Source organism: Lacibacter luteus (genome assembly GCF_004118265.1).
Lineage (GTDB): Bacteria > Bacteroidota > Bacteroidia > Chitinophagales > Chitinophagaceae > Lacibacter > Lacibacter luteus.
Genome location: NZ_SDHW01000007.1, coordinates 230,686 through 278,295 on the forward strand (window position 1 = coordinate 230,686; position 47,610 = coordinate 278,295).

General features: G+C 40.7%; 43 protein-coding genes (1 of these 43 only partly in view). 14 read left to right on the top strand and 29 right to left on the bottom strand.

The genetic code is table 11. The annotated features are described in order from the left end of the window. The 4 genes from ESA94_RS19175 to ESA94_RS19190 all read left to right on the top strand — a co-directional run. Window positions 1–2,005: the 3' portion of a tetratricopeptide repeat protein gene (locus ESA94_RS19175; protein ID WP_129132563.1), read on the top strand. 1,055 nt of this gene lie to the left of the window's left edge; 2,005 of the gene's 3,060 nt are visible here — the last part of the coding sequence; its start codon lies off the left edge, out of view; it ends in the stop codon at window positions 2,003–2,005. Between the two features lie 100 nt (window positions 2,006–2,105). After that, entirely contained in the window at window positions 2,106–3,734 is a 1,629-nt protein-coding gene (locus tag ESA94_RS19180; protein ID WP_129132564.1) for a hypothetical protein, read from the top strand. 4 nt (window positions 3,735–3,738) lie between these two features. Continuing rightward, window positions 3,739–4,374, top strand: a complete 636-nt coding sequence (locus tag ESA94_RS19185; protein WP_129132565.1) for a hypothetical protein — start codon at window positions 3,739–3,741, stop codon at window positions 4,372–4,374. Window positions 4,375–4,405: 31 nt separating this feature from the next. After that, window positions 4,406–5,299, top strand: a complete 894-nt coding sequence (locus ESA94_RS19190; protein ID WP_129132612.1) for a class I SAM-dependent methyltransferase — start codon at window positions 4,406–4,408, stop codon at window positions 5,297–5,299. 16 nt (window positions 5,300–5,315) lie between these two features. Here ESA94_RS19190 and ESA94_RS19195 read toward each other — a convergent pair whose 3' ends face one another. Together ESA94_RS19195 and ESA94_RS19200 are read right to left on the bottom strand one after the other, a co-directional pair. Further along, window positions 5,316–6,611, bottom strand: a complete 1,296-nt coding sequence (locus tag ESA94_RS19195) for a hemolysin family protein (protein WP_129132566.1) — start codon at window positions 6,609–6,611, stop codon at window positions 5,316–5,318. 66 nt (window positions 6,612–6,677) lie between these two features. After that, window positions 6,678–7,250, bottom strand: a complete 573-nt coding sequence (locus ESA94_RS19200) for a phosphatase PAP2 family protein (protein ID WP_164972800.1) — start codon at window positions 7,248–7,250, stop codon at window positions 6,678–6,680. An 87-nt stretch (window positions 7,251–7,337) separates the two neighbouring features. Between ESA94_RS19200 and ESA94_RS19205 the strand changes: the two genes are divergently transcribed. Further along, the gene (locus ESA94_RS19205; protein WP_129132568.1) at window positions 7,338–9,302 is read left to right on the top strand and encodes an LTA synthase family protein; all 1,965 of its coding nucleotides are present in this window, start codon (window positions 7,338–7,340) and stop codon (window positions 9,300–9,302) included. 73 nt (window positions 9,303–9,375) lie between these two features. Here the strand turns inward: ESA94_RS19205 and ESA94_RS19210 are convergent, their stop codons facing one another. After that, window positions 9,376–10,137, bottom strand: a complete 762-nt coding sequence (locus tag ESA94_RS19210; RefSeq protein ID WP_129132569.1) for a class I SAM-dependent methyltransferase — start codon at window positions 10,135–10,137, stop codon at window positions 9,376–9,378. A gap of 55 nt (window positions 10,138–10,192) precedes the next feature. Beyond that, window positions 10,193–10,900 (bottom strand): rhodanese-like domain-containing protein, encoded by a 708-nt coding sequence (locus tag ESA94_RS19215; protein ID WP_129132570.1) that lies wholly within the window; start codon window positions 10,898–10,900, stop codon window positions 10,193–10,195. A gap of 114 nt (window positions 10,901–11,014) precedes the next feature. On the opposite strand from ESA94_RS19215, the gene ESA94_RS19220 reads away from it, so the two are divergent. Both ESA94_RS19220 and ESA94_RS19225 read left to right on the top strand, forming a co-directional pair. Continuing rightward, the gene (locus tag ESA94_RS19220) at window positions 11,015–13,546 is read left to right on the top strand and encodes a M14 family metallopeptidase (RefSeq protein WP_129132571.1); all 2,532 of its coding nucleotides are present in this window, start codon (window positions 11,015–11,017) and stop codon (window positions 13,544–13,546) included. A 71-nt stretch (window positions 13,547–13,617) separates the two neighbouring features. Then, window positions 13,618–14,100 carry a GtrA family protein gene (locus ESA94_RS19225; RefSeq protein ID WP_129132572.1) on the top strand — a complete coding sequence of 161 codons (483 nt, stop codon included), beginning with the start codon at window positions 13,618–13,620 and terminating at the stop codon, window positions 14,098–14,100. A gap of 2 nt (window positions 14,101–14,102) precedes the next feature. On the opposite strand, the gene ESA94_RS19230 is transcribed toward ESA94_RS19225, so the two are convergent. Then, window positions 14,103–14,573, bottom strand: coding sequence for a DUF456 domain-containing protein (locus ESA94_RS19230; protein WP_129132573.1), 471 nt, complete (start codon window positions 14,571–14,573; stop codon window positions 14,103–14,105). A gap of 132 nt (window positions 14,574–14,705) precedes the next feature. Here ESA94_RS19230 and fbp point away from each other — a divergent pair, with 132 nt between their 5' ends. The 5 genes from fbp (at window position 14,706) to ESA94_RS19255 (ending at window position 18,531) form a co-directional block, all read left to right on the top strand. After that, window positions 14,706–15,725, top strand: a complete 1,020-nt coding sequence (gene fbp, locus ESA94_RS19235; protein WP_129132574.1) for a class 1 fructose-bisphosphatase — start codon at window positions 14,706–14,708, stop codon at window positions 15,723–15,725. 32 nt (window positions 15,726–15,757) lie between these two features. Then, window positions 15,758–16,516 carry an ABC transporter ATP-binding protein gene (locus ESA94_RS19240; protein WP_129132575.1) on the top strand — a complete coding sequence of 253 codons (759 nt, stop codon included), beginning with the start codon at window positions 15,758–15,760 and terminating at the stop codon, window positions 16,514–16,516. A gap of 19 nt (window positions 16,517–16,535) precedes the next feature. Continuing rightward, window positions 16,536–17,291, top strand: coding sequence for an FKBP-type peptidyl-prolyl cis-trans isomerase (locus ESA94_RS19245; protein WP_129132576.1), 756 nt, complete (start codon window positions 16,536–16,538; stop codon window positions 17,289–17,291). Between the two features lie 84 nt (window positions 17,292–17,375). Next, a complete protein-coding gene (locus ESA94_RS19250) occupies window positions 17,376–17,897 on the top strand; it encodes a YfiT family bacillithiol transferase (RefSeq protein WP_129132577.1) in 522 nt (173 codons plus the stop codon). Window positions 17,898–17,982: 85 nt separating this feature from the next. Next, complete coding sequence (locus tag ESA94_RS19255) at window positions 17,983–18,531, top strand: NUDIX hydrolase (protein WP_129132578.1); 549 nt, start codon at window positions 17,983–17,985, stop codon at window positions 18,529–18,531. Window positions 18,532–18,570: 39 nt separating this feature from the next. On the opposite strand, the gene ESA94_RS19260 is transcribed toward ESA94_RS19255, so the two are convergent. From ESA94_RS19260 to ESA94_RS19360, 21 genes are all read right to left on the bottom strand, one after another. Beyond that, entirely contained in the window at window positions 18,571–19,878 is a 1,308-nt protein-coding gene (locus tag ESA94_RS19260) for a bifunctional folylpolyglutamate synthase/dihydrofolate synthase (protein ID WP_129132579.1), read from the bottom strand. Between the two features lie 37 nt (window positions 19,879–19,915). Next, on the bottom strand, window positions 19,916–21,268 hold the full coding sequence (locus tag ESA94_RS19265; RefSeq protein ID WP_129132580.1) for a sensor histidine kinase: 1,353 nt from the start codon (window positions 21,266–21,268) through the stop codon (window positions 19,916–19,918). 172 nt (window positions 21,269–21,440) lie between these two features. Continuing rightward, the gene (locus ESA94_RS19270; RefSeq protein ID WP_129132581.1) at window positions 21,441–21,620 is read right to left on the bottom strand and encodes a GldL-related protein; all 180 of its coding nucleotides are present in this window, start codon (window positions 21,618–21,620) and stop codon (window positions 21,441–21,443) included. 5 nt (window positions 21,621–21,625) lie between these two features. Then, the gene (locus ESA94_RS19275; RefSeq protein WP_129132582.1) at window positions 21,626–22,510 is read right to left on the bottom strand and encodes an energy transducer TonB; all 885 of its coding nucleotides are present in this window, start codon (window positions 22,508–22,510) and stop codon (window positions 21,626–21,628) included. An 88-nt stretch (window positions 22,511–22,598) separates the two neighbouring features. Continuing rightward, a complete protein-coding gene (locus tag ESA94_RS19280) occupies window positions 22,599–23,315 on the bottom strand; it encodes an SDR family NAD(P)-dependent oxidoreductase (RefSeq protein WP_129132583.1) in 717 nt (238 codons plus the stop codon). Window positions 23,316–23,318: 3 nt separating this feature from the next. Continuing rightward, a complete protein-coding gene (locus ESA94_RS19285) occupies window positions 23,319–24,233 on the bottom strand; it encodes a DMT family transporter (protein ID WP_129132584.1) in 915 nt (304 codons plus the stop codon). Between the two features lie 175 nt (window positions 24,234–24,408). After that, window positions 24,409–25,590, bottom strand: coding sequence for an MFS transporter (locus tag ESA94_RS19290; RefSeq protein WP_129132585.1), 1,182 nt, complete (start codon window positions 25,588–25,590; stop codon window positions 24,409–24,411). Window positions 25,591–25,707: 117 nt separating this feature from the next. Continuing rightward, complete coding sequence (locus tag ESA94_RS19295; RefSeq protein WP_129132586.1) at window positions 25,708–26,220, bottom strand: YcxB family protein; 513 nt, start codon at window positions 26,218–26,220, stop codon at window positions 25,708–25,710. A 60-nt stretch (window positions 26,221–26,280) separates the two neighbouring features. After that, on the bottom strand, window positions 26,281–27,582 hold the full coding sequence (locus ESA94_RS19300) for a radical SAM protein (RefSeq protein WP_129132587.1): 1,302 nt from the start codon (window positions 27,580–27,582) through the stop codon (window positions 26,281–26,283). 61 nt (window positions 27,583–27,643) lie between these two features. Continuing rightward, window positions 27,644–28,240, bottom strand: a complete 597-nt coding sequence (locus tag ESA94_RS19305; protein ID WP_129132588.1) for a hypothetical protein — start codon at window positions 28,238–28,240, stop codon at window positions 27,644–27,646. A gap of 199 nt (window positions 28,241–28,439) precedes the next feature. Continuing rightward, entirely contained in the window at window positions 28,440–29,330 is an 891-nt protein-coding gene (locus ESA94_RS19310; RefSeq protein WP_240671107.1) for a DUF5777 family beta-barrel protein, read from the bottom strand. 18 nt (window positions 29,331–29,348) lie between these two features. Then, window positions 29,349–29,909, bottom strand: coding sequence for a YceI family protein (locus ESA94_RS19315; RefSeq protein ID WP_129132589.1), 561 nt, complete (start codon window positions 29,907–29,909; stop codon window positions 29,349–29,351). Window positions 29,910–29,937: 28 nt separating this feature from the next. Continuing rightward, a complete protein-coding gene (locus ESA94_RS19320; RefSeq protein WP_129132590.1) occupies window positions 29,938–30,393 on the bottom strand; it encodes an OB-fold protein in 456 nt (151 codons plus the stop codon). A 159-nt stretch (window positions 30,394–30,552) separates the two neighbouring features. Further along, complete coding sequence (locus ESA94_RS19325) at window positions 30,553–31,683, bottom strand: efflux RND transporter periplasmic adaptor subunit (protein ID WP_129132591.1); 1,131 nt, start codon at window positions 31,681–31,683, stop codon at window positions 30,553–30,555. A gap of 10 nt (window positions 31,684–31,693) precedes the next feature. Continuing rightward, the gene (locus ESA94_RS19330) at window positions 31,694–36,037 is read right to left on the bottom strand and encodes a CusA/CzcA family heavy metal efflux RND transporter (protein ID WP_129132592.1); all 4,344 of its coding nucleotides are present in this window, start codon (window positions 36,035–36,037) and stop codon (window positions 31,694–31,696) included. A gap of 89 nt (window positions 36,038–36,126) precedes the next feature. Continuing rightward, window positions 36,127–36,513, bottom strand: a complete 387-nt coding sequence (locus ESA94_RS19335; RefSeq protein WP_129132593.1) for a hypothetical protein — start codon at window positions 36,511–36,513, stop codon at window positions 36,127–36,129. 20 nt (window positions 36,514–36,533) lie between these two features. Next, entirely contained in the window at window positions 36,534–37,139 is a 606-nt protein-coding gene (locus ESA94_RS19340) for a hypothetical protein (RefSeq protein ID WP_129132594.1), read from the bottom strand. 66 nt (window positions 37,140–37,205) lie between these two features. Beyond that, window positions 37,206–39,359: a PAS domain S-box protein gene (locus ESA94_RS19345; RefSeq protein WP_129132595.1), complete on the bottom strand. Its 2,154-nt coding sequence runs from the start codon at window positions 39,357–39,359 to the stop codon at window positions 37,206–37,208. Between the two features lie 14 nt (window positions 39,360–39,373). Next, window positions 39,374–39,817, bottom strand: coding sequence for a response regulator (locus ESA94_RS19350; RefSeq protein WP_129132596.1), 444 nt, complete (start codon window positions 39,815–39,817; stop codon window positions 39,374–39,376). Between the two features lie 8 nt (window positions 39,818–39,825). Continuing rightward, window positions 39,826–41,661 carry an ATP-binding protein gene (locus ESA94_RS19355; protein ID WP_129132597.1) on the bottom strand — a complete coding sequence of 612 codons (1,836 nt, stop codon included), beginning with the start codon at window positions 41,659–41,661 and terminating at the stop codon, window positions 39,826–39,828. A gap of 489 nt (window positions 41,662–42,150) precedes the next feature. Further along, on the bottom strand, window positions 42,151–43,197 hold the full coding sequence (locus tag ESA94_RS19360; RefSeq protein ID WP_129132598.1) for an agmatinase family protein: 1,047 nt from the start codon (window positions 43,195–43,197) through the stop codon (window positions 42,151–42,153). 272 nt (window positions 43,198–43,469) lie between these two features. On the opposite strand from ESA94_RS19360, the gene ESA94_RS19365 reads away from it, so the two are divergent. After that, window positions 43,470–43,877, top strand: a complete 408-nt coding sequence (locus ESA94_RS19365; RefSeq protein WP_129132599.1) for a cytochrome c maturation protein CcmE domain-containing protein — start codon at window positions 43,470–43,472, stop codon at window positions 43,875–43,877. A gap of 47 nt (window positions 43,878–43,924) precedes the next feature. Continuing rightward, window positions 43,925–46,393 (top strand): cytochrome c biogenesis protein CcsA, encoded by a 2,469-nt coding sequence (gene ccsA, locus ESA94_RS19370; RefSeq protein WP_129132600.1) that lies wholly within the window; start codon window positions 43,925–43,927, stop codon window positions 46,391–46,393. Between the two features lie 200 nt (window positions 46,394–46,593). On the opposite strand, the gene ESA94_RS19375 is transcribed toward ccsA, so the two are convergent. Genes ESA94_RS19375 through ESA94_RS19385 form a run of 3 tightly spaced genes read right to left on the bottom strand, consistent with a single transcriptional unit; the run spans window position 46,594 to window position 47,480 of the window. Then, window positions 46,594–46,908, bottom strand: a complete 315-nt coding sequence (locus ESA94_RS19375) for a hypothetical protein (RefSeq protein ID WP_129132601.1) — start codon at window positions 46,906–46,908, stop codon at window positions 46,594–46,596. A gap of 45 nt (window positions 46,909–46,953) precedes the next feature. Next, window positions 46,954–47,163, bottom strand: a complete 210-nt coding sequence (locus ESA94_RS19380) for a helix-turn-helix domain-containing protein (RefSeq protein ID WP_129132602.1) — start codon at window positions 47,161–47,163, stop codon at window positions 46,954–46,956. Beyond that, the gene (locus ESA94_RS19385; RefSeq protein WP_164972801.1) at window positions 47,163–47,480 is read right to left on the bottom strand and encodes a transposase; all 318 of its coding nucleotides are present in this window, start codon (window positions 47,478–47,480) and stop codon (window positions 47,163–47,165) included. Before ESA94_RS19385 ends, ESA94_RS19380 begins: the two co-directional genes overlap by 1 nt. Window positions 47,481–47,610 lie beyond the last annotated feature (130 nt).

The following is a 47,610-nucleotide window of genomic DNA, read 5'->3' on the forward strand; positions in this document are numbered from 1 at the left end:
TGCTTTTTGTGCAGCTAACAGCAGCAATCAGCAACAACGTGAAGTATCGCTGTTTAATTACGCCAAGCTTTCGTACGAGTTAGGTTACCAGGGGGTGGCCATCAGTGAGTTTAAACGTTTCCTCAACGAATATCCCAGAAGTACTTACACCAACGAGGCTAAAGAATTGTTGGTAGGATTGCTAACGGGCACCAGTAACTACAAAGATGCCATTACATTAATGGAATCGCTTACAGATCCTTCGGATGCAGCCAAGCGTTTATATCCACGTATGTTGTATGGCCGTGCAGCAGAATTAATTAATGATGGACAGCTGAACCAAGCTGAACAGTTGCTCGATAAAATTCTGAAAGATCCTTACAATGCACCGGTGTTACCGTTAACGAATTTCTGGAAAGGAGAGATTGCTTATAAAAACGACCGGCTCGATGATGCCATTCGTTTCTACGATAAATTTTTGCAAAGCGGTAATGCAGGTATGGGCGAATCAACTACAAAAGAAGCCAATTATAACATGGGCTATTGTTACCTGCGTAAAGAAAACTTTATTGTAGCGCAGGGCTTTTTTCAGAAAGCAGTTGGCCGTATTGCATTAAACTCTGCACCAATTGACCAGGATGCGTATATACGTTTGGCCGATTGTTATTTTATGCAGAAGAATTACAAGCAGGCGTTGAGTATGTATCAGCAGGCGCTGGATTATTCCTGGCCCAATGCAGATTATGCATTGTATCAAAAAGCAATGCTGTCGGGTGTAAACAACAGTCGATCAAAAATCGATCAGTTGTCTACTCTTCAACGTTTGTACCCCAGGAGTAACTTAATTCCCGATGCCAATATGGAAATTGCGAAGACCTATATGGCAGATGAAAAATTCCAGGCTGCTATTCCGTTTCTCAACAATGTAATCAGTGCTCCGCAAAATACAGGCTTCAAACAAAGTGCGCTGTTACAGCTTGGTGTATGTTATTTCAATTTAAATAAACGCCAGGAAGCGCTTGATCAATACAAAAAATTACTGCAACAGTATCCAAATAGTGAAGAAGCTGCTTTTGCGTTGGAGAACATCCGTGATATTTATGTAGAGATGGGTAAGCCGCAGGAGTACGAAGCATTTATCCGTTCAACCGGCAAAAATATTTCTGCAAGTGAAGCCGATTCATTAGCCTATGCAGCTGTTGAAGTAAAGATCAACAACAACGATTGTACGGGTGCAATTGAACAGATCACCAATTATCTTAACCGTTTCCCCAACGGAGCACATGCCATTGATGCACATTACAACCGCAGCGAATGTTACACAGCACGTAAAGATTGGAAGAGTGCATTGCCCGGTTATGAATATGTAGCCAACCAGGGCAGCAGTCAATATGCAGAAAAAAGTGCGTTGATTGCTGCACGTTCTTATTATTTCGAGCTGAAAGATTATGCAAAAGCACAACCGTATTACGATATACTCCGCAATGTTGCTACAACAGACGACAGCAGGCTGGAAGCATTGCGAGGATCGTTGCGCTGCCATTATCAATTAAAAGAATACAAACAGGCAGCGGATGTTGCAAAAGAGCTGTTGGTTGCAAAGGGAGCAGGTAACGATGATAAAGCATTGTCGAACCTGGTAACAGGCCGTAATCATCAATTGAATAATGCATTCGACCTTGCCATACAATCGTACCGTGCAGTTGTAACTGTTAATAAAGGTGAGTGGGCTGCAGAAGCACGCTATGAAATTGCAAAATGCTACTTCGATCTCAACAGCTTGACCAATGCGGAGAAAGCAGCGTTTGAAGTAATTAATAAAAGCGGATCGTACGATTATTGGGTTACCAAATCGTACATTATGTTAGGCGATATTTATTTTAAACAGAAAGATTACTTCAATGCCAAAGCAACCTTCAAGAGTATTGTGGAAAATGCAACCAACCCGCAGTTGAAACAGGAAGCTGAAACCAAGTTGCAACAGGTAACAGAAGAAGAGAAAAAGAATTCGAAGGTGGATGGGTAATAATGTATGAAGTTAGAAGTACGAAGTTCGAACGCACCGACTGACGGATACAACAGGAAGCAACGCATTAACAGCAGATCAGTATAAAGCAACAACAAACATGTACAAATACAATATATTTCTTTTTGTTTTCGGTTTACTTACAGTATCGGCCATTGCGCAGGATACCAGTAAGAAAAATTCGGTTGAAATTATTTCAGCATTCAAACCTGTATTAAAAAATGCAGTGAAGCTGAATTTTAACGCAACACCGCCGGCTCCCGATACAAAAGCACCCGCATTAACCTACCAGATACCGGTACAGAATTTATTCTTTAACCTGCAGCCTGTTGGCCTAAAACCAATGAATCTGCAAATTGATTCTGCCGGACAGGCACACAACAGTAATTATATTAAAGCCGGTTATGGCAACTACAATACACCGTTGATCGATGCAGGTTTTTCAATCGGCGATGGTAAGAAAACCAACTTCACCATTTTTGCCAATCATCTTTCACAAAAAGGAAAATTGCGGGTACAACGTTTCAGCAATACAGCATTCTCAGCCAATCTCAACACGCTTGTAAATAAAGTGGAAGTGTATGGTAAAGCCGGTTATCAAAATCAAACATCTTTTCTGTACGGACCTGATGCTTCGTTTATAAACAGTAAAGACGATTCGTTGAAGAAGCCTTATCAAACCATCAATATCCGTGCAGGCGTGCGCAATGCATTTGTAAACAGGTTTGGCATCAGCTATAATCCCGATCTTAATATCAATGTATTCAGCGATACACGCAGTACAGAAACAAACGGCGTATTAGATCTGCCTGTTGAAGTTCGCTTTGGTAACAGTTTTGGTTTATTGGTAAGAGCAAATGCAGATCTTACAACATACACTCCAACCGGTGGTACAGCTTACAGCAACAATCTTTTTTTCCTGAATGCTGCTGCTATGCTCAAGACTTCAAGATTGTATATTAAAGCTGGTATCCGCCCTACATGGGATCAGGGTAAACTGAATGTACTTCCAGACGTGTTGATTGATGCGCATTTGCAAGAGAAGAAAATCATTCTTACTGCCGGATGGTCGGCTTATGTACGCAAGAACAATTACATGTTCCTTGCTTCGGAAAATCCATGGATCAACCAACCAACATCACAATACAATACTCGCATTACAGAACTGTACGGCGGTTTTAAAGGAACACTGGCCAATTCGTTCAACTATCGTGTTACAACAGGTTTTACAGAATATCTTAACCTGCCTTTGTACAGCAATCATATAACACCTGCTTTGTTTGAGGTTGTGCGTGAAGGAAAATTGCAGGCGTGGCATACGCAGGCCGAAATGGGTTTTGTGTTGCAAGATCAGTTTAATGCAAGTGCAAAAGTGGATATTTATAATTTCCTGAATCAACAGGATGAAGCCCGTCCATGGCATATACAGCCAATTGAGTTTACAACCGCTTTTCGATGGCAGCCTTCGAAGAAAATAATGGTGAAGACCGATCTGTTTGCATGGCAGGGGGCAGCTTACCGAAAAGATATTGCCGGTAACTCCGACCGTTTACCTGCGGCTTTTGATTTAAATGCCGGTGTAGAGTTTAAAGTACATCCGCTCATAAGTGTTTGGGGACAGTTTAATAACATTTTCAACAACAGCTATCAGCGCTGGAATAATTACCAGGTTGTTGGATTTAACTTACTTGCAGGAATAAGACTTACTTTTGACCAAAAGCAACAATAAGCAGATGGTTGAGTTGGTAGCACAATACCTCACATTTAAAAAGCAGGTTTCAATAAAAGGCATTGGTACTTTTTCGATTGAAGAGTTGCCGGCACGTCTCGACTTTCCGAACAGGTTGTTGCATGCTCCTGAGCATATTCTTCATTTCGATTCGAAGGGGAGCGATGATGTTTTGTTTGAGCAGTGGGTGCAAAAACAGAACGGAATTTCGCAGCAGGAGGTAAAAGAACAGCTTCAACATCTTTCCGATTCGTTTCACCGTACATTATCTGATAAAACAGAATTGACCTGGGAGAAAGTTGGACAATTCTCAAAGAAAGACCAGCAGATCTATTTCGTTTCTGCTTTTGAAGCAGTTAAACGGCCACCGGTAACTGCCGAAAAGATTATTCGTAAAAATGCGCAGCATTCCATACGTGTAGGCGAGCAGGAAAAAACGAATGTGGAAATGGAAGAATTACTGTACAGCCGGTCAAGAAAAACCCTCAATTTTTGGTGGGTGTTAGCTTTGGTATTGTTCTTGATTGCTTTAGTTACTATTTTGTTCACCCTAAGTAATCGTTCACAACAATGGAACAGGCAGGGCAACAGCGAAAAACTAAAGCTTAAGGAAATGCCTGCATTGTATAAAATTCATTAATCCCATGACCCAGACCAGAACTGCCCCATTTATGAGCTTTCATGTAAATTATCCTTCTTGTCCGGTATGTAAAGGTGAATCTGTAAGACCGGTTTTATCTGCTAAAGACCATACTGTAACACAGGAGAGTTTTACCATCAGCGAATGTGCTGATTGCGGCTTTCGTTTTACAGCAGATGCTCCTTCGCAAGAACTTATTCAGAAATATTATAACTCGTCGGCTTATATATCGCACAGCGATACAAAAAAGGGGCTGGTAAATTTCATTTACCATACCGCCCGTTTTTTTACAATGATGTCGAAAGAAAAGCTGGTAAAACGGGCATCGAAACGACAGGTAGGAATGTTGCTTGATATTGGTAGCGGAACAGGTACTTTTTTGCATACGATGGAAAGAGCAGGCTGGAGTGTGGTAGGCTTGGAGCCGGATGCAGAAGCAAGGGCTTTGGCTGTAAAAAAATACAATGTTGATATTTATCCGTCGGATGAATTGTTTCGTTTGCCAGACGCTACCTACAGCGTAATAACCATGTGGCATGTGCTCGAGCATGTACACCAGTTAGATGAATACATTGCCCGCATAAAAGCTATTCTTGCACCGAAGGCTAAATTAATTGTAGCAGTGCCAAACTATACCAGTAAAGATTGCGAAATATATGGTGCCAATTGGGCTGCCTACGATGTGCCACGTCATCTGTATCATTTTTCCCCACAATCGATGCGGACTTTAATGAAACGGCATGGATTAAAAGTGATAGATACTAAACGTATGTGGTTCGACAGTTTTTATATTGCTATGCTCAGCGAAAAGTATATCGGCGGAAATTTTGTAAAAGCTGTGTGGAATGGTTTCCGTTCAAACCTCAGTGCCTTATTTAATAAAGAAAAATGCAGTTCGGTTGTTTATGTAATTGAGGCGGAATAATTACATGGGATGAATTTTATTCATCATCATCATCTTTCATATCGTCGGGTATTTCCAGCAGTATTTTATCAATACGATGTCCGTCCATATCCATGATTTCAAAGGAGAATCCTTTCCACTCAAATTTATCACCCGCCTGTGGTATGCGTTCCAGCTCATGTAAAATAAAGCCCGCAAGCGTGTCAAACTCCTGTTCGCCTTCATTCATCCATTCTGTTTTTTCAAAACGGGAAAGGAAGTTATAGAATGGTATTTGTGCATCAATGAGGAAGCTGCCATCATCCCGTTTAATAATTTCATAATCGTCCTGGTGGGGTTCGGGTAAATCGCCAACGATGGCTTCAAGAATGTCGTTTAAGGTAATCATGCCTTCTACACTTCCATATTCATCCACAATAAAGGCACTGTGTATTTTGCCCTGCTTGAATTTTTCCAGCACCTGGTAAGCAGAGTTGTTTTCCGGAACAAACAAAGCAGGCTTCATCAGATCTTTAAACAAAGTAAAATCATCCGACACATACAGATCCTTAATAGAAACATAACCTTTAATATCATCCAGATCGCCATCGCAAATAGGATAAATAGAGTGAGGTTGTGTTACAATTTTTTCTTTGATGGATGATTCGTTATCGTTTACATCGAACCAGATAATATCATTACGGTGTGTCATAAGCGAAGTAATATTCCTGTCGCCCAAATGAAACACCCGTTCAATAATTTCCTGTTCGGCTTCTTCAATGGTACCCTGTTCGGTTCCTTCGCTGATGATGGCTTTAATTTCTTCTTCCGTAACCTGTGTATCTGATACTGTTTTAATATTCAGCAAACGAAAAATTAAATTGGTGCTGCTGTTTAAAAACCAAACCAGCGGCCCAACTGCGGTTGCAAAAGCCTTCATTGGTTTAGCCACCGCCATCGCAATTTTTTCGGCATTAATTAAACCAATACGTTTAGGAACAAGTTCGCCCAGTATAATAGAAAGAATTGTAACAATCACAACAATTACACCGGTTGCAATTTCTTCTGCATATTCTTTAAGCAGCGGTATGCCTGCAAAAACAGGTTCAAGGTCTTTACCGAATTTTTCGCCGGAGTACACACCCGTTAAAATAGCAATGAGCGTAATGCCTATTTGTGCTGCAGAAAGAAACACTTCGGGATTTTCTGACAGTTCAAGTGCTGTGCGTGCACTGCTTTTACCTTTTGAAGCAAAAATTTCGAGTCGGGTACGGCGTGCTGAAACCAACGAGATCTCAGCTATAACGAACAGGCTGTTTAAGAAAATAAGAGCGAGTAATATAAATATCTCCATTGTAGTGAAAGCGTAAAGATACAATCCTTATATCTAACTGCTTGTTTAAGTGAAAATAAGAAAGAATCAGCTTAGTTGTAAAGGCCCAAACTGTTTGTTGAAAATAAGTGCAGTTCTATGACCGATGAACAAACCCAATATAGCACCGCCCAACACATCAATCGGGAAATGTGCACCAACATATACCTGTGCATAACAAACCAAAAAGGCCCATAAAAATAACAACCATAAATAACGGATACCTACCTGCTTTAATGTAAGAAACACAAACATCGAAATACCGAAATGGTTGGCTGCATGCGATGAAACAAAACTGAAACTGTAACTGCAGGGTATTAACATACGTGCAGTATCGGAAGTAAACACATCGGCGCAGGGGCGGGGGCGTTCAATAAGTGGTTTAAGTAACTGAGCGCTTAGAATATCGGTTAATGCAAAGCCTGCAAGTAAAAACAAAACCCACCACAATGCTTTTTTGCGAAAGTTTAAGAACATAAACAACAGCAAAAAAAGGTAAACGGGTACCCAGAAAAACTGGTTGCGGATAAACGGCATAGCAGCATCAAAGAGTGGATTACTCCATTTTTGGTTAATGATGCCGAATAGCGAACGGTCAAAGTCGAGCAGGGCTTTTACCATGATACTGTCAAATATAGCAAACCACTTATGGAATAAAAGCTGTTTAAACAGAATTCTTTCTACTTTTGCCCATTGCTTTAGGAAACTATGGGTCATCGCTTTCAATTACCGCCCACATCACGCTGGGTTTTACAATTATTCGTTTTTTTTATGTTGGGCTTCAGCATTATGCGGGTGCTCACTTTTTTTTCGTTTCGTCCGGATGATGTAAGCTTTTCCGATGCTGTTCCTTCTTTTCTGATGGGATTACGTTTTGATCTCCGTTGGGTATGCATTCTGCTTTCGCCCATCCTTATTGCAGGTAGTTTAAAGAAGTTTTCTCCGTTTCAATCATCTGCACATAAAAAATTCTGGATCTATTACCTTGTTATCGTCAGTAGCTTTCTTTTATTTTTCTTTGGTGCAGATTTTGGTCATTTCGATTATGTAGAAACCCGTCTTAATGCAAGTGCCCTCAACTTTATTGAAGACTTTGCAATTTCAATGAGCATGCTGTGGCAATCGTACCCTTTGTTCTGGATATTTCTGTTGCTTTCGGTAATTATCTATTTGCTGTATCGTTTCTTTCACAGAAGTCATGCAAAAGTACACACACTCAAACATCCGTTTAAGCCCATGCGTGCTGTATGGATGATTTTACTTTTGGTTGTTGGTATTGCAGGATTTAACCCGGCAAAACCCTTGATGTGGAAAGATGCTTTTCGATTGGGCGATAATTTTAAAGCCTACCTGGCATTGAATCCGCTGGAGAATTTTTTCACTACACTTCGTTTCCGCAAACCATTTGCAGATGTAAGTCATGCAAAGATGCAGTTTGAAACAATGAAACAACTGTTACAGTTGCCGGCAGAGAATCAGTTGCTCGATTTTAAACGGAAGGAAACGTTTTTGCAACAACCACGTAAAATGAATGTTGTGCTGGTTCTTTGCGAATCGCTGAGCATGTACAAAACAAGTTTAAGTGGAAATCCTTTAAATGCAACACCCTATCTGCAACAATTGTCGAACGAAGGCTTGTTGTTCGAACGTTGCTTTTCGCCACACTTTGGTACAGCACGTGGTGTATTTGCATTGTTAACAGGTATACCCGATGTGCAGTTGAGTAAGTTCTCAACAAGAAATGAAGCAGCCATCGATCAGCATACGATTGTAAATGCATTTACAGAACATGAAAAGTTTTATTTCATTGGTGGTAACAGTGAGTTCAACAACTTCAAAGGCTTATTGGTGCAGAATGTTGATGGATTGCATTTGTTTGAAGAAGGCATGTACAAAAGCCCGAAGTTTAATGTGTGGGGCATCAGCGATAATAATTTGTTTAAAGAGGCGAACGCAGTTTTGTCGCAACAAACAAAACCCTTCTTTTCCATTATACAAACAGCCGATAATCACCGTCCATTTGTATTACCGGTAGAAGACAGTGCCGCTGTTGGTTCAATAGCTGTTTCGGAAGAAGAGTTGCAGAAATATGGATTTGATTCGCAGGGAGAGTTGCAAGTGCTTCGTTATACCGATTACAGCATCCGCCAGTTTATGGAAGCTGCAAAAAAAGAACCCTGGTTTGAAAACACCTTGTTTGTTTTTGTTGGCGATCATGGTGTAAAGGGTAATGCAAAAGCATTGTATCCTGATGCTTGGACAAACGAACGCTTAACAGATGAACATATTCCCTTACTGTTTTATGCACCTGGTTTTATTAAACCCGAAAAAAGAAAAGAAGCGGTAAGCCAGATTGATGTATTGCCAACGATAGCAGGTTTGCTGAACCAGCCATATACCAACACAACCATTGGAAGAGATCTGTTACGTAAACAGGGCGCAAAAGATTTTGCATTTATCATTCACCACGATGAAGGAAAGATCGGTTTGGTAAACAATGATTTCTATTACATTCTTAATATGAATCTGCAAAAAGATACTTTGATACCTGTGCGATTTAATACAGTTCCATTGCCTGCAGAGAAATACGAAAGCATTAAAAAGCATCTTGCTACCGAAACCATTGCCTTGTACGAAAGCTCACGCTGGATGTTGTTGAATAATAAGAAGTAGGGCAGAAGAAAGAGGTAAGAGGTAAGAAGTAAGAAGCCCCTCATACTACTCATCACTCATTATTCATCATTCATTACTTCACCTTCTTCGCCACAATAATTAACCGTTGCGAGTTGCTTACATGATACGGATCAAAGTTGTAACTGCCGTACACATCCTGTATCTGCAGGTTATGAAAAGCAAACATATCATTAAAATCGCCGAGCGAAAATTTGGCAACTTTTTCAGTAAACTCTAACGGCTCTTCGAGATTAGCCTCGTCTTCCACAATAATTTTTTTGTAGAAATGTGTTTCATCGAGCCAACGGGTGATGTTGAATGTTACGCCGTCTTTCTCTACTTCGCCTTTGTATTGTAAATGGTTTTCGATGAAGTGTGCATTCAGGTAATCAATTACAAAAACGCCGCCTGTTTTTAAAGATTGTGCAATGGTGCGGATGGCATTGTCATGCTCCCGACGTGTACGGAAAAAACCAAAGCTGGTAAAGAAATTAAATGCGTAGTCGTAATAGTTCATCCGGAAGGGAAGACGCATGTCGTGTACAAAAAAATCCAGTTTATCTGTTTCACTCTGCTTGGCTTCAGCAATACTGTCTTCGCTGATGTCGATACCCGTTACCTCAAAACCTTTTGCTGCAAGTTGAATACTGTGTCGTCCACGACCACAACCAACATCAAGCATTCGGCTTGATGCAGGTGGATTTAATTTTTCCACCAAACGATCAATAAAAGCGGCCGCTTCCTGTTCATCTCGCTGAAAATAGAGTTGATGGTAATAAGGCGAATTAAACCAACTGCGGTACCATGCTTTTTTATTGGTTGGAGCTACTTCCATGTGTGTATAAGTTGAAACGAGAATTGCTGTGTTAAACGTAAAATAAATAAACCTGTTATTTGCCCGTACCTGTTTTTTTCGATTGCCAAACTGCATTTAACTCTTCTGCTGTAAGCACGCCTTTGTAACGCCACACTTCCATTCCGTTCTTAAGTAGGATAAAAGTGGGCAAGCCGTCTATATTCAACATGTTCATTAAATCGGTATGCACACCACCATCGATCTTAAAAAAAGAAATGCTTTTATTCGCAGCTAAAAAATTATTAACGATGGGTTCCATTTTACGGCAGGGCGGGCACCATTCTGCACCAAAATCAACCAGCACATATTCTTTGCCTGTTAGCTGTTGTTGATAATCATCCATCGTCATTTGTTTTTCGTTCGATGCACCTTCAACCGGTTTATGATTACGCTTCCATGCATTGAAGCCTCCGGACATTTCAACTACTTTATAACCATTGGCACGCAACTTTTCAGCGGCAGCATGGCTACGTCCGCCACTGAGGCAATAGATATAAACGGTTTTTTCTTTGTCTAATGAAGCGGTACGTTCAGTAAATTCTTTCTGATCGTTCCAGTTAGCCTGCAATGCTGTTTTTAAGTGACCGGAACGATATTCGCCTGCAGTACGTACATCGAGCAATTGTATGTTTGCCTGCGCAAGTCCTTTTTCAAACTCATCTACCGGTATTTCTTTTGCTTCCTGTGCACCACTGTTGCAAGCCATCAGCAGTACAAACAAACTCATCATCCAAAAACGCATAATTCTTTTTTACAAAATTACCACCAAATTGCCTCTTACCAATCATCATAAAGAAGCACTGTTCAAATTTCTTCAAATCGTTTCTTCCTTATATTCGGCTTACAAACCAATTGCATGAGAAAATTTATTATTACGGCCCTGCTTGCCTGTTGCTTACAGGTAAGTGCACAACAGCTTTCGTATTATTTACCAGCCAATGTTTCATATAACAGTTCGGTGCCAACACCTAAATCGGTTGTAGGGCACGATGTAGGCGAGTGGCACATTACCCACGACCGCCTTGTTACGTACATGAAAACAGTTGATGCGGCGAGCGACAGGGTTACACTGACAGTTACAGGTACTACACACGAAGGAAGACAACAGCTGGCTTTGTTTATTACAACGCCTGCCAATCATGCAAAGCTTGAAAGCATCCGGCAGCAGCATCTGCAGTTAAGCGATCCTGTAAAAAGCACTTCATTAAATACCGCCGATATGCCCGCAGTAGTATGGATCGGTTGCAGTATACATGGTAACGAACCCAGCGGTGCAAATATGAGTCTGTTGCTCATTTATCATTTAGCAGCTGCACAAGGAAAAGCAATTGATGAATTACTGGAGAATACAGTCATCATTTTAGATCCTTCTTTTAATCCTGATGGTTTGAATCGTTTTTCCAATTGGGTAAATATGCACAAGAGTGCAACTTTGGTAAGCGATCCCAACACAAGAGAATACAATGAAGTATGGCCCGGTGGCAGAACCAATCATTACTGGTTCGATCTGAACCGTGACTGGTTGCCTGCACAGCAGCCCGAAAGCCAGAACCGTTTGAAAATTTTTCACGACTGGCGCCCGAATATCTTAACCGATCATCACGAAATGGGCAGCAACTCCACCTTCTTTTTTCAACCCGGTGTTCCCAGTCGTGTAAACCCCAACACACCAAAGAAAAATCAACAGCTTACCGGCGCTATCGGTAACTATCATGCGAAATATTTAGACAGTATCGGTTCGCTTTATTTTACCAAGGAAGGGTATGATGATTTCTATTACGGTAAAGGTTCAACTTTTCCCGATATACACGGCAGTATTGGTATTTTGTTTGAACAGGCGAGTAGCCGTGGGCATGTGCAACAAACAGAAAACGGTTTGCTTACGTTTGGCTTTACCATCCGCAACCAGTTTGTAACAGCATTATCCACGCTGGAAGCTGCACGCAACATGCGCAAAGAATTGCTCGATTACCAACGACAGTTTTACCAGGATGTAAAAACAGAAGCCGCTGCATCTGCAGTAAAAGCATATGTGTTTGGCGATGCGTACGATCAAAGCCGCAATGCTTTGTTTTTAGAAATGATGAAGCGACACAAGATCGAGATCTACGAAAACAAACAGGCACTTGATGCAGATGGAAAAAGTTTTAAGCCCGGCAGTTCCTGGATCGTGCCAACCAATCAAAGCCAGTTTAAACTGGTAAAAACCATTTTTGAAAAAACATTGAATTACGAAGACAGTTTGTTCTACGATATTACCAGTTGGACTTTTCCTTTAGCAATGGGTTTGCCTTCGGCTGAATTAAAAACAGTACCAACTCTTGGTAACAGTGTAGATGATGTAAAGAAACCAACAGGCTCAATTATTGGCAGCAGCAGCAAGTATGCCTATGCTTTTGAGTGGGATGATTTTTATGCACCGAAACTTTTATATGCATTGCAATCGAAAGGAGTTATTACCAAAGTTGCATCGCAGCAATTTGAATCGGTTACATCAACCGGCAATAAGAAATTTACATTCGGAACCATTGTTATTCCGGTTGCCATTCAATCAAAAACGGCAGACGATATACAGCGTATTATTGAAACAAATGTTGCCGCAACCGGTGTGCAGGTATATGCGTTGAACAATGGGTTATCTGTTAGCGGAATTGATTTGGGCAGCGGCAGTTTGGTAGCTACACGTACGCCCCGTATTCTGATGCTCGGAGGTAACGGTACCAGCAGTAACGATGCAGGAGAGATCTGGCATATGCTCGATCAGCGAATGAAAATTCCTTCGTCTTTAATTGAACTCGATCGTTTTGGTTCGGCAAATATCAGCAGCTATAATATTATTGTTATGCCCGAAGGTTCGTATGGCAATATGGAAAAAGCAGAACAGGATAAACTCCGTGCATGGATTAGCAATGGAGGCACTGTTTTGGCATTTGAAGGTGCAGGACGTTTTCTTGCATCGGCGGGCATTACCCGTACCATTTACCGCAGTGCCGATGGTAAAACAGATACAACTTTGATGTTGCCCTACAACATGCGCAGCGATGAAATGCGTGCTCGTGAAATGCCCGGTTCTATTTTTGAAGCACGTATTGATCATACACATCCGCTTTGCTATGGTTTCCGTACAAAAACGATGAGCATCTTTAAAGCAAATACGTTGTTTATGGATCAGAATAACAGTCCGTACGATTCACCTGTTTTGTTATCCGATAATCCATTGCAGAGCGGTTACCTGCATAAAAGTTATGTTGATAAAGTAAAAGGAACAGCTGTTGTGAATATTGAAAATATCGGCCGTGGTAAAGTAATTACTTACAGCGATAATATGAACTTCCGTGCATTTTGGTTTGGTACAAGCAAACTGTTTTTAAATGCCCTGTTTTTTTAAAATAGCCAGATGATGCCGGTTTTCGGGAGCTTACCGGAAACTGGCATCCTTTCTATACCTTTGCCGCTTCCATGATTAACAGTTTCGTTTCGTTTATACATGCGTTTATTGACTGGTTTTATCCGCCATTCAAAAAGCTGATGCCTTTGCAAACCTTTCGTTATGCTGCCTGTGGAGGAGGTAATACCTTGCTCGATATTAGTCTGTTTTACATCAGCTATAATTTCATTTTACATAAGGAGATGGTGCATACACCCGTTATGACATTGAGCCCGCATATTGCTGCTTTCCTTATGTCGTTCATTATTACGTTTCCTGTTGGTTTTTTTCTCAGTCGTTATGTAGTGTTTGAAGGCAGTGCTGTTCGTAAACGGGACCAACTACCCAAGTATATGATCGTAGTAGTAGGTGCAATTTTGCTGAACTATTTTTTTCTGAAAGTATTTGTTGAAACTTTTCACATGTATGCTACGTTAGCTAAGATCTGCACAACATTTTTTGTAGTGGCCTTCAGTTATTTTTCGCAAAAGTATTTTACGTTTAAAGTGGGATAGTATCAAATGGCTGTAACAATATAATACAGCATAAAAAAGCAGATGATCAGTTTCAAAAAACTGCCTGCAAGAAATCCAACAAATGAGCCTAATGCAGCTTTCAATGCAATGTTTGAGTTTTGCTGTGCAATCATTTCACCAATAAATGCTCCTGCAAACGGACCTAAAATAACTCCCCACGGTCCGAGCCAGAACGCAGCAATAAATCCCAGCGTACATCCCCATACACCGTATTTTGTTCCGCCGAATTTTTTTGTACCCCAAATAGGAATAAAATAATCGAGCACCAACGAAACAACCACGATCGCTGCCCAAAATATAAGAAAGCCTGTACCGAAAGGCGCATCGTTCCTTAACTGTTGCAGTAATAAACCTGCGTAGGCAATCGGCGGCCCGGGAATTAAAGGCAATATACTGCCTGCAATACCTATAACTGCAAGAACAATTCCGGCAATAATGAGTAACCATTCCATCAGATAAAGATAAATGATGATGCGACTGCTTCGTGTTTTCTGTTGTTAAAACAGCAGGACAGTATAGGATCGGTTTTATCATCGTACTTATTACCTTACATTTGTCGCAAACGATTTCTAAACGATAGCTATATGAGTGTAAACAGAAAAGTATTAACTCTGGATGAGTTCACCATCCAGCAGTTACGCAATTTCCCACAAGCCACAGGTGAACTGAGTAGCCTGCTCCGGGATCTTGGTCTTGCCGCCAAACGTGTTAATGTAGAAGTAAACAAAGCCGGTCTTGTAGATATACTGGGCGATGCCGGCAGCGTAAACGTTCAGGGCGAAGATGTAAAGAAACTCGACATTTTTGCTAACAATCAATTCATGAAAGTATTGCAGCACGGCATCAGCTGTGCAGGTATTGCCAGCGAAGAGCTGGATGATATTGTGGTGTTTGATGATGAGATCAGCAACAACGCAAAATATGTTGTGATGTTCGATCCGCTGGATGGCAGTGGTAATATTGATGTAAACATTTCCATCGGCACCATCTTTAGTGTATACCGTCGTGTAAGCGAAAGAGGAAAGCCTTGTACACAGGAAGATTTTCTGCAAAAAGGACGTAACCAGGTTGCTGCCGGTTACATGGTGTATGGCAGCAGTACCATGATGGTGTACGCAACACGCAGGGGCGTGAATGGGTTTACATTAGATCCGTCTATTGGCGAATTCTGTTTAAGTCATCCCGATATTCAATGTCCGCCCGATGGCAATATTTACTCCGTTAATCACGGTAATTTTTTCCGTTACGAAAAAGGCGTGCAGGAATACATCAATACCTGCCAGAAAAAAGATAAAAGCAACGGCGGTCCGTATACGCAACGTTATATCGGCAGCATGGTGGCCGATGTGCACCGCAGTCTTATCAAAGGCGGAATTTTTATGTACCCCGGAACAATCGATCGTCCGAACGGTAAGCTCCGTTTAAATTACGAGTGCAATCCGTTTGCATTTATTATGGAAGTGGCGGGAGGCAGAGCAACCAATGGCATTATCCCCATTATTGATGTACAGCCAACCGAACTGCATCAACGTATGCCCATGTTTATCGGCAGCAAAAACATGATGGATGAGCTGGATACATATTTAGCTAAGCATGCATCGTAATCCGCCTTGTTCCGTTTACCTTCGCAGGCAGAATGAAGAAAATAATTGAAGTAAAGAACCTCGTTAAAAACTACGGAAACTTCCGGGCTGTTAAAGGTCTTAGTTTCGATGTGTATGAAGGGGAGATATTTGGTTTACTTGGACCCAATGGCGCAGGTAAATCAACCACACTTGAAATTATTGAAACGCTGAGAGAGAAAACAAGCGGTGAAGTGCTGGTGAATGGTTTTAACCTCGATACACAGTTCAATGATATTAAGCAGATCATTGGTGTGCAGTTGCAGACTTCGGGTTACTATCCCGGGCTTAATCTTACAGAACTTATTCAGCTGTTCAGCGGTTTGTATAACCGCAAAGTAAATGCGATGGAGCTGTTGAAAACCGTTAATCTCGAAGAAAAGGCAAAGGCAAAATTTAAAGAGTTAAGTGGCGGACAGAAACAACGTTTTTCTGTTGCCACCACACTTATAAATGAACCGAAGATCGTTTTCCTCGACGAGCCAACTACCGGTCTCGATCCACAAGCCCGACGCAATTTATGGGAGCTGGTAAAAAATATCCAGGCACGTGGTACCACTGTTATAATTACCACCCATTACATGGATGAAGCCGAATATCTTTGCGACCGTGTAGCCATCATCGACAGTGGAAACATTGTGGCGCTGGATACACCGGGTAAGCTCATTGATCAATTGCTGGCAACCGGTTTTGAACGACCCAAGCAAATGAAAGCTGCCAACCTGGAAGATGTTTTTATTTCACTAACCGGCCATGCATTGCGTGGCGAATAAATTTTAATTATCAAAGCACATGCGTATTTTTTCTTTTGTTACTGTAGGGTTGCTAGCTGCAACTGTTGCAACAGCACAAAGCTCAAAACCTGCAGTAAAGAAACCTGCTGCAAAAACAACAACTACAAAAACAGCGGCTAAACCCGCAGCTCCCAAACCATTGTTACGAAACGGTATTGACAGTTTAAGCTATGCTATTGGTTTAAACATTGGCGGTAACATGCAGGCACAGGGTATTGAAAACCTCAGCTACATTGCGTTGAACAAAGGCATTGCAGATGCAATGAAAAAAAACGGTACACCATTAATGGATGATAATACTGCAAACATGACGATACAACAAAAATTACAGGAATACATGGCCAAAAAGAATGGCGCTGTAAAAGAAGAAGGAAGAAAATTTCTTGCCGAAAATAAAAAGCAAGCCGGTGTGGTTGAATTGCCAAGTGGTGTTCAATACAAAATTATTACACAGGGTACAGGACCAAAACCATTGTTAGAAGACACCATCAAGTTTCATTATAAAGGAACAAGACTCGATGGTTTTGTTTTTGATGAATCGTATAAACGTGGAGAGCCTGTAATCTATCCGTTAAACCAATTAATTGAAGGCTGGAAACAAACAGTGGTGTTGATGCCTGCAGGCAGTAAATGGCAACTGTTCATTCCAAGTGATTATGGTTATGGCGATCGTGGTGCCGGTGGCGATATTCCAGGTGGTGCTACACTCGTATTTGAATTGGAACTGCTGGAAGTAATTCCGGTGAAGAAATAAGAAACGGTTGATGGTTCATAGTTAATAGCTGATGGCAGAACATTGGATTGACTATGAACTATTAACCATAAACGATGAACAATTATGGACTTACGTTATCCCATTGGACAATACGAACCTGCTCCTTACAGCGATGCGTTGCGTGAAGAGCGTTTGGCTGATATCAAATTCTTACCCGGCTTACTCGAAAAAGCAATTGAGAATTTAGATGAAGCACAACTGAACACGCCTTATCGTGATGGTGGCTGGACGGTGAAGCAGGTGGTGCATCATGTAAGCGACAGTCATTTAAATGCATTGAGCCGTTTAAAGTTTACGCTTACAGAAGAGAACCCAACCGTGATGGGCTACGATGAAGAAGCATGGGCGAAGACAGCGGAGTATACACAGCTACCCATAAATGTTTCGCTTACAATGATCCATACCATACATGCCAAGCTGCATGTATTGTTTGCAAACTTAAGTGCAGAAGACTTTAAGCGGACCTATATTCACTCGCAATCAAAAAAACAATTCGATCTCTGGTTTTTGCTGGGCATGTATGCGTGGCATGGCAAACATCATGCAGCACATATTACTGCATTAAGAGAGCGGATGGGATGGTGAAATCAGTTCATAGTTCATGGCTGATGGTTCATAGCAGCCGATCTGCCTTAACTATGAACCATGAACAATAAACAATGAACCAATCATGAACTGGAAGACGCTCGCTTCAAAATACCTTTTTACAGATAACTGGCTTACGCTGCGTGTAGATAAATGCGAACGGCCCGATGGTAAAATTGTGGAGCCGTATTATGTATACGAATTTCCCGATTGGGTTACGGCTGTTGCGCTTACAACCGATCAGCAGGTCATTCTTGTACGGCAGTACCGGCATGCTTTGGGACAAACCATTTTAGAAATTCCCGGTGGCTGTGTAGATAAAACAGATGTTGATTACGAAGCTGCCTGTGCAAGAGAATTACTGGAAGAAACCGGTTACCAGTTTGAGAAGATCGAATTTCTCTGCAATACATCTGCCAATCCATCAACCAATAATAACCTCATGCATGTGTACCTGGCAACAGGTGGTGTTAAGGTAAAAGAACAACAACTCGACGAAGCTGAAGATATTGAAGTGTTGCTTTGTTCCATTGATGAAGTAAAACAACTGCTGCGTGAAAACAAACTCATACAGAGTATGCATGTAACAGCATTGATGTATGCGTTGGAAAAAATAGGAGAGTTGAAGTATTAAAAATTACGAGGTACAAATTACAAAGTACGGCGCTGCTCACTATTCACCACGTTCCATTGACCATTCAACTTCCCCAACCAAAAACACACTTCCGCATACCAATACCAAATCCTCTTTTTGTGCATTTTGTAAAGCATTTGCAATAGCGGCATTTACATTTTCAAAACAAATACCATTGAGGTTAAATGCTGCTGCTTTTTGTTGCAGATCGGTTTCGGGTAATGCTCTTGGTATATGTGCTTTCGTGAAATAGTAACTTGCATCTTGTGGCAATAAGGCCAGCACTTTTTCTACTTCTTTATCTTTTACCATACCGATGATGATATGCAGTTGCCTGTAGCTGCTTTCTGCAAGTTGCGCAACAATTTGCTTGATGCCGTCTTCATTATGTCCCACATCGAGCACAAGCGTTGGGTTGCTTTGTAATACTTCCCAGCGACCATGCAAGCCATTGATCTTTTTTGTTGAAGCCAATGCCGTTTGCAGATGCGCTTCTGTAATGCTGAAATTTAGCTGTTGCAGTTGTCGAACAGCAGAAAGTACAGTAAGTATATTTTTTGTTTGATAAATGCCCGGCAGATCGAGTGTGTAATGCAATTGTTTGTTCGATGCAGTTTCGTTTATATCTAACAGCAGCTTGTGATCAACTGTTTCTTTTTTCAGATTTGAAAACTGTTCGTATGCAAAATGCAATGGCGCCTGCATTGCTGTTGCTTTTGCTTCAAATACAGGTTTTGTTTCGGGTAATGTTTCGCCAACAACAACCGGAATCTGTTGTTTGATGATTCCTGCTTTTTCACTTGCAATTTTCTCCAGTGTATGTCCAAGCAGGTTCATATGATCCCAGCCGATATTGGTAATAACCGATAGCTCGGGTGTAATAATATTGGTGCTGTCCAACCTTCCGCCCAATCCTGTTTCAATAACAGCAATATCCACCTGTTCTTTTGCAAAATATTCAAAGGCCATCGCTACGGTTATTTCAAAGAATGAAGGTTCAATCAAATCGATCTGCGGTTGAATACGTTTTGTAAAACCGATCACATATTCTTCTGTGATCATTTCGCCATTGATCTTAATGCGTTCACGAAAATCGTGCAGGTGAGGAGAGGTGTACAAACCAACTTTGTAGCCGGCTGTTTGTAAAATAGCCGCCAGCATATGACTAACAGAACCTTTACCATTGGTACCGGCAATATGAATGGTTTTGAAATGCTGCTGCGGATTATCTAAAGCATCGCATAAAGCAATTGTATTGTGCAGATCTTTTTTTATAGCAGCAGCACCAATACGGCTGAACATCGGAAGCCGGGTAAAGAGATAATTGATCGTCTCCTGGTAAGTCATGCCGCAAAGATAGATGCATATATTACTTCAACAAGGATCAGGCCCGTGGTAACGTAAATGCAAATGTGCTGCCTTTACCAAGTTCGCTTTGCACACGAATGTTTCCGCCATTTTTTTTCAAAAATTCTTTGCAGATCATCAGGCCAAGCCCTGTACCGGCTTCGTTTGCTGTTCCCTTAGTCGTAAAATGTTCGTCGCCAAAAAGTTTTTGCCGGCTTTCTTCACTCATTCCGGTGCCGGTATCCTGTACAAACACTTCAACAAGTTCATCGCTTTCTTTTACATCAACAATTATTTCGCCTTCCTTTGGGGTAAACTTTATAGCATTGCTGATGAGATTGCGTAACACAACTTCAATCATTTCTTTATCGGCATAGATGTAAACGGGTTTGTTTGTTTTCGACTTTATGTACACCTGTTTATTTTCTGCCTGCAAACGCACAACCTGTTGTACATCGTTAATGAGTTTATTCATATCGATCAACTGTGGCGAAAGCGCTTCACCCTTCATTTGGCTTTTAGCCCATTGCAGCAAATTTTCCATCAGGTCGGTAGTATACTGCAAGTCTTTCACTACGTCAGGAATAAGCAGTTTAATTTCTTCTGCAGGCAAATCATATTCTTCTACACCTTTAAACAAATTCCGCAGGCCATACATTGGCGTGCGTATATCGTGAGAAATAACGGAGAAGAGTTTTGTTTTAAGATTATTTAACTCGTGCAGCTCTTCTTTTTGTTGTTCAATTTCCTGGTTATACCTGTTAAGATCTTCATTGCTTTCGAGTATTTCCTGTTGATATTCTTTGTTTTCTTTTTTTATAAGAAGCAAACCGGTAAAAATGAGAATTAAAGAAAGAACCTGGTTAAATACAAAGAAGGGGTAGTTAATATCGGCTATTACAAATTCGTACTTACGCTGTACTACATACACCATAAAATAACAAACCACAATAAAACCAATAACAAGAGCGAGGTATTTAATTTCCTGCAAAAAGAAAACAGCAAAAACACCGTACAAAATAAAAAACAACTCAATGCCCACATCAATGTTGCCGATGTATACCAACGATGTAACTGTTGGGTACATGATAAAATACCAAACCATTGCAAAATTGTACAGTCGCTTATGATTGGCAATAAGTACTACAAGGCTGATAAAGGCAGGCGATGCGGCAACGATCCATGCAATAACAGGCAGGTAACCCTGGTTAAGAATGGCAAGGGCTGTTATACTGATGCCGGTGAGAAAACCAATGGTGTTAAGTAGATTGAAAATACCAAGGCGAAGCTGCTCGTTTTTATCCATTTCTTCGGAGTAGCCGATGCGTTTAATGGATTGAACAAGCGTTGAAATGTTCTTCAAAAATGAAAGAAGTTTTAGCCTTTTCATTCTGAGCAGTTTAAACGGGTTACGAAAACAGTTTTCAATACGACGAATCAGGGTGATTTTCTAAAGCTACGAAAAAAATATACGTAGTAATAGTACTTTGTGGTTTTACCTTGTGATTTCCGTTGTCAGGTTGTGTGGCGGGAAGCTGCCAAGGGAACTAAGAATAGGGCAGTTATTTCGATTTCACCAAAACATACATGGCATAAATGATACCACCGGCTTGTATAGCCATGCCGGCTGTCAATAAAACTTCAGCAAAGCTTAAATGAAGAATTTTGGCCCATGCGCCGAAAAGTGTAACAAGAAAACCACTGAGGAAAAGTAACAAAGGCCATTTGAATAGTTTCAACATACGGCTTAATCGTTCACTTTAAAGTTGAATTGGACTGTTACAGTTGACTCCTGTTCAGTTTTATCGAATTGAATATTACGCAGGTATTCGGTAATGGCTGTTGCGTATGCCTGACTATAAGAAGTGGAACGTGGACCAATACGTACAAATGTACCACGACCTTCGGGCGACACTTTAATAATGGCATAAATAGTTGCTTTATCAAGATCGCCTGAGAATGAATAGTATTTAATGATTTTTCGGTTGCCACTTGTAACACGAGGGCCGCCGCTTGTTCCTGTGCCACCGTTTCCATTGTAGTTGTCACTGTTAGGATTGCCTCCCGGTTTACCTTGATTGCCGGTGCCACCTGCAATCCCCTGGTTACGGCTGTTATTATAAGTATCAGAGTTATTACCACCGGTTCCTGTACCACCGCCATACACTGCTTTCGGTTTTTGAGGCGGGGCAGGTTTAGGATTTGCAACAGTTGTTGTTGCCGGCTTGGGCGATGTTACCGGCGGATTTTCTTTCGGTATAACTTTCGTTGGCTTTGTAACGGTAGCCGGTTTATTTATTTCAGGAGTTTCGGGATCGTCCCGTTCGCTTACTTCTTTTTCAGTTTCCTGTACAGGTTGTTCAATCTGTTGTTGAGGTGCAGCTTCTTCCTGTGCAACTTCAGGGGCGGGGTCGCCGGGAACCATGGGCTCAATATCGCCAAAACCAATATCGCTGTTGCCGAGGTTTACTTCAATGCCTTCTTCGGGCTTAGGCGGAGGAGCAGGAACAGCCATAGCAATGGTGATAATGAAAAATAAAAACAACAGTACGCCATGCACCACAATGGTTACTGCGGCTGCTTTTACATTTTTTTGATTGTCTGTTGCGCTCATGGTTATTGCTTGGTTCATCGAAATTACTTCTTTTCTCTTTAACGATGGAAAACCGTGCCCGATTGCACAGTGTAAACCAAGCTTTAAGAAAACCTTTACATTCTCATTAACCGATCTTCTTATACAGTTGATATGGAACCCACTTCAACAACCATGCAATCAATGCCCAGCGTTTGGTTACCTGTACACGTCTTTTTTTACGGACGATAGCGTTGAAGATTTGGTCCGTTGCTTTTTGCAATGGAGCAATCCAAAATAGCTGAGAGCCTTTCGCCATATCTGTTTGTACATAACCGGGTTGAATATCGGTAACAACAATGTTCTTTTTCAACCGTCCGGCTTTAATGCTAATGCCTTCAAGATAATTACTCATGTACGCTTTACTTGCATTGTAAGCAGGTGCCCAGCTGCTGCCACGGTAGGAAGCAATGGATGAGATACCAACGATCTGCCCGTGTTGCTGTTGTACAAAATAATTGAAAGCATAGTTAGTTGTATCAATGAAGCCGTTCACGTTGATGCGTGTGGTTTGTTCATCATTCTCCCAGCTGAGTTCTTTACTTGCTTCACCAAAACCACTGTTGTAAATGAAGATGTCCATGCCACCCAACTCATCGATGAGTTGTTGAAGATGCTTTCTGTTTTCATTTCCTGTAACATCAAACACAGCCGTTTTTACCTGATGGGGATATTGTTGTTGCAATTCATCAAGCAACTGTTTTCGGCGACCGGTAACGCCCACCATATCGCCATGGCGCAGAAATTGTTCTGCCAATGCACGGCCAATGCCTGATGTTGCACCAATGATGACGACTTTCTGCATCTGTTACTTTCGTTTTAGCAATACACTGTTATCAACAATAAGTCCGGCTACAATGAGCAGGAAACTTACAATGTGAATATAGTTGATCTTCTCGCCCAGAATTGCAATGGCTTCCATGGTACTGAAAATTGGAATAAGGTTGCCAAACAAAGAAGTACGTCCTGCACCCAATTCTTTAATAGATCGGTTCCAGAACAGAAACGAAATAACCGATGCACCCAAACCAAGATATAGAATAACCAAAACAGTTTGCATGCTCCATTGTACCCGTGCTGCATAAGCTGCCTCAGCTATATAAGCCGGAAAAAGTAAAACAGCACCCATAAGAAATACAAAGAACAAAAAGCCAAGTGCCGAAATAGCCTGCGGACGTTTTCTTGCAAAGATGTTATAGACAGCAAAGCTTAACGCACCAAGTAAAACCCATGCATCACCTTTGTTAAACTGTAGGTGCAAAAGGTTTTGAAAACTGCCTTTGCTCAACAGGAAAAGAATACCAGCAATGCAAAGTAACATACCCAGCAACCTTCTCCACGATACCGGTTCTTTTAAGAACCAAGCGGCGAGTATTACCGACATGATGGGTGAGGAGGTGGTGCCGATCAATGCAAGATTGATTGCCGTTGAGCTATGCCCGGCGATGTACACAAAAGTGTTGAAGAGACTTACTCCGGTTAAACCGGTCCAGAAAAAATAGGCTTTGTTTTCTTTTACAATTTGCCACGCCGGTTTAATGTGTTTCCATGCCACAGGCGTTAAGATGATTACTGCCGTTGCCCAACGATAGAATGCCAATGTTACTGGTGGTATAGAATGAATAACGGAACGTGCAACAACAAAGTTTCCACTCCAGATAATAGTTGCTGCTACTGCCAGTAAAATGCCAAGTGATAAATTAGGTTGATCCCCATGCTTCATTTGACAAAGATACCGGGCTGAAGTTGTTTATGCATATATTCAGTGAATACACTTTCAACACAGAGGAAAAGAGAAAAGGAGTTGAATGAAGTGATTCACAATATTCATTCATCTATGCCTCACTATTCATAGATGGCTTTTATTTCTCTTAAACTCTGTTCTCTGTGTTGAAATTTTATTGAAACGTCTTTTCTTTCAGCAACGGATACAACTTCCACAAGCCAAACAAAGGTCCGGGGGCCAACAGCAATAATACCCATGGCGATTGCAGCCACGCTTCAAACAAATAATTAAGCAAATAGATACTGGCAACTGTAATGGAAAAACCAATGCAGGTAACAATGGTTAAGGCTGCACCTTTATTTTCGGCAACGGCTGTTTGTGCAACAATAGAAGAAAACTGCGGCGAATCGGCTACTACTGCAATGCCCCAAACAAACATAAAGAACAAGAACAAGTGCGACGGTAAACTGTAACTGAAATAAGCCAGCATGCAACAGACACAAGAAATACACAACGCAGCAAACGCCACTTTTGCACTGCCGTATCGTTTGGTTAAATAACCACCGACTACACAACCAACAGCACCTGCAGCAATAATGCTGAACGACCAAAACGGTACATTAAGCTGAGCATGCTGTTTGTTTACATAGAGTGTAAGCAACATCGGTACAAAAGCCCAGAACGCATACAACTCCCACATATGACCGAAATAGCCAAACGATGCAGCACGAAAGTTGGCAAACTGAAAGCTTTGTTTAAATGCAGTAAACGAATAATGCAGACTGGTTTTTGCAAATGGTCCACGTGGAATAAAAAGAAGAATGAGTAAACCACCAACGCTTGCAAAGGATGATGTGATGAGCAATACAACACGCCAATCGTATTCCCAACCCGATTGTTTTAATAAATGCGGAAAAGCAGTGCCCAATACCAATGCTCCAACAAGGTAGCCTAATGCTTTGCCTAATCCTTTTTCGTACCACTCAGCAGCGATCTTCATACCAACCGGATAAATGCCTGCAAGAAAAAAGCCCACCAGGAAACGTGAAAGAAGCAGACTGATGATTTGCTGTTGTGGTAAGAGAATAATAAGATTCGCCAATGCTGCTAAAACCGACGAAAGAAAAAAGACCCGGGATGGTTTAAACCGATCGGCAATGGCAAAAACAGCATATACAAATGTGCCTATAATAAATCCAATCAATACCGATGAAGTAACCAGTGCCAAAGCTCCTTGCTGCAGTTGAAATGTTTTGCTGATCTCGGGCAGAATGGCATTACCACTAAACCATAAAGAAGTACCGGCAAATTGCGATAGCACAATGAATGGAAGTATATGGTTGGGACGTTGCATAAAACAAACCTCAACTTACGGAAAGTATACAGAATGGAAAAGGATTACCAACTCCTGGGCTTGTCGAAGGATAAAAGTTGGCAACCCTTTTCGCAGTCATTGAATTTTTATTTTCAACTATAATTTAAATTCTGTTTTGGTTGATAAAAAATAACCAAAGTTATTCATCTCAATTTCGTCTTTAAAAGCTCTTTTAGGGATTATGATAAAATCATTTTTGCTGACGTAAATATGAAAGGCTGTTTTTGTTTCTTCCGCTTTTACGATTTCACGCCAGGGTTTCGATAAGTTTATTCTGTCACTTAACCGATTTACTCCCCAATGATTAAACTCTATATTAACAGGTTTGAAAATAGGTGAATTTGAGAAATAGATAATTGCTGTGAAAACTAAAAATAAGAATGGTGCAAAAAAGAGAAGTATAACGATTGGCGCTAAACTTGAAATTAAACTTACAATAAGATTTGCTTCTGTACTTGTAACAAAGCCAAGAAGCAATGACACAACCGAAAGTATAAGCATGAATACCAAAAATAGTTTCAGGTATTTGCTTTTTAGTAGATAACGCAAAAGTGAACCTGCATATTCCCGGTAGCTGATATCAAAATTTAAAAGAAACGTGTCCTGCATAAATAAATTTAATGGACTTTAGTAAATCCTTTCTGACATCTGCGATGTCCTTACAGCAGTTTACCAATGCGCAAAATCTTCCTGGTAGTTTCCTTTAATTCGTTCAATCGGCGGATTAAAATAACCAAACTTCAGATCGGGAAATTCTTCACGAATCAGTTCCTGTAATTGTTTTACACCCATGATTTCTCCGGTTTCTGTAACACCGAGTTTACCAAGATACCAATCGGGATCAATATTGAAATTGCGCCACTGAATCATTTTTAATCCTGTTTCTTTGATCAGTTTACGTAATGCTTCATATTCTTCCACACTGTCGGTCATGCCCGGAAATACAAAGTAGTTAATGCTCGTCCATCCACCAAAGCTGTTCATCACTTTCAAACTCTCAACAATATCTTCAAAGCTGTAATTGTTGGGCCGATAGTACGCTTCGTAAATATGTTTGCGTGCGCTGTTGGTACTTACACGAATACTGTCTAATCCAACTTCGCACAATGCTTTTACAGCAGCAGGGTTCGATCCGTTGCTGTTGATATTAATGCTGCCTTTTTTCGTATGCTTACGTATTTCAATAATTGCTTCACGCATGGTTTCCCACATCAGCAAAGGTTCACCTTCGCAACCTTGTCCGAATGAAACGATCGGGTAAGGGGCTGTTTCAAGATGCGGCACTGTAAATTCAACCACTTCTTCGGCAGTTGGTTTAAACGTTAAACGATCCTGCGGACTTTGAATGGTTTCTTCTTGCGGCTGAAAAGAGATACAACCAATACAGTTGGCATTACATGCAGGTGAAATAGGAATAGGGCACTCCCAACGACCCATAGCAAAATTTCTTGCAGCAGGGCAATTGTACGTTTGGCAACAGTTTTCCATTAAATGTTTTACCAAACGGTTATGCGGATAGTTTTTTACCAGGGATTCAGCACCGCTTTCGATCTTTTCATCATCATAGCCTTTGCATTCCTGGCGGATATCATCTTCAATACGCACAGCTGTTACATAAAACTGATTGTTGTGCCAACCGGCAGCAGTATAACAGAAGAGGGGAAGTGTTTCTGCATCGGGTTCACTTTCGAATGCGGCAAAATACAAACTGGTATGTGCCGGCGGAACAAATGCTGCTACGGCCCAACCTTTTTCGCACAAACGCATTTCGCCTGTTTCCACATCAATACCAATGCCTTTACGGCCGGGCAATTCGTACAGGTTACCACCATCGGGTAATAAGATCCAATCTTCTTCAGGTACAGGAAATGCATCCCAACCTTCACGCCCAACAGCATAAAGGGTTGTGTCTTCAAAAATATTTCCGTTCCCGTCGGAATAAAGCAAATAGGGAGAATGATCTAAAGCCATAGTGAATTGTCAATTATGAATGGTGAATGTGCGGCTTGGCTTACTCACCATTGACCATTCACTATTCACTTTTCAGATAATGACTGCAAAATTCGTGAATTTGTTCCAGTTCATCGAAAGCAATTGCTTTTTGAAACTCAAAACGGTGAATTTTGTTTTTTGCGGTGTGGATAGTAATGCTGTGGGGCAGGGCTTCCAGCGTTTGAATCTGCTCCCATTCAATTTCTTTATCTTTTGGGAAATGCGAGATCGTTACGCCTAAATGATGTACTGAAACCCGCTCGGTTTGGATCACTTTCTTTTCGCAATGAAAAACATAATAGTACATGCCCGTAGCCAGCAGCAGAAATGCAGCAGTTGCCCACGATTGATCGAGGCTGGCCAGAATGGTTAGCCCTCCAAATACCAACACTTCAATAAAGCGGAAGGTGGCATTAAGGCGGCTCGATTCTTCGGCAAAGCCACGAAGAAAGGCAACAGTAATTACATCAATGGCAATAACAATTTCGCAAAAGGCGGTAATACGGTTATCCATACGAAACTCGTAGGAGCCGGCGGCAAGAAAAACAGCGCCTGCCAGGAAATGTAATACAGGGCTTATCTTTTTTAAATTGTTGTACGATGGGTGTACAATTGAAACTGAAAGTGGTGAAGCCATAGCAGTAGGTTTTTGATGAGATGCAGACCTTCAATTTTTCCATAAAAAAATTAAAGAGCTGTCTAAAAGATCGTCACTGCGAGTTTTAAAACTCCGGCCAGAGCGTCGGAGGAACGAAGCAGTCTGCATTAAACAACGATTGCTTCACTGAGGTTCGCAAAGACGACCTTTCGGTCAGCCTTTTTAAAGTTACTGCCAATTACATACTCTGTTTCTGTTTTTTTATCTGGAAGATGCGTGAAAGATTAAACCCGAAACGGATTTCTCCCTTGCCCCATGTATTATACGTTTCGGTAATAAAGGCCCGCTCGTTCATACCCGTTGCATTGGAGAAATGCAGTTGAAAAACGTGCCCACCGGTTTCAATATCGATACCCACTGAAAGCGGATTGTAGTTGAAGTCCTTTTCTCTGCCATTAAATAAGTAATAGTAATCGGCTGTTAGTGCAATGCGGTTGGTAATCTTTACACGGCCGCCAAGGCCCATTGCAAATACATCGTTCGGCTGTGTGCTTACCGGAACAAGGTTGGTATGCACCATTGTTGGTGTAAGTTGTAAGGATAATGCTTCAGAAAATTTTCTGCCAACAATTACCTGGTAATAATAACCGAGGCGGGAGGAGAAGTGATTGTTAGCTGAAGGGTCGGCCCATGGTTCTGTATGCATGGTAATACCTGCGGCCAATGCAACTGTAACAGGAGAATTTTTTGTACCTGTTGATTGCATGATGGGTGCATATTTAGCAAAAGCATCAAGTTCTTTTCTAAACGTGCTTCTGCCAACGCCAACCATCAGGTTGCGGTATAGTCCGAAATCGAATCCCATACGCATACTTGCCTGGTCTAACCCGAAAAAATTTTTAAACCCTTCATTAACCTGGCCGAAGCGATGAAGAATGCGAAAGTCCATTGTGCCCGGCGCAAGAAACTCCATTGAATGTCCGTTAATAACCCGTGGCGATTTGAATGCATACTTTACATACTCTTTTTTTGGCTTTTCTTTTTCAACCAGCTTTAGAAGATCTTCTGTTTCCTGTGCTGCGCCGGCAATGCTGTATAGCAGCATAGACAATAAAAAAAACATTCTCATAGTCATGCAGTTTATGTGTTATTGTTTAAGTACATCAAGCATACAATCAACTTTTATAGTTGCTGTTTTGGCTACTTTATCTGCAACAAGCTGCGGAACTGTAATCTTGTAGTCTGCTATTGTTACAACAAACTCTGCAGTAGCAGTAACCTTTCCGTTTTTAACTGTTAAGGTGCCGTTTGTTTCAATGGCTTTTGTTTCGCCGTGTATGGTAAGCTTGCCACTTACTTTAACCGGGTAAACACCATCTTTCGCATAGTTTACCGCACCGTTGTTGCTGATAACTCCTTTAAATTCTCCTTTCGGAAACTTGTTGCTTTCAACATAGTTTTCATTAAAGTGTTCCTGCATTAATGCTCGTTCAAACTCAAAGCCTTTCATTAAAACAGAAAACTGAAGGTTCCCTGTTTTACTATCCAGTACACAAATAACGCTTTTGTTAACTGCATTTACATTTTCAGGCGATTTTGGCGAAGTGGCATCAAAATAGATTTTACCACTTTTTGTATAGTACTTGCTTTGTGCTGTTACAGCCGCCGCAGAAAGTGTAATGCATAAAAGAAGAAGTATTGTTTTCATTGCTGATCTTTTGTTATTAAAAAAAGGGTCATGATTTAAGCAGTACGCAGCGATTAAGAATAACATCCGATCCCAAACCTAATTCGTCGGCATTATATCCTGTACAAATTCCCTTGATGGTTATTTTGGTATTTGGTTGAAGTGATGCTGTTGTTTGCGTTTGTGTACTATCGATGCTGCAACGTACAGAAGACAAAGAACCGCTGTCGCCCAGTACAACTGTGGCAAACCCTTTGTCATCTGTGTCAACCAACTTTACAACACCTGTTACTTCCAGTACTTTATCGGCAAATTTTTCGGTAGCAGCTTTTTCATTTGCTGAAAATTCATTCAGCAATTCTGCTTGTGTTAAACGAAAGGCTGCCTGTTCTTCCGACATACTTTTTGCTTTGCGGTTAAACTCTTTGTAGGCATAAAAGCCGCCGGCTACTGCAATAATTAAAACGATCAACAGGGTATACCAGATAAACGATTTCTTTTTCATGCACCTACTGATTTATTAGTTGACTTATCTATTCTGTTGTTTAATGTACAGCTTTACTGAAACACACAAGAGGTTGCAAGCTTAAGTAAAGCTACTACAATTAATCTGTTACTATAGTAGACAACAGATTCCCCTCAATTGTTTCAGTGGGGAGTGTTTTTAATCTTCCGTTTTATTTTTTAAACTCATCAGCACCGTATAAGCACCTTTGCCAACAATTTCTTTTTGTTGCAACGCATCTCCGTTTAGTATTTCGGTAAGTCCTTTTTCGCTGATGCCGGTTTGTACTTCAGTCAACTCAAATTGCTTATCGGTTTTTTTTACAAATACATAGTGTTTGTTTTCGAACCGTACTACCGCATCTTCGGGCACTACCCACGCTGTTTTGTTCTTTACTTCAACTTCCGCATTCATGTATGTACCGGGAATAAGCGTTTTATCATACGCTTCAAAATGACAATGGACCTCGGTGTTACGTTCGTTGTTGAGGTCTTTACCGATCAACAGAATTTCACAAGCGTGTTTATTAGAAGGATCGTTGTTGGTGTAGGTAACAAGCTTCTGACCGATAAAGAGTTTGTTGACATCTTTTTCAAAAACAGTTAATGCAAGATGAATATCGGTAGGATTGATGAGTTCGAATAACACATCTGTAGGTGCTACATATTTGCCGATGTTTACGTTAACTGCCGAAACATAACCATCAATAGGTGAGTACACCTGTATACTTCGGGTAATATTCGATTCATCTAAACGGCTGATAGCAATACCGGCGAGTTTTAGTTTTTCGGCAAGGGCACTGATCAATACTTTCTGACTTCTGAACTCTGCTTCTGCCTGCTGAAAGTTTTTGTCGCTGCTGGCTTTGCTTTCATTCAGTTCTTTTTGCCGGTTGTATTCGTTTTCAAGAAAAGGAAGTTTTGCTTTTGCTGTTAAGTAATCCTGTTGCAGCTGAATGTATTGCTGATCTTCAATGACTGCAATTACTTCGCCTTTCTTTACATGTAATCCGGGTAACAGTTTGGTCGATTTAAGATAGCCACCCATTGGCACACTGATGGATACAATGTTTTGCGGAGGTACATCGATTTTGCCATTAAGTTTTAGTATGGATGAAATCTGTTGTTGCTGCAGTTTGATCATTTCAATTGCTGCGTTTTTAAATTGAGCATCGGTTAATGTAACCAACCCTTCAACCGGTGCTGCAGTTTCGGACGCCGAGCTTTTTGTTTTGCTGCCGCAAGCCTGTAATAAAACTGTTGCTATAAGTATGAGAAGACTGTACTTCATTTCGAATAATTTATTGATTGCTGTAATAGTTTAGTTGAATGCTGCTTTCGTTAAGGTTCTTAACTGCATCGAGGTGATCGTTCTTAATTCCTGTTGCCTGGTTTACCAACATAAACCATTCAAGGTAATTAATCAATCCGCTGCTGAACTGTTTGTTGGCCGTTGTTAAAATGAGTGTTGCGTTTTGCAAACCTGTTCTTTCAAAATAGTCAACACGCTCTTTGTAGTGGATGTATTGCTGTTGTGCCGAATGGTACTGTGTATTCAATTCGTTTAAGCTAAGCTGGTACTGGTTGGCAGCAATTTGTTTGCTGAATTTAGCACTGCTGATCTTTGCTTTTTGAGCCTTGGCAAATACAGGAATGCCAATACCCACCTGCATCGATTGAAAGCGATACGAAGAAGGATAATACTTATTATCGGCACCTGTTCCACGTATACTTGTGCTATACAAGCCAAGCGAGAGGTCGGGGAGTAGCTTTGCTTTTTCTACTGCGATGGCTGCATCTGCAATCTGCTGCTGCTGTTTAACGAAAGCAATGTTCGGATGATTACTCAATTCTGCCGGGGCAAGTTGAACTGTATATTTCAATTCTTTTGTTGATACAGTAAACGCTGTTATTGAGTTGAGTAATAACTGAAACTGCAATTGTACAAGCGCCTGGTCTTTTTGCAACTGCTGACGTTGTAAACGAATTTGCCCCAACTGTGTTTCGGCTGTTGCTTTTTCCAGCACATTGCTTTCGCCTTTTTGTAAACGTAATTCGGTTAAGCGATAGAATGCACTGTACAAACTGTCGGCTTCCTGTAACAATTGTGCTTTTTGCTGCAGGTATACTAAATGATAGAAAGCAGAAGATACATCCTTTTTTAATTCTGCTTCTTTTACCGAAACATACAGTGCATTGTTCTTCCATTCTTCAGTTAACAAAGATCTTTGTGTACTGTAAACCGTTGGAAAATTGAATGACTGCGAAGCGCCGAATCTTGTATCGTTGTAAATACTGTTAAACTGTCCAACTTCGGCCGATACAGTTGTTTGCGGAACAACAGCAGCAGAACCGATGAGTAATCTTTTATATTCAGTCACTAATTTTTCCTGCTTTACCTGCAGGTTGTTTTTTAATGCTGTATCAATTGCTGCCTGCAATGTAATGGGTGTTTGTGCAGTTGCATTTATTTGAATTGCAGAAAACAGTAAAACCATTACAGTTACTGCCGCATGTTTCTTTTTCATGTGTAAGCCTTTTTCGAAAAGGATATAAAGTACCGGTAATACAACCAGTGTTAAAAAAGTAGCAATAAGTAGTCCGCCAATTACAACAGTTGCTAATGGACGTTGTACTTCAGCACCGGCTCCGTTACTCAACGCCATTGGTAAAAATCCAAGCGATGCAACAGCGGCAGTCATCAATACAGGACGTAAACGGATTTTTGTACCCATGAGCACAACACGTTTTACATCATCCATTCCTTCTTTGCGAAGCCTGTTAAATTCGGCGATCAACACTATGCCGTTTAACACAGCTACACCAAACAATGCAATAAAGCCAATGCCTGCACTGATGCTGAAAGGCATGCCTCTTAGGGCAAGAAATAAAATGCCGCCAATGGCAGATAACGGAATAGCAGAGTAAATAAGCAATCCCTGTTTAACAGAGCCAAATGCAAAATACAGCAATGCAAAAATGAGTAACAACGAAACAGGCACAGCAATGAATAAACGCTGTTTGGCTTCGTTTAAATTTTCAAATGCACCACCATATGTTATATAATAGCCGGCCGGGAGTTTTAATTGCTTTGTTGTTTTTTGCTGCAGCTCTTTTACAATACTTTGTACATCCCGTCCACGTACATTAAACCCGATTACAATTCTGCGTTTTGCATCTTCCCGTTGTATCTGGTTAGGGCCTTCCTTAATTTCAACTGTTGCTAATTGTGACAGCGGAATCTGTCCACCCGATGGCAGCGGTATTAACAACTGCTGAATATCCTGTATGTTTTTTTTCTGATCGTTTTTTAAACGTACAACAATGTCAAACCGCTTTTCACCTTCAAACAGCATACCTGCACTTTGTCCTGCAAAAGCTGTATTAACAATGCGGTTCACATCGGCAATGCTTAAATTGTATTGTGCAATGGCTGCACGGTTGTATTGAATTAGGATCTGTGGTAAACCGGTAACCGATTCTACAAACAAGTCGGTTGTACCATCTACTGTTCCTGCAATTTTACCCAGCGCCTGCGCATAGTGCGTAAGCGTATCAAGGTCTTCTCCAAAAATTTTACAAACAACATCCTGTCTTGCTCCAGAAAGTAATTCGTTAAAACGCATTTGTACGGGATACTGAAAACCTGTTGTAACGCCGGGGACTGCTTTCAGTTCTTCCGTCATTTTTTCAGCGAGTTCGTTAAATGTTTTTGCCGATGTCCATTCTTTTTTGTCTTTCAGAATCACCATCATATCACTGGCATCAATAGGCATGGGATCTGTGGGAACTTCGCCGCTGCCGATCTTTGTTACAACTTTTTCTACTTCCGGAAATTTCGATTTCAGAATATGTGCTGTTTTCTGTGTGTGCTCGATGGTTGTTTGAAGATTACTTCCTGTAAGCACTCTTGTTTCAACTGCAAAATCGCCTTCTTCCAGTGCAGGAATAAATTCGCCACCGAGCGATTGTAAAATAAAAATGGAAACAATAAACAAACCAAGTACGGAGGCAAGGATCGTTTTAGGATAGTTGAGCAGTTTGGCTAATAATGATTGATAATGTTTTTCGAGCCAGATCATCAACTTGTCGGAGAGGTTTTGTTTATGTTGTATTTTCTTGCTGAGGAACAACGAACTCATCATTGGAATATAGGTGAGCGATAAAATAAATGCACCCAATAATGCAAATGCTACTGTTTGCGCCATTGGCTTAAACATTTTTCCTTCAACGCCCTGCAATGTAAAAATGGGTAAATACACAACAAGTATAATTATCTGGCCAAACACTGCACTGTTCATCATTTTACTTGCGCTGTTGTTTACTTCGGCATTCATTTCGGGTTGTGTAAGCCGGTAGGTATTGTTGAATCGTTTACTGTGGCTCAACTGGTGCATTACCGCTTCAACAATAATAACTGCACCATCTATAATCAATCCAAAATCGAGTGCCCCCAAACTCATCAGGTTACCGCTTACACCAAACAGGTTCATCATAATAACCGCAAACAACATGGCCAATGGTATAACCGATGCAACCAATAAACCTGCTCTGAAATTTCCGAGGAACAATACCAGAATAAATACAACAATCAATGCGCCTTCCAGCAAGTTTGTCTTAACTGTACCAATAGCATTGTTTACCATTTTTGTACGGTCGATAAAAGGTTCTATCACCACACCTTCCGGCAGTGTTTTTTGTATCTGTTCAATACGTTCTTTTACTGCTGCAATTACTTTGTTGCTGTTGGCTCCTTTCAACATCATTACAATTGCTCCTGCAACTTCGCCTTCATCGTTATACAACATTGCACCATACCGGGTGGCATGCCCAATGTTAACATCCGCAACATCGCTGATAAAAAGAGGGGTGTTGCTTCTGCTGTGTTTTAAGGCAATGTTTTCGATGTCTTCTTTACTGCCGGCCAAACCTTCGCTGCGTATATACAAAACGGTGGATGCTTTTTCTATGTAAGCACCGCCTGTATTCTGATTGTTTTTTTCCAGTGCAGTAAACACATCGTTTATTGTTATACCGTAGGCGTAAAGTTTGTTGGGATCTACTTCTATACTGTACTGTTTCAGTTTGCCGCCAAAACTGCTTACTTCGGCAACGCCCGGTACACCGAGTAATTGACGGCGAACGATCCAATCCTGTATGGTGCGTAATTCAAGTTCATCATATTTGTTTTCGAATCCTTTTTCGGCACGAACAACGTATTGATAGATTTCACCAAGCCCTGTTGTTACGGGCGCCAATTCGGGGGTTCCTATTTCGGGCGGAATAACAGTCTGCAGTTTTTGCAGCCGTTCAGCTACCTGTTGTCTTGCCCAATAAACATCTGTTTCATCATTAAAAACAATGGAAACAATGGAAAGACCAAAGCGTGAAAAACTTCTGATCTCCAATAAACCATCAATATTGTTGTTGGCTTGTTCAACAGGAAAAGTTACAAGGCGTTCGATGTCGGTTGCTCCGTACGATGGTGCAACCGTAATTACCTGAACCTGGTTATTGGTAATATCCGGCACGGCATCGATAGGTAGTTTGGTAAACTGATAACTTCCATAGCCGATAAGAATTACTATAAAAAGACCGATAACAAGTTTGTTGTTTACGGAAAAGCGGATGATTGCATTCAGCATTTGAATAGCTGTTTAAATAAATCAACAATAGCACTGCTGTTTTGCTGTTGCAAAACCGTAGTGTGTTACAAGAAATAAACTTTGTATGATCAGCAGGAGCGGGGAGGCTGCCAGATAGAAGAGAGGAATACGGCTGATATGAAATCGTCGTTGGGAATGTAACGTTCAATTGCTGCTGAATGTACAGGTTTGGGTACCGATATATAAAACGATGCAGGTACACCAATACTTAAAGCGGCACCGGAATAACCACCTTGCGATTTAAAAGGAAGCTGTTGATCTTTGCTGTAATCCAGGTCAATAATGTCTTCATCGTTATAATGAAGGGCAAAAAAAGCAACCAAGCTTAAAGAATGGTCTTGCTGGCGATGTTCTGCATAGTGTTGCAGCAGCAGCGGAAACTTGAGCAATTGCCGCAATTCTGTTGAAGATACCAGGTAGGCTCCAAGAAATAATATGCAGATGAATTTCTTCAAGGCTACAAAGATAAAAGAAATCAGCTTTTGGTAAACTTGCTTCGGCAGTAAGCATTCATTTCATCCATTTGCAGCTCGCTGAGAACGCTGCCCGTTTCGTATTGTATAAAATGATTCTGCACCGTGTTGATGGAGACAAAATCGTTTTTAATAACCATGTTGTCAATATCTTTCCATTCAATTAAACGATCTTTTAAATTGGCCGGTGTATGCACGCCTTTTTCATCGATGGTTACTACACATTGTTTAAAAATTTTTCGCTCGGTAAAAAACAACAGTAACAAGCCACATGCACCAAACACCTGCAGCAGCGAACGCAACGAGTCGTTTATTGAATAAAAATAAGAGGCAGCATAGAACAGAACTGCGGCAGCCAAAATACGAATGAGCCCGTTTGTTGCATTTTGATTTGCTGACCATTTTTTTCCTGTAAATGCATAGCTGATTAAAACCAACGCTGCCGCTATTTGCACAACTATAAACAGAAGATGGGGAGTTGGGTTTTTAAAATCGCCCCATGCGTTGGCGATCATTAAAAAACCTGCAAGCAGGTGCAGAAGCCGGGCCGCTTTTTTCTGTTTTTCAAACGGCTCAAAAAAAATGGGTATGTGGTAAGTTGTCGTCACCTTGTAAAGATACAGTTAAAACAGGCAAGCAACCGAAGAGCCGGTTGCTCTATTGTGCGAACTAATTCAGGAAATATAAAACGGCAAATGAACAATTAGTGTAAAACCTTTGCCCGGTGCTGAAATAATTTTAGATGTTCCGCTATATATACTCAACCTGCTGTTGATGTTTCGTAAACCAATTCCGTTGGGCTTCTTGTCTTCCTGCATTCCTTGTCCGTTATCGTGGATGCTCATTTCAATGCCGTCATTTTTTTCTTCCACCAAAATGGTTGCTTCGGAAGCATTTGCATGTTTTAGAATGTTTGAGCATTGTTCCTGTGCAATGCGGTAAAGCGCAAGTTTTTGTTTCTTTTCCAAAAGATGATCAGCTTCGGGGTGTACGTTAATTGTTACTTTTACTTGCTCAGCCACAAACATGTCTGTAATTAAGATGTGCAAAAGATTGCTGATGCTTTCCTGTTCAATATTCGGTGTAACCATTTCGTGCGCCAGCTTCCGGTTCTCTTCAATCGCTTCTTCCAGACTGTTAATACATTTTTCCAGAATATCTTTATTGTTATCTGCTTTGGCAACTGTAAGCCTTAGCAGCATTTTTGTACCCACAAGTATCTGGTTAATGTTGTCGTGCAATTCCTGCCCAATAAAATTCCGTTCTTTTTCCTGTGCATCTAATGCAGTGGCAGTAATTTCCCGTGCGGCTTGTTTCTGTTGTTCTATCAATTTCAGTTGTAAGTCTCTGCGTTCAGAAATATCACGGATAAATGCGCAAAAGAATTCGCTGTTCCCGGTTTTTACAGGAATCATAAACAGCTCAATTGGAAATTCTTTTCCGGCTTTGTTCAAAGCCGTTATTTCAACCATTTTACCTGATATGTGTTTTTCGCCTGTTGCCAGGTAATGGTTCATTGCATGTGAATGTGAACGTTGGTATTTTGGAGGAATAATAGTAGTGGTGAGCGATTCGTTTTTTATTTCATCAAAGGTCCATCCGAATAAATCTTCAGCACGTTTGTTCCAGAAAATAAATTTATTATCGGTGTTTACACAAATAATAGCATCCAATGCCGAACTCATGATGAGGTTTCGCACTTCTTCGCTTTGCCGGGCTGCTACTTCTTTTCGTTTTTCTTCTGATATATCCCGTATGAAAACCGACAAGCCATCTTCTGAAGGATAAATATGGTTTTCCTGCCAAAGATCGAGTGGAGGGTAATAATCAATGTTGCGTACATATTTCTGTGTTTGCAATGCTTGTTGAAAAGCATTATGTGTTGCACTGCCAATGGCATCGGGAAACAATTCCCACACATTTTTTCCTATTACATCTTCAGGTTTTTTGTGAATGAGCTCTGCCGCCTGATCGTTAAGGAAGATATAGTTAAATTGTTTATCTAGTGAAATAAAGCCATCAGTAATCCGCTCAATCATCTCTTTGTATCGTTCCTGACTTTTTTGATAGGCCAACTGCATTTCTTTCTTCTCAGTAATATCTTCAAAAATAACAACCAACCCTTCCACTGATGGGTATGCATTTACAATTGCCCATTTTTTAAAATAGTCAGAAAAATCTTCGAGTTGTATTGCTTTTTGGGTTTTCATAGCCTGCTGATAAGCCTTATAAAATTTGCCGCCCACCAAATAAGGAAATTCTTCCCAGATGTTTTTTCCGGTTACTTCTTCCGGGTTGCATTTAAATAGTTCTGCTGCTACAGCATTCATGTATAAAATGCGCCATTCCGAATCAACAGCATAAATACCTTTTGTAATATGCTCAATAAGGAACCTGTACTTCGATTCGCTTTTTATCAGGTTTTCTTCTGCCTGTATCTTTTTGCTTTCGGCTTTTTTGTTTTGTATTGCATTTATTATTGCCGAAGGCAAACGGATTAACCGGTCTTTCAAAATATAATCATCAATTCCCAGCTTCATAATGCTGATGATGAATTCTTCGTTTACAGTGCCTGTTACAAGAATAAACGGCATTTCCGGATGCATGTTCCGAACTATCTGAACGGCTTCTTTTGCTTCAAATTGAGGAAGGGTATTGTCGGATAATACAATGTCGAATGATTTTTCTTTCAAAGCTTCCGTAAAAGCTGTACGGTTATCTGTAACACAACTTTCAAACTTTATTCCTTCTCTCTGCAAGGCATATTTTATCAATTCCACATCGGTGGGATTGTCTTCGAGGATTAAAATATTTAGTGTTGAGTCCATAGTAATGCAAACAACTATTTTACAGGTGGTTCATTTAAAAGCAGCCAGTAATAATGAAGTGTTTTTATTGCAGCTGTAAAAGCTTCGAAGTTTACAGGCTTAACAATATAACTGTTAGCTCCTAACTCGTAACAACGTTTTATATCCGGATCCTCTTTAGACGAAGTAAGCATTACAACAGGTATGGTTTTGGTTCTCTCATCTGTTTTAATTGCTTCCAAAACCTCAATGCCATTTAATTTAGGCATTTGAATGTCGAGCAAAATCAGTTTAGGCCGCTGCTCAATAATTCGGCCGTTAAAAGCTCCTTTGCCAAAAATATAATCAACAGCTTCTGCGCCATCCTTTACATGAAAAAGTTCGTTAGCAAGATTGTGTTTTTTCATTTCTCTAATGGTTAATTCAGCATCATCAATGTTGTCTTCCACCAATAGAATTTCAACTGTTTTGTTTAGCATAAATGTTATTATGGTATTGAAAAATAAAATGCAGCTCCTTTATCTATTTCGCCGGTAGCCCACACTTTTCCATCGTGCCTTGATACAATTTTTTTTACGAGTGCCAGGCCAATGCCGGTTCCTTCAAATTCGTTTTCGCTGTGTAAGCGTTGAAACACATTAAAAAGCTTGTTCTTGTACTGTTCATCAAATCCCACGCCGTTGTCTTTTACAAAAAATACGATATGGCCATTTTCCCTGTAACTGCCAATTTCTATTACAGGCTTTGGTGCTTGCTTACTGTATTTAATTGCGTTTGAAATAAGATTTACCCACACTTGTCGTATAGTTGAAATGTCTGCATTAACAGGAGGGAGAGGTTGAATTATCCATTCAATGGCATCTGTTCTTGTATTTACCCTTCCTATTTCTTCTACTACTTCCTGCACCATTGTTTCACTGTCTACAGTTAATTTGGATATTTCTTTTCTACCAAGCCGTGAAAAGTCAAGCAAATCGTCGATGAGGTTACCCATCTTCTCTGTATTCTTTTTAATGATGCCAAACAGTCTTTTTTCTTCTTCCTGCATTGTATCGCCAAAGTCTTCCTGAATAATATTGGTGAAGCCGATAATGCCACGTAATGGGGCCCGTAAGTCGTGCGAAACAGAATAACTAAATGCTTCCATTTCTTTATTGGCTGCAGACAGCTGCGCCGTGCGGTGCTCTACCATTCGTTCAAGCGAATCGTTGAGCGTTTTTAGTTGTTGTTCGTTCTTTCTCAGTTCAGCCGTTTTCTCATTTACTTTTTGTTCCAGTTCGGCGTTCATTTTGGCAATTTCCTGCTCTTTCTCTTTTCTGATTGTGATATCTGCCGAAGCACCTACAAAACAATCATCGCCATCAAGCTTTATGGGATCAATACTCATCGATACCCATTTAATGGTTCCGTTTGGAAGTGGTACTTTGTATTCAACATTCCTGGCAAAACCTTTTTCCATAATTTGTTTCAGTACCTCGTCTCTTACTTCGGGTGAGCTGTTAAGTCCTACTTCAGCGTTGGTTTTACCGGTTACATTTTCTCTCTTAAGATCAAACAGTTCGCAGAAACTGTCGTTTACATCAACGATAATGTTCGACCGTGGATTCACAATCCATTTTGCAATCGGGCTTTTGTAAAAAAGAGCAGCATATAGTTGTTCACTTTGTCGTAAGTGGAGTTCTATTGCTTTTTGTTTTTTATAAATTTTGGCAAGCTGTCTGAAATTAAAAATGGATATTATCAGAATAATGATCAGTATAAGAATCAGGAAACGGTTCAGATCCTGTATAAAAGTTTCATTGGCTTTTCGCTTCGTATTAAGCAAATTGGTTCTTATTGTATCAATTTTTGCTGCAAATTTTCTTGCTTCATCAGTATAGTGCTTACCTAATCCACTCGACACGAGTTTTTTTGCTTCTTCCAATCGACCATTATCGACCAATGCAACCATTTGCCAGGAAAATTCTTTACGTAAATTGATGATCGGACTTAAGGAATCGTCTAGAAGGGTCGCTAATTCCGGTGTTGCAGTGCGTTTTAAAAGTATAATGCGTAACTCGTCAAGTTTTCGTTCGGATACGATCATTGGTTCCAGAAAAGACTTTTGGCCGGTAATTACATAGCCCCGTGCCCCGGTTTCATTATCCAGAACGGCCATAATAAGCTGTTGCATTAGGTACCTGTTTTCTTCAAACCGGGTAATTTCTGTATTGAAGCTTTTAATTCTTTGCGATTGCCAGATGGAAATAGCTGTAACCGCCGAAACAGCGATTGTTAGCAACAGCAATGCAAAAATCATCAAACGGTTAATGGAGTTAGTCATGTATGGTTTTTCAATTACGTTAGTTACATGATAAGGAATTTAGTGTTTCTTGCTTTTTAAAGTTAAACAAACATATTTACAAAGTATAACCAAAACTATAAAAGTTAATTATTGTGCTTTGGTTAAGTATTTATTTAATTGAAATGTATAGTTGGGCGTGTTTAAGGCTAACCAATACACATGTAGTGCAAAGCCGCTGACACTACTGACTTTGAAGAGCTGTTTACATAAGAGAAAGTGTTGCAAATAAGAATTCCCGATAAAAAAGAACCCATTTATATTACATGCGCAATCGTTTGCGTACAATAAGCGAAAAATTTTTTTGTAAAAATATTGCGTTTAAGATTTTTTTTCTGTACACTTGCATTAGGTGTTTTTCATAGGTTAGCAACGGCCGACTCTTTTCAGGGTTGGCTTTTTTTTTGCCCTGCTGCCAACAAAAAAGGACCACCATTGCAGTGATCCTTCTCTAAAAAGTAATTAGTTGTTTTAGTTGCTGTTTGAAGCCAGCAGAAGGTTGCAAAGCTTGTATAATACTCTTGCTCCAACATTTTCATCCCATTCTTTCGTGCTTACACCAACCTCATTTACATCGAAGCCAATAAACCTGCGGCCACTTGACAATATTTTTCTAAAGAGATAAAAAGCCTGTTCGGTTTCAAGGCCACCCATTACAGGCGTACCTGTGTTGGGGCATAGTTTCGGGTCGAGACCGTCTATATCGAAGCTGATGTATACTTTTTCTGGAAGCTGCTCCACAATTTCATCGGCAATAGTTTTCCATAACTCACCTTCAAAAAGCCTTTCTTTCATATTGCGGTCAAAGAAAACGGCAATACGGTCTTTGCTGTCTTTAACCAGTTGCAGTTCGTCGCTGCCATAATCACGCACACCTACCTGTACCAGTTTTTGCAGCTCAGGAATTTCGTTAAGTGCGTTATACATTACCGACGCATGCGAGTAGGTGAAACCTTCGTACGATTTACGTAAATCGAAGTGGGCATCAATTTGCAGAATACCAAATGCTCCATGCTTTTCGGCAATGGCTTTAAAGTATCCCAGCGGTGTACTGTGGTCGCCGCCAAGCAAAGCAACCAGCTTTCCTTTATCGAGCAACTCTTTTGTTTGTGTATAAACCCAGTCGTTTAAGAAGATGCTTCCGGCATTAACCTCTTTGAGGGTTTTGCACATAAACTTATTATCGTTTACGTTTTCGCCCTGCGTAATGTAGTTAATATACAGCTCGGCTTCTTTACGCAGGTAATCGCTTTTTAAAAGAATAGTACGATCTACATTACGCATGTAAATACCACGGCGCCAGGCATCGGAAGTATCGTTATCGTGCAGATCAACCTGCAAACTGGCCCTGAAAACATGCTCGGGAGCACGGGCAGTACCTGCTTTGTAACTTACTGTAACTTCCCACGGAACGGGGAAAATAACGAGGGCAGCTTCTTCCTCGGTAAAAGGAAGGCCAAATACATTGTTGTTTGGGTTGCCGGCTCCATTGGGGTCGAACCCGGAAAGATCAGCCATGATGACTATTTTTTAAAAGCGGATGCAAAGGTAATAGACTGTAGATTAACTGCAGTTAGTTGCAAGCAAAGTTTTGCACAATTAATTTTACGAAATATATGGTCAGCATGGTTTTGAGAAGGAGGCAGGAGCAAGATTTGTAAAAAGTTGTCTGACGGGTTAATTGTTAAAATTTGCAGTTTCATCTTTTCGGGTTAGTTATTGTCAGTTTCCTTCCATTCCGAAACTTGTTTTGGGCTAACTTTGCGCTGCAATAAAAGCTGCAGAGAAAAATGAAGACCTCTCACATCCTTATTTTAGTTGTTATTGCTGTAGGAATCGGTATTCTTATCAGCATGATGGGTGATTTATCAACGTACGATACCATCGATTCAGCAAAAGCCAAACCGGGCAAGTTTTTACATCTTATTGCCAAGCTCGATACAGCCAATGGCAAGCATATTGAATACGACGCACTCAAAAATCCCAACTATCTCAGCTTTCATGTAGTTGATTCGTTAGGAGGTTCTACCAAAGTAGTTTATATGAAAGGAAAACCACCAACCGATATGGAACGCAGCGAACGTATGGTATTGAAAGGAAAAATGACCGACAGCGCATTTCTTTGCGATGATATCCTGATCAAATGCCCCAGCAAGTACAAAGAAGAAAAGGCAAAGATCAGTACTGCTGCCAATTAACTGCAGCCGTAACCAACCATCTATTTTAGAAACGAACTTTTTTACACATGCCATATTCAGGCGAGCAACTATTACCCGGACAGATTGGAACCTTTCTGGCTATTGTATCTTTTGTAGCATCTTTATTAGCAACTGTTGCTTACTTTAAAGCAACAACCGTTGCAAACCCCTTACAGCAACAAAGCTGGAAACGGATTGCCCGTGTTGCTTTTTTGGCCGAGATCGTTTCTGTGATCGGTATTTTCTTTGTGCTCTATTTCATTATTTCCAACCACCGGTTCGAATATAAATATGCATGGCAGCACAGCAATTACCAGCTGCCCATGCAATACATCCTCAGCTGTTTCTGGGAAGGACAGGAGGGAAGCTTCCTGCTCTGGAGTTTCTGGCATTGTATACTCGGCGGCATTATTCTATTGCGTGAAAAGAAATGGGAAGCGCCGGTTATGACAACCATCAGCTTTATGCAGTTTGCATTGGCTACAATGGTGATAGGTATTTATTTCTTCGATTTTAAAATAGGCAGTAATCCGTTTGTGTTGATGCGTGACCAGGGCATGTTGAGCCCTGAACAATTCCCGATCGGCTTCGATTCGGAAGGTCATTTGCGTAACGATTACCTGAGCTTTATCCGTGATGGCAACGGCTTGAATCCTTTACTGCAGAACTACTGGATGGTGATCCATCCGCCGGTATTGTTCCTCGGTTTTGCAAGTACCATTGTACCGTTTGCATTTGCCATTGCCGGACTTTGGAAAAAAGATTACAGCGGCTGGGTATTGCCTTCACGCCCCTGGGCCATTTTCAGTGCAGGTATTTTAGGATTGGGTATTATGATGGGTGCAGCATGGGCTTACGAAAGTTTAACCTTTGGGGGTTACTGGGCTTGGGATCCAGTAGAGAACGCATCGCTTGTGCCCTGGCTCATTTCTATTTGCGGTATTCATACATTGATTGCTTATAAACATACAGGTCACTCGTTGCGTGCAACTTTCCTGTTCTTTATTCTGCAGTTCCTGTTCATCATTTATTCAACCTTCTTAACCCGCAGCGGTATTTTGGGCGATACGAGTGTACACGCCTTTACCGATCTGGGAATGAATACACAGTTATTGACCTTCCTGCTCATTTTTGTGGTTCCTTCGTTTGTGTTGTTTGGCATACGCTACAAACAAATTCCAACGGTTGCAAAAGAAGAAGTCATCAGTGCAAGAGAGTTCTGGTTGTTTGTAGGTTCGCTGCTGTTCTTCATTTCGGCATTGTTTATTATTGGTAAAACATCGTTGCCGGTTGTAAACAAAATTTTCGGCACCAAGTATGCACCTGCAGAAGATCTTGAATATTCGTACAACAAAGTATTGATCCTGTTTTCATTCGTCATTGCTATTCTTACAGCTATCAGTCAGTACCTCAAATACAAACAAACAGCAGGAGCAGCCTTCATCAAGTCGATTTGGTTGCCTACGTTGATTGCATTGATCGCTTCGCTCAGCATCAGCATTTTCGGCGATATTAATTACAACAAATACGGTATTGGCTATTTAGCAGCCATTCATCTCAGCATTTTTGCATCGGTATATGCAATTGTTGCCAATGCACTTTATATCGTTACAGGCATTAAAGGAAAGATGATCAAAGCCGGCGCATCTATTGCACACGTTGGCTTTGGATTAACGCTGCTGGGTGTGTTGATCTCAGCTTCAAAGAAAGAAGTGTTGAGCTGGAACACCAGTGGTATTATGGTGAATTTTGGTGAGCAAAGCCAGGAGAACCCGGCAGAAAATCTTACACTGGTAAAAGGTATTGCAACAGATATGGGTAAGTACATGGTTACTTACCAGGGCGATTCAACACATCCTTCCGATCCCAAGCAATATTTTAAAATTCATTTTCAATACAAGAACAAGAACGAAGGGTTTACACTTTATCCTGATGCATTTGTAAACTTCAAAGGCAACGAAGGCATTATGGCCAACCCCGACAGTAAACACTACCTGCACAAAGATGTGTTTACCTACATCACTTCTTTACCTAATAAAGAAAAGAACAGGGATACGGCTTCGTTTAAAGATCATAAACTGCAACCCGGCGACACCGTGTTTTATTCGCAGGGTTTTCTGGTGCTGGATAAAGTTGGCAGAAATATTACACGTAAGAACATTCCTTACGAAACAACCGATTCTGTTTTTGCAGCATCGTTAACGGTGTATGCAAAAGACAGCAGCAAATACACTGCCGAACCAATGCTTATTCTGCGTGGCAATAATGTGATGCCTGTGGCAGATACCGTTATTTCGCAAAGCCTGATACTTGCGTTTAAAGGTGCAGATGCCGATGGTATTAATCTTGGCGTAAAAGAAAGCAATGCCGTACTGGAATATGTTACGCTGAAGGCTTACCAGTTCCCGGCTATTAATGTGTTGTGGTTAGGTATATTGGTGATGACCTTTGGTTCAATGCTTGCCACCTGGAATCATATACAGAAGAACAGGAAGGCGGAGTTGAAGAAGGTGTAATAGCTGATAATTTGTTTAAAAAGATTGAATGGTTGGTGTTGATGCGCCAACCATTTTTTTGTGGGTTGAATGCTGAAAAAAAACGTTCTTCAACCGGCGCAGGTTGCTGACATATCCATGATTGCCATGCTCATGTTGGCGTCCTCGGGTAACTATATACGTGTTAGACCACGAGGGCTAAAAAATTAATATTGTTCAAATTAAAAATTTGGAAAATTATTCTTCCAATTCTTAATAGTTCTTGTTAGGTATTTGTAGTAATGATCGTTTAATGATTTGGTCGATGCAATGAAACTTTCGGATTCCCTGTCAAAGATTGCTTCTCCAAATTCAGAACTTAGAAAATGACACTTCGTTCTGCATGGCGAGTTTTTGCACTCAATTTCATAACTCTTATTCTCCTTAACATACAATGCCGTTAGCTGTCTTTCTGGTTTTTCACGCTTTTCGTTTGAAGTGATAGGCGGAAGTGTAGTATTATTTATTGTTTCTGCATATTCAAGAGTGGCAATCATTCCCTGTATTTTACTTAAAGCTAATGAAAGAATGTTTCTGTTTAATTATAAAAACTCTTTCACATCAACCTCCAGTTTGTCAGCGATTGTTTTTATTGTAAGTAGATAGCTGTTCTTCTGCCCGTTCTCAATACGGGAAATACTGCCAAAATCCAAGTTGCACATAGTTCCTAATTGCCGTAAGGTCATGCCTCTTGAAACCCTTACGGCTTTGATCTTTGCACCCATCTGTTTTAAAAATATACCGTCTTTCATTATTCGGCTGTTAATACTTTGTACTTTAATGAACCGTTACAGTTAGCAATCGCATTTGCGAAACGTTCGTCCTGAAACGCTTCACGGTTGTTATATCTAAAAGCAGATTCATTGCAATAACGTTGCAGGTGTTTTGGACTAACTGAATGATGTATGCCATCAATTTGTTTTTTCAGGATATTCCAGTAGCCTTCAATGTTATTGGTGTGAACCAAAATATCTTCCTTACGAACATATTCCTTATTCCTGTGGTTTACTTTCTTGTGATTGTACTTTTTGCCCACTTTGTTATAAGCATGATGTTCGTCTGTTACCATAGTTGTAAATACCACCCAAACTAACCCCCTTCCGCCATTTTAAATTGACCCCCTAAAAAAATCATCCAAAAACTGGTGGAGAGATGTTCTGAAGCTGTTAAAGAACTGGCTGTTTTTTGTTTATCAAACG

Coding starts and splice junctions, on each gene's coding strand:
- ESA94_RS19180 (WP_129132564.1), top strand. CDS start 2,106: ATGTACAAATACAATATATTTCTTTTTGTTTTCGGTTTACTTACAGTA.
- ESA94_RS19185 (WP_129132565.1), top strand. CDS start 3,739: ATGGTTGAGTTGGTAGCACAATACCTCACATTTAAAAAGCAGGTTTCA.
- ESA94_RS19190 (WP_129132612.1), top strand. CDS start 4,406: ATGAGCTTTCATGTAAATTATCCTTCTTGTCCGGTATGTAAAGGTGAA.
- ESA94_RS19195 (WP_129132566.1), bottom strand. CDS start 6,611: ATGGAGATATTTATATTACTCGCTCTTATTTTCTTAAACAGCCTGTTC.
- ESA94_RS19200 (WP_164972800.1), bottom strand. CDS start 7,250: ATGGTAAAAGCCCTGCTCGACTTTGACCGTTCGCTATTCGGCATCATT.
- ESA94_RS19205 (WP_129132568.1), top strand. CDS start 7,338: ATGGGTCATCGCTTTCAATTACCGCCCACATCACGCTGGGTTTTACAA.
- ESA94_RS19210 (WP_129132569.1), bottom strand. CDS start 10,137: ATGGAAGTAGCTCCAACCAATAAAAAAGCATGGTACCGCAGTTGGTTT.
- ESA94_RS19215 (WP_129132570.1), bottom strand. CDS start 10,900: ATGCGTTTTTGGATGATGAGTTTGTTTGTACTGCTGATGGCTTGCAAC.
- ESA94_RS19220 (WP_129132571.1), top strand. CDS start 11,015: ATGAGAAAATTTATTATTACGGCCCTGCTTGCCTGTTGCTTACAGGTA.
- ESA94_RS19225 (WP_129132572.1), top strand. CDS start 13,618: ATGATTAACAGTTTCGTTTCGTTTATACATGCGTTTATTGACTGGTTT.
- ESA94_RS19230 (WP_129132573.1), bottom strand. CDS start 14,573: ATGGAATGGTTACTCATTATTGCCGGAATTGTTCTTGCAGTTATAGGT.
- fbp (WP_129132574.1), top strand. CDS start 14,706: ATGAGTGTAAACAGAAAAGTATTAACTCTGGATGAGTTCACCATCCAG.
- ESA94_RS19240 (WP_129132575.1), top strand. CDS start 15,758: ATGAAGAAAATAATTGAAGTAAAGAACCTCGTTAAAAACTACGGAAAC.
- ESA94_RS19245 (WP_129132576.1), top strand. CDS start 16,536: ATGCGTATTTTTTCTTTTGTTACTGTAGGGTTGCTAGCTGCAACTGTT.
- ESA94_RS19250 (WP_129132577.1), top strand. CDS start 17,376: ATGGACTTACGTTATCCCATTGGACAATACGAACCTGCTCCTTACAGC.
- ESA94_RS19255 (WP_129132578.1), top strand. CDS start 17,983: ATGAACTGGAAGACGCTCGCTTCAAAATACCTTTTTACAGATAACTGG.
- ESA94_RS19260 (WP_129132579.1), bottom strand. CDS start 19,878: ATGACTTACCAGGAGACGATCAATTATCTCTTTACCCGGCTTCCGATG.
- ESA94_RS19265 (WP_129132580.1), bottom strand. CDS start 21,268: ATGAAAAGGCTAAAACTTCTTTCATTTTTGAAGAACATTTCAACGCTT.
- ESA94_RS19270 (WP_129132581.1), bottom strand. CDS start 21,620: ATGTTGAAACTATTCAAATGGCCTTTGTTACTTTTCCTCAGTGGTTTT.
- ESA94_RS19275 (WP_129132582.1), bottom strand. CDS start 22,510: ATGAACCAAGCAATAACCATGAGCGCAACAGACAATCAAAAAAATGTA.
- ESA94_RS19280 (WP_129132583.1), bottom strand. CDS start 23,315: ATGCAGAAAGTCGTCATCATTGGTGCAACATCAGGCATTGGCCGTGCA.
- ESA94_RS19285 (WP_129132584.1), bottom strand. CDS start 24,233: ATGAAGCATGGGGATCAACCTAATTTATCACTTGGCATTTTACTGGCA.
- ESA94_RS19290 (WP_129132585.1), bottom strand. CDS start 25,590: ATGCAACGTCCCAACCATATACTTCCATTCATTGTGCTATCGCAATTT.
- ESA94_RS19295 (WP_129132586.1), bottom strand. CDS start 26,220: ATGCAGGACACGTTTCTTTTAAATTTTGATATCAGCTACCGGGAATAT.
- ESA94_RS19300 (WP_129132587.1), bottom strand. CDS start 27,582: ATGGCTTTAGATCATTCTCCCTATTTGCTTTATTCCGACGGGAACGGA.
- ESA94_RS19305 (WP_129132588.1), bottom strand. CDS start 28,240: ATGGCTTCACCACTTTCAGTTTCAATTGTACACCCATCGTACAACAAT.
- ESA94_RS19310 (WP_240671107.1), bottom strand. CDS start 29,330: ATGAGAATGTTTTTTTTATTGTCTATGCTGCTATACAGCATTGCCGGC.
- ESA94_RS19315 (WP_129132589.1), bottom strand. CDS start 29,909: ATGAAAACAATACTTCTTCTTTTATGCATTACACTTTCTGCGGCGGCT.
- ESA94_RS19320 (WP_129132590.1), bottom strand. CDS start 30,393: ATGAAAAAGAAATCGTTTATCTGGTATACCCTGTTGATCGTTTTAATT.
- ESA94_RS19325 (WP_129132591.1), bottom strand. CDS start 31,683: ATGAAGTACAGTCTTCTCATACTTATAGCAACAGTTTTATTACAGGCT.
- ESA94_RS19330 (WP_129132592.1), bottom strand. CDS start 36,037: ATGCTGAATGCAATCATCCGCTTTTCCGTAAACAACAAACTTGTTATC.
- ESA94_RS19345 (WP_129132595.1), bottom strand. CDS start 39,359: ATGGACTCAACACTAAATATTTTAATCCTCGAAGACAATCCCACCGAT.
- ESA94_RS19350 (WP_129132596.1), bottom strand. CDS start 39,817: ATGCTAAACAAAACAGTTGAAATTCTATTGGTGGAAGACAACATTGAT.
- ESA94_RS19355 (WP_129132597.1), bottom strand. CDS start 41,661: ATGACTAACTCCATTAACCGTTTGATGATTTTTGCATTGCTGTTGCTA.
- ESA94_RS19360 (WP_129132598.1), bottom strand. CDS start 43,197: ATGGCTGATCTTTCCGGGTTCGACCCCAATGGAGCCGGCAACCCAAAC.
- ESA94_RS19365 (WP_129132599.1), top strand. CDS start 43,470: ATGAAGACCTCTCACATCCTTATTTTAGTTGTTATTGCTGTAGGAATC.
- ccsA (WP_129132600.1), top strand. CDS start 43,925: ATGCCATATTCAGGCGAGCAACTATTACCCGGACAGATTGGAACCTTT.
- ESA94_RS19375 (WP_129132601.1), bottom strand. CDS start 46,908: ATGATTGCCACTCTTGAATATGCAGAAACAATAAATAATACTACACTT.
- ESA94_RS19380 (WP_129132602.1), bottom strand. CDS start 47,163: ATGAAAGACGGTATATTTTTAAAACAGATGGGTGCAAAGATCAAAGCC.
- ESA94_RS19385 (WP_164972801.1), bottom strand. CDS start 47,480: ATGGTAACAGACGAACATCATGCTTATAACAAAGTGGGCAAAAAGTAC.